Origin of the sequence: Nitrobacter hamburgensis X14 (assembly GCF_000013885.1) — a bacterium.
GTDB lineage: Bacteria > Pseudomonadota > Alphaproteobacteria > Rhizobiales > Xanthobacteraceae > Nitrobacter > Nitrobacter hamburgensis.
Genome location: NC_007964.1, coordinates 3,357,718 through 3,415,388, shown reverse-complemented (window position 1 = coordinate 3,415,388; position 57,671 = coordinate 3,357,718). Strand labels below are relative to the sequence as shown.

At 59.3% G+C, this 57,671-nt stretch carries 31 protein-coding genes and 23 pseudogenes (1 of these 54 running past the window's edge); 34 read left to right on the top strand and 20 right to left on the bottom strand.

All coding sequences use genetic code 11. The annotated features are described in order from the left end of the window. Positions 1 to 86: 86 nt before the first annotated feature. Entirely contained in the window at positions 87 to 650 is a 564-nt protein-coding gene (locus NHAM_RS28360) for a thermonuclease family protein (RefSeq protein ID WP_245269921.1), read from the bottom strand. Positions 651 to 1,210: 560 nt separating this feature from the next. Further along, positions 1,211 to 2,935 carry a winged helix-turn-helix domain-containing protein gene (locus NHAM_RS15850; protein ID WP_011511484.1) on the bottom strand — a complete coding sequence of 575 codons (1,725 nt, stop codon included), beginning with the start codon at positions 2,933 to 2,935 and terminating at the stop codon, positions 1,211 to 1,213. A 452-nt stretch (positions 2,936 to 3,387) separates the two neighbouring features. Here NHAM_RS15850 and NHAM_RS26850 point away from each other — a divergent pair, with 452 nt between their 5' ends. The 6 genes and pseudogenes from NHAM_RS26850 to NHAM_RS26845 form a co-directional block, all read left to right on the top strand. Then, positions 3,388 to 10,611, top strand: a complete 7,224-nt coding sequence (locus NHAM_RS26850; protein WP_011511483.1) for an autotransporter-associated beta strand repeat-containing protein — start codon at positions 3,388 to 3,390, stop codon at positions 10,609 to 10,611. A gap of 273 nt (positions 10,612 to 10,884) precedes the next feature. Continuing rightward, entirely contained in the window at positions 10,885 to 11,106 is a 222-nt protein-coding gene (locus NHAM_RS15830; RefSeq protein WP_041358244.1) for a hypothetical protein, read from the top strand. Next, positions 11,103 to 11,423 (top strand): hypothetical protein, encoded by a 321-nt coding sequence (locus NHAM_RS15825; RefSeq protein WP_041358243.1) that lies wholly within the window; start codon positions 11,103 to 11,105, stop codon positions 11,421 to 11,423. Before NHAM_RS15830 ends, NHAM_RS15825 begins: the two co-directional genes overlap by 4 nt. A gap of 29 nt (positions 11,424 to 11,452) precedes the next feature. Further along, positions 11,453 to 11,581, top strand: a complete 129-nt coding sequence (locus tag NHAM_RS28920; protein WP_283805351.1) for a hypothetical protein — start codon at positions 11,453 to 11,455, stop codon at positions 11,579 to 11,581. Positions 11,582 to 12,125: 544 nt separating this feature from the next. Beyond that, positions 12,126 to 12,353 (top strand): annotated as a pseudogene (locus tag NHAM_RS29345) (integrase core domain-containing protein); the annotation flags it as partial. Positions 12,354 to 12,463: 110 nt separating this feature from the next. Next, positions 12,464 to 12,604, top strand: a pseudogene (locus tag NHAM_RS26845) (IS3 family transposase); the annotation flags it as partial. Here the strand turns inward: NHAM_RS26845 and NHAM_RS15815 are convergent. Further along, positions 12,587 to 13,453: pseudogene (locus tag NHAM_RS15815) on the bottom strand (IS110 family transposase); the annotation flags it as partial. The pseudogenes NHAM_RS26845 and NHAM_RS15815 sit on opposite strands and share 18 nt — an antisense overlap. A gap of 65 nt (positions 13,454 to 13,518) precedes the next feature. Here NHAM_RS15815 and NHAM_RS15810 point away from each other — a divergent pair. Together NHAM_RS15810 and NHAM_RS15805 are read left to right on the top strand one after the other, a co-directional pair. Beyond that, positions 13,519 to 14,388: pseudogene (locus NHAM_RS15810) on the top strand (IS3 family transposase); the annotation flags it as partial. Between the two features lie 432 nt (positions 14,389 to 14,820). Then, positions 14,821 to 15,852, top strand: a complete 1,032-nt coding sequence (locus NHAM_RS15805; RefSeq protein WP_011511482.1) for an IS110 family transposase — start codon at positions 14,821 to 14,823, stop codon at positions 15,850 to 15,852. A gap of 360 nt (positions 15,853 to 16,212) precedes the next feature. Here the strand turns inward: NHAM_RS15805 and NHAM_RS29340 are convergent, their stop codons facing one another. The 3 genes and pseudogenes from NHAM_RS29340 to NHAM_RS15795 form a co-directional block, all read right to left on the bottom strand. Then, on the bottom strand, positions 16,213 to 16,431 hold the full coding sequence (locus NHAM_RS29340; RefSeq protein WP_430707707.1) for a DUF6894 family protein: 219 nt from the start codon (positions 16,429 to 16,431) through the stop codon (positions 16,213 to 16,215). 176 nt (positions 16,432 to 16,607) lie between these two features. After that, positions 16,608 to 16,858: pseudogene (locus NHAM_RS15800) on the bottom strand (transposase); the annotation flags it as partial. Between the two features lie 472 nt (positions 16,859 to 17,330). Continuing rightward, positions 17,331 to 18,200: pseudogene (locus NHAM_RS15795) on the bottom strand (IS3 family transposase); the annotation flags it as partial. 65 nt (positions 18,201 to 18,265) lie between these two features. Between NHAM_RS15795 and NHAM_RS15790 the strand changes: the two are divergent. Next, positions 18,266 to 19,132, top strand: a pseudogene (locus NHAM_RS15790) (IS110 family transposase); the annotation flags it as partial. Here NHAM_RS15790 and NHAM_RS26840 read toward each other — a convergent pair. Further along, positions 19,115 to 19,255: pseudogene (locus NHAM_RS26840) on the bottom strand (IS3 family transposase); the annotation flags it as partial. The pseudogenes NHAM_RS15790 and NHAM_RS26840 overlap by 18 nt on opposite strands. A gap of 83 nt (positions 19,256 to 19,338) precedes the next feature. Between NHAM_RS26840 and NHAM_RS15785 the strand changes: the two are divergent. Continuing rightward, complete coding sequence (locus NHAM_RS15785) at positions 19,339 to 19,626, top strand: hypothetical protein (protein WP_245269919.1); 288 nt, start codon at positions 19,339 to 19,341, stop codon at positions 19,624 to 19,626. A 166-nt stretch (positions 19,627 to 19,792) separates the two neighbouring features. Here NHAM_RS15785 and NHAM_RS15780 read toward each other — a convergent pair whose 3' ends face one another. Next, positions 19,793 to 20,614 carry a 2OG-Fe(II) oxygenase gene (locus NHAM_RS15780; RefSeq protein ID WP_011511477.1) on the bottom strand — a complete coding sequence of 274 codons (822 nt, stop codon included), beginning with the start codon at positions 20,612 to 20,614 and terminating at the stop codon, positions 19,793 to 19,795. Between the two features lie 184 nt (positions 20,615 to 20,798). On the opposite strand from NHAM_RS15780, the gene NHAM_RS28915 reads away from it, so the two are divergent. Next, positions 20,799 to 20,927, top strand: coding sequence for a hypothetical protein (locus NHAM_RS28915; protein ID WP_283805350.1), 129 nt, complete (start codon positions 20,799 to 20,801; stop codon positions 20,925 to 20,927). Positions 20,928 to 21,091: 164 nt separating this feature from the next. After that, on the top strand, positions 21,092 to 22,528 hold the full coding sequence (locus NHAM_RS15775; protein ID WP_011511476.1) for an IS701 family transposase: 1,437 nt from the start codon (positions 21,092 to 21,094) through the stop codon (positions 22,526 to 22,528). 22 nt (positions 22,529 to 22,550) lie between these two features. Here NHAM_RS15775 and NHAM_RS15770 read toward each other — a convergent pair whose 3' ends face one another. Beyond that, positions 22,551 to 23,363 (bottom strand): IS5 family transposase, encoded by an 813-nt coding sequence (locus NHAM_RS15770; protein ID WP_011511475.1) that lies wholly within the window; start codon positions 23,361 to 23,363, stop codon positions 22,551 to 22,553. A gap of 1,151 nt (positions 23,364 to 24,514) precedes the next feature. Between NHAM_RS15770 and NHAM_RS29335 the strand changes: the two are divergent. Then, positions 24,515 to 24,658 (top strand): annotated as a pseudogene (locus tag NHAM_RS29335) (DUF2189 domain-containing protein); the annotation flags it as partial. A gap of 36 nt (positions 24,659 to 24,694) precedes the next feature. Here the strand turns inward: NHAM_RS29335 and NHAM_RS15765 are convergent. The 3 genes and pseudogenes from NHAM_RS15765 to NHAM_RS15760 form a co-directional block, all read right to left on the bottom strand. Continuing rightward, positions 24,695 to 24,916, bottom strand: a pseudogene (locus NHAM_RS15765) (recombinase family protein); the annotation flags it as partial. Further along, on the bottom strand, positions 24,913 to 25,347 hold the full coding sequence (locus tag NHAM_RS26835) for a hypothetical protein (RefSeq protein ID WP_011511472.1): 435 nt from the start codon (positions 25,345 to 25,347) through the stop codon (positions 24,913 to 24,915). The pseudogene NHAM_RS15765 and the gene NHAM_RS26835, both read right to left, overlap by 4 nt. Before the next feature lie 25 nt (positions 25,348 to 25,372). Then, a pseudogene (locus tag NHAM_RS15760) lies at positions 25,373 to 26,058 on the bottom strand (IS110 family transposase); the annotation flags it as partial. 180 nt (positions 26,059 to 26,238) lie between these two features. On the opposite strand from NHAM_RS15760, the pseudogene NHAM_RS15755 reads away from it, so the two are divergent. Continuing rightward, positions 26,239 to 26,700, top strand: a pseudogene (locus NHAM_RS15755) (transposase); the annotation flags it as partial. A 103-nt stretch (positions 26,701 to 26,803) separates the two neighbouring features. Further along, positions 26,804 to 26,929, top strand: a pseudogene (locus NHAM_RS25110) (integrase core domain-containing protein); the annotation flags it as partial. A 327-nt stretch (positions 26,930 to 27,256) separates the two neighbouring features. On the opposite strand, the gene NHAM_RS25105 reads toward NHAM_RS25110, so the two are convergent. After that, a complete protein-coding gene (locus NHAM_RS25105) occupies positions 27,257 to 27,649 on the bottom strand; it encodes an H-NS family nucleoid-associated regulatory protein (protein ID WP_011511471.1) in 393 nt (130 codons plus the stop codon). A 927-nt stretch (positions 27,650 to 28,576) separates the two neighbouring features. Between NHAM_RS25105 and NHAM_RS15740 the strand changes: the two genes are divergently transcribed. Then, complete coding sequence (locus tag NHAM_RS15740) at positions 28,577 to 28,945, top strand: H-NS family nucleoid-associated regulatory protein (protein WP_011511470.1); 369 nt, start codon at positions 28,577 to 28,579, stop codon at positions 28,943 to 28,945. An 18-nt stretch (positions 28,946 to 28,963) separates the two neighbouring features. Here the strand turns inward: NHAM_RS15740 and NHAM_RS15735 are convergent. Beyond that, positions 28,964 to 29,157: pseudogene (locus tag NHAM_RS15735) on the bottom strand (transposase); the annotation flags it as partial. A 40-nt stretch (positions 29,158 to 29,197) separates the two neighbouring features. Between NHAM_RS15735 and NHAM_RS26830 the strand changes: the two are divergent. Further along, a pseudogene (locus NHAM_RS26830) lies at positions 29,198 to 29,347 on the top strand (IS5/IS1182 family transposase); the annotation flags it as partial. Here the strand turns inward: NHAM_RS26830 and NHAM_RS15730 are convergent. Continuing rightward, positions 29,321 to 29,664, bottom strand: a pseudogene (locus tag NHAM_RS15730) (ATP-binding protein); the annotation flags it as partial. The pseudogenes NHAM_RS26830 and NHAM_RS15730 sit on opposite strands and share 27 nt — an antisense overlap. Positions 29,665 to 29,862: 198 nt before the next feature. Here NHAM_RS15730 and NHAM_RS15725 point away from each other — a divergent pair. Then, positions 29,863 to 30,039, top strand: a complete 177-nt coding sequence (locus tag NHAM_RS15725; protein WP_157043654.1) for a hypothetical protein — start codon at positions 29,863 to 29,865, stop codon at positions 30,037 to 30,039. 51 nt (positions 30,040 to 30,090) lie between these two features. Here the strand turns inward: NHAM_RS15725 and NHAM_RS15720 are convergent, their stop codons facing one another. Beyond that, the gene (locus tag NHAM_RS15720; protein WP_011511468.1) at positions 30,091 to 31,563 is read right to left on the bottom strand and encodes an undecaprenyl-phosphate glucose phosphotransferase; all 1,473 of its coding nucleotides are present in this window, start codon (positions 31,561 to 31,563) and stop codon (positions 30,091 to 30,093) included. Positions 31,564 to 31,989: 426 nt separating this feature from the next. Here NHAM_RS15720 and NHAM_RS15715 point away from each other — a divergent pair. Both NHAM_RS15715 and NHAM_RS28355 read left to right on the top strand, forming a co-directional pair. Further along, positions 31,990 to 32,673: pseudogene (locus tag NHAM_RS15715) on the top strand (IS66-like element ISNisp6 family transposase); the annotation flags it as partial. After that, a pseudogene (locus tag NHAM_RS28355) lies at positions 32,624 to 33,525 on the top strand (IS630 family transposase); the annotation flags it as partial. The pseudogenes NHAM_RS15715 and NHAM_RS28355, both read left to right, overlap by 50 nt. 323 nt (positions 33,526 to 33,848) lie before the next feature. On the opposite strand, the pseudogene NHAM_RS15700 reads toward NHAM_RS28355, so the two are convergent. Continuing rightward, a pseudogene (locus NHAM_RS15700) lies at positions 33,849 to 35,008 on the bottom strand (IS110 family transposase). A 200-nt stretch (positions 35,009 to 35,208) separates the two neighbouring features. Here NHAM_RS15700 and NHAM_RS28350 point away from each other — a divergent pair. Further along, positions 35,209 to 35,829: pseudogene (locus tag NHAM_RS28350) on the top strand (IS110 family transposase); the annotation flags it as partial. A gap of 1 nt (position 35,830) precedes the next feature. Continuing rightward, positions 35,831 to 36,466 (top strand): annotated as a pseudogene (gene tnpC / locus NHAM_RS15690) (IS66 family transposase); the annotation flags it as partial. Positions 36,467 to 36,764: 298 nt separating this feature from the next. Here tnpC and NHAM_RS15685 read toward each other — a convergent pair. Further along, the gene (locus tag NHAM_RS15685) at positions 36,765 to 37,880 is read right to left on the bottom strand and encodes an IS110 family transposase (RefSeq protein ID WP_011510741.1); all 1,116 of its coding nucleotides are present in this window, start codon (positions 37,878 to 37,880) and stop codon (positions 36,765 to 36,767) included. 98 nt (positions 37,881 to 37,978) lie between these two features. Between NHAM_RS15685 and NHAM_RS28345 the strand changes: the two are divergent. Further along, positions 37,979 to 38,233: pseudogene (locus NHAM_RS28345) on the top strand (IS110 family transposase); the annotation flags it as partial. 326 nt (positions 38,234 to 38,559) lie between these two features. Further along, positions 38,560 to 38,694: pseudogene (locus NHAM_RS28340) on the top strand (IS630 family transposase); the annotation flags it as partial. A 31-nt stretch (positions 38,695 to 38,725) separates the two neighbouring features. On the opposite strand, the gene NHAM_RS15675 reads toward NHAM_RS28340, so the two are convergent. Then, positions 38,726 to 40,048 carry a polysaccharide biosynthesis/export family protein gene (locus NHAM_RS15675; RefSeq protein WP_011511463.1) on the bottom strand — a complete coding sequence of 441 codons (1,323 nt, stop codon included), beginning with the start codon at positions 40,046 to 40,048 and terminating at the stop codon, positions 38,726 to 38,728. Between the two features lie 125 nt (positions 40,049 to 40,173). After that, the gene (locus NHAM_RS15670) at positions 40,174 to 42,492 is read right to left on the bottom strand and encodes a polysaccharide biosynthesis tyrosine autokinase (protein WP_011511462.1); all 2,319 of its coding nucleotides are present in this window, start codon (positions 42,490 to 42,492) and stop codon (positions 40,174 to 40,176) included. A 421-nt stretch (positions 42,493 to 42,913) separates the two neighbouring features. Here NHAM_RS15670 and rfbC point away from each other — a divergent pair, with 421 nt between their 5' ends. From rfbC to NHAM_RS15620, 10 genes are all read left to right on the top strand, one after another. Next, complete coding sequence (rfbC, locus tag NHAM_RS15665; RefSeq protein WP_245269917.1) at positions 42,914 to 43,453, top strand: dTDP-4-dehydrorhamnose 3,5-epimerase; 540 nt, start codon at positions 42,914 to 42,916, stop codon at positions 43,451 to 43,453. Positions 43,454 to 43,470: 17 nt separating this feature from the next. Further along, positions 43,471 to 44,523, top strand: a complete 1,053-nt coding sequence (rfbB, locus tag NHAM_RS15660) for a dTDP-glucose 4,6-dehydratase (RefSeq protein ID WP_011511460.1) — start codon at positions 43,471 to 43,473, stop codon at positions 44,521 to 44,523. Next, positions 44,504 to 45,439 carry a dTDP-4-dehydrorhamnose reductase gene (gene rfbD, locus NHAM_RS15655; protein ID WP_245269916.1) on the top strand — a complete coding sequence of 312 codons (936 nt, stop codon included), beginning with the start codon at positions 44,504 to 44,506 and terminating at the stop codon, positions 45,437 to 45,439. Before rfbB ends, rfbD begins: the two co-directional genes overlap by 20 nt. Beyond that, a complete protein-coding gene (gene rfbA / locus NHAM_RS15650) occupies positions 45,433 to 46,332 on the top strand; it encodes a glucose-1-phosphate thymidylyltransferase RfbA (RefSeq protein ID WP_041358236.1) in 900 nt (299 codons plus the stop codon). The genes rfbD and rfbA overlap by 7 nt, the downstream gene beginning before the upstream one ends. Positions 46,333 to 46,499: 167 nt before the next feature. Beyond that, complete coding sequence (locus NHAM_RS15645; protein ID WP_011511457.1) at positions 46,500 to 51,734, top strand: DUF4082 domain-containing protein; 5,235 nt, start codon at positions 46,500 to 46,502, stop codon at positions 51,732 to 51,734. Between the two features lie 45 nt (positions 51,735 to 51,779). After that, the gene (locus NHAM_RS15640) at positions 51,780 to 52,670 is read left to right on the top strand and encodes a class I SAM-dependent methyltransferase (RefSeq protein ID WP_049769354.1); all 891 of its coding nucleotides are present in this window, start codon (positions 51,780 to 51,782) and stop codon (positions 52,668 to 52,670) included. Between the two features lie 49 nt (positions 52,671 to 52,719). After that, entirely contained in the window at positions 52,720 to 53,058 is a 339-nt protein-coding gene (locus NHAM_RS15635; protein WP_011511455.1) for a hypothetical protein, read from the top strand. Then, a complete protein-coding gene (locus NHAM_RS15630) occupies positions 53,036 to 55,258 on the top strand; it encodes a peptidase domain-containing ABC transporter (protein ID WP_011511454.1) in 2,223 nt (740 codons plus the stop codon). The genes NHAM_RS15635 and NHAM_RS15630 overlap by 23 nt, the downstream gene beginning before the upstream one ends. Continuing rightward, the gene (locus NHAM_RS15625; RefSeq protein WP_011511453.1) at positions 55,255 to 56,688 is read left to right on the top strand and encodes an HlyD family type I secretion periplasmic adaptor subunit; all 1,434 of its coding nucleotides are present in this window, start codon (positions 55,255 to 55,257) and stop codon (positions 56,686 to 56,688) included. The genes NHAM_RS15630 and NHAM_RS15625 overlap by 4 nt, the downstream gene beginning before the upstream one ends. 33 nt (positions 56,689 to 56,721) lie before the next feature. Then, positions 56,722 to 57,671 carry the 5' portion of a hypothetical protein gene (locus NHAM_RS15620; protein WP_011511452.1) on the top strand. Its footprint extends 250 nt past the window's final position, so 950 of the gene's 1,200 nt are visible here — the first part of the coding sequence; the start codon lies at positions 56,722 to 56,724; its stop codon lies beyond the right edge, outside the window.

Sequence of the window (57,671 nt, the reverse complement as noted above, 5' to 3'; positions counted from 1 at the left end):
AAATTATTAAGATCAGAGCCAGTGGAAAAAGCGCCAAATTAGCGACAAACTGGCCATCAAGTGCGCAGCGAATTTCTAGTTCAGGGTCAACACCACGGCATGCGTCGGCCGCTCCAAACCCGCGCCAGCCCATCCCGCACCAGCACCAAACCAACATCGCCTCTGTCTCGGAGATAGACTGTCGCCAACGTGCGCCCATACCGATCAGTGCCGGAGCGTGACACCGAGAACGGCTCCGCGGATAGCAATTCGCTCAGGCGGGATTTCGCACGTTGTGCCAGGACGCGCTCATAGGGGCACTTCCCGTCAATCTCGGGCGCATCGATCCCGCTTATCCTGATTTTCTCGCTGTCTACCCAGGCCGTGTCGCCATCAACGACGCAGTTGAACCGTACCGGGCCAAAGCACGCCGGCATCGATCGAATGGCATCGACCTTGATAGGTGCGCTCGTGCCGAGAATGTTCAAGCGCAAGCTGTCCCATGTACTCGACACTAGAGCCATGCCGCGCTGTGCTCCGAACTGATACGCTGCAAATCCCCAGGCGATAAGACCGGCCGCGATTAGCGTGCGTCTACCTATCCATTGCCACCGTCGTTCGGTGATCCCGAGGAAGTGGCGCTCTCTGGCGAAGATGAATGGCTTAGACATGGCATCGAGCTTAGCCGCGTTGGCTGGCCCAACGGTTAACACCTCCAGTCAAGTCGGAACCATCGGGGATGCTACTACAAAGGCGATTCCGACGAGGCGATAATTGACACTGCCGTGTTTGTTGCGAACGCCAAAAGTTCGGAGAGTTTTGCGCAGCCAACCCCGCGATTAGCATCGTGACGCTTTTGGCTATCGTAGTATGCCGAGGGTTCAATATAGCGTGCGATAACGGGAAGCTATGCGCCGTTTGATGGTTGCCCTCACACGCCGCGAGCCCGGCCGCGAGAGGCCAACGAAGCAACATGAGTCCGCGCTTGGGTTTTGAGTTCCGACACAGGCAACCCCGCGTCTCGCACTCTGGAAAATTCGCGCGCCGTCATCGTGATCACACCGCGAATGCGTTCGAGAGCCGCTTCAGTTGTGTCGTATTCATTGACAGTAGCGGCCGGCGGCTTCACAAACTCCAACACCTTCCGGATTTGAGTTGATACCAAGTTCGAGCTCACGAATTCGGTCCCAATGACGGATTGACCACGAAGGACCTCGCGGAACTCGGATAATCATCGCTCCGGCAACCCGGCTGCGACGAAGACCCGTTCGAGAGATGCGCCTGCTGCAAGAAAAGCTGCACTGGCATTCTTTGGCGGAAGCTTGACATTGCTTGTATTCGAACCGGGTCGCAGCGCGAGGGCTTTGTCCATTGCCGCTTTTGCGTCGTCCGGTCGTCCCAGTTGCTGGTAGGCGGCGGCCAGCAGCATATAGGGCCGTCCCGATGCCGGCGTGATGGCGATCGACCTGAGCAGCCAGGGCAGCGCTTCTTCGCTGCGGCCCATGAACAAATAGGTCATCCCCGCGCCAAGCAGCCAGGTCCAGCGCGAGACCTGGGGTGTGTCGAAGCGATCCGCCTGCTTGAAGGTCGCGAGCGCGTCCTCGAAGCGTCCCAATTGAAGCTGTGCAAGACCGATGTGGTACAGCGCCAGCCCGTTCCACGGATCGAAATTCAGTGTCCTGGCGCAGGCGACCAGGCTTTCGACAAATTCGTTGGTCGCGTTGAGGAAGCGGCAATAGGCCTCAAGCACGGGAATAGAACTCGGCTTGACCTGCAACGCGCGCTCCAGGATCGCCCTGGCTCTGGTCTCGGCCGCGGCGCTGTCTGCCGGGCTGTACCAGACCATCTGAATGCCGCGCAACTGAAGGGCTGCGAGCGACACGGCGAGGTCAACATTCTCAGGATCGCCGGCGAGTGCTTTTTCCAGCATCGTCTGTGCCGTCGCAAAGCGGTCTCGCGTGGTTCGCAAAATGGACGCCGTCGCCTGCTCAATCACGACATTTGCGCTGCCAGGCGACGCACCGCGTCCGCTTTCAGTCGGTTTCGCCGCCGCATCGAGCAGCGTGCTGATGCGGACCGCAAGCGGGTGACCGATGCTTGCAGCAAGTCGGGATTGTTGCAGCGACAATTCGGCGTCGCCGACGGTAATCGTCGCCGGTGCAGTCCAAACGACCTCGCGGTCCGCCGTTCGGGTCATGCGCACCTGCGCGTCCCATGTCCCTTCGCCTTGCTGCAATTCTCCGCTGAGGACGAAATCCGCCTGCGGCGTGCCGGCGGCCGGTAACGCACTCTGTAATGCCACCACGCGGATATTTTCGATCTTGGCCAATCCATCGGCAAGTCGCACCGTCACGTTTGCCGCCATTGCGGCGGCTTCGCCCCCGGCGGCTTTGATCGGCATCACCGCAATGGTCGGCGGTCCGCGCTCTTCAAAGATAGGAGCCCGCTGGATCGCCGTGGCAACGGCGAGCCCGACAACGACGCTCAGGGCCGCGATCATGGCGGCGGGGCGGCGCAGGCCGGACAGCCGCGACAAGCGTGTCGGTTCGATGGTGACGTCCGGTTTGCCCGGCGTGTCAGGTTCGCCTGGCGCGTCAGTAACGGAGAACGGCGGAACGGGTGAAGGGACGGGCGTGTCGCTGCTCGCCGCCTGGACCGAAACCTCGGCCTCGAAGACATAGCCGTGGCCGGAAACGAGCCTGACCAATTGGCGACGCTCGTCGCCAAGGGCAGTTCGGATCTCCCGGATGCATTGAAACAGGCTGTCGTCGCCGACGTGGACGTTAGGCCAGACCGCATCCATCAATTCCCGCTTGCTCAAAACCCGCCCGGGGTTGGTAGCAAACAGAATCAACAAGCAAAGCGTTTTCGGTCGGAGCTTAAGGGCTTCGCCACCGGGCCCACGCAACTCGGCGCGCGGCCGATCCAGTTGAAACCCCGCGAAACACAGCACCATCGCCCGATCGCCCCACCGTGAGTGAAGCGGGCGTACCAGAAATTTCTCCACGAGACCCAATAAAACCCAAATATCAGAAAAATTTCAGAAAGTAACGGGGCGCTGTCAGGACGGCCGATCTGCAGTCGTGGCAACCAGACGCTGGCTGTCGGTGACACTTATCAGCTTGGACAGGCGTTTTCTCAAAAGCATGTCCGGCCTCACTGGCTTGGAAATTTTATAAAACAGATCAGGTGGTTAGGGTGCGCGTCATTACTCTCACGGAGAGGTCGGGTCGGCGCTCGTCTATTCTGATGAATGGAATCGCAAGCCTTGCATTGGTCGTGGTCTCGAGTGCGGCAGCCCCGCGGTCGTCATCGCCGTGCGCTGAATGATGAGTGAGAAGACGTCACCGCCTGACAGTGCAGATTAACAATAATGCAATGAATGCGAGTGCGGCAGGGGATACAATTATGAGTAAGCATGAAGCAGCCGCGCGCAACGTTGCGCCGCGTCAACCGGCGCGGCTGTCCGGCGTCAAGCCGGCACCCAACCCGGCATTTGCCCGTCGGACTCGGGCGGCACTGCTCGGCAGTACGGCGCTGGTCGGAATCGGGCTGTTTGCTTCGTCCGCCCTGGCCGCCTCGATCGATGCGGGCGATACGGCCACGCTTCAGGCGGCCATTCTCGCTGTCAATGCCGGCACTTACGACACTATCAATATCACCGGCGACATCACCCTGACGGCCGAACTGACGGCGGTCACCAAGGGTGTCACCATCACCGGGAATGGCCACACCGTCAGCGGCGGCAACACGTATCGGGTGTTTTTTATCGATGCCCCGAGCGGCGCGGCGGTCAACATCTCCAATGTGACGATCGCCGACGGCAAGGCCAAGGGCGGCGACGGCGGTGGCCAGGGCGGCGGCGGTATGGGTGCCGGCGGAGGCATCTTTGCCATGTCGGGTGCTATCACTCTCACTGATGTCGATTTTTCTGGGAATGTGGCCCAAGGAGGCAATGGTGGCGGCAACGCTCCTGTTGGCGGCGGGGGTGGCATGGGTGGAAACGGTGGCACCGGCACCAGTATGGGTTATGCGGGCGGCGGTGGGGGTGTCGGAGTTCTTGCGTCGGGCGGAAATAACACTGTCTCTGGCAGCGCTGGAATTCTTTCAGGTGGAAACGGAGGTTCTGGCAGCACCACCGGCGGCGGAACTAGCAGTGGTGGCGGCGGCGGCGGTAACAATGGCGGCGGCGGTGGCGGTCTAGGTGGTTTTGCGGCGTCGGGTGGATTCGGCGGTGGCGGCGGATTTGGTGGCGGCGGTGGTGGCGGCGGCGGCTTTGCCGCTGGAAACGGTGGCTTCGGTGGCGGCGGCGGCGGCGGGTGGCAAGGCGCGATAACCGCCGGACATGGTGGCTTCGGTGGTGGCGGCGGCGGCGGTCAGAGCGCTGGCGGCGGGGGCTTCGGCGGGGGCGCCGGGAGGAACAATAACCTTGGCGGCGGCGGCGGCGGTATGGGCGCTGGTGGCTCCATTTTTGTATGCACAGCAGCCATCAGTGGGTCATGTGGTGCAACGTTGGCGATCTCTAACACGGTTAGCCACGACTTGACTGGCAGTGTCGGGGCCGGCAGCGGAGGTTTAGGGGCCGCCAATGGTGCGGCTCTGGGCGGCGCATTGTTCCTGACCAATGGCGGCGTGGGCAATTTCAACGTCGCTACGGGTACGACGACCACGCTGTCCGGCTCGATCTACGGCTATGGCGATCTGGGTCTCGCGCTGTCCGGCGGCGGCACGCTGGCACTCACCAACGCCAGCAACTATTTCAACGGCATCGCGGTGAGCGGCAGCGGCAGCGAAATCAGCGTGGCCAGCGATGGCGCATTGGGCGGTGGCACCATCGCGCTCGGCGACGGCACCGGCATCAAGTTCACCGCCGCCGGCACCTATACCAAGAACGTCACGGTGAGCGGCGATCCGACCTTCGATACCGGCGCCAACCCGATCATCTATACCGGCAACATCGCTGACGGCGGCGGTGTTGCGGGGGACGTCGAGGTGATAGGCGGCGGCACGCTGACGCTGACCAATGCCGCCAACAGCTATTCCGGCGGCACGGTTGTGAAAGACAGCAGCACGCTGAGCGTCGCCGCCGATGGCGCGATGGGCGCGACCACCGGTGGTTTGACGCTGGGCGATGCCACGACCAGCGGCACGTTGCAGACGACGGCGACCTTCGACACCAATCGCGCGGTGACGATCAATGCCGGCGGCGGCGTTTTTGCGCCGGCGAGCGGCACCACGCTGACCGAAAACGGCATCGTCGGTGGCGCCGGCGCGCTGACCCTGAACGGCGCCGGCACGCTGGCGCTCACCGGCACGAATACTTACCAGGGCGGCACCAACATCAGCGCCGGAACGCTGTCGGTGGCGGCAGACGCCAACCTTGGCGACGCGGCGGCGGGGCTTACGTTTAATGGCAGTGGCGGCACGTTGCAGACCACCGCGAGTTTCGCCACCAGTCGCGGCGTGACCTTGACGGCGGACGGGACGTTCGCGCCAGCGGCGGCGACAACGCTGACGGAAGACGGCGTCATCACCGGCGGCGGCGGTTTGATTCTGAATGGCTCCGGCACGCTGCAATTGACCAACGCCAATAATAACTACGCCGGCGCGACGACGATCGCGGCCGGTACACTGGCGCTATCGGGCTCGGGTTCGATCGCCAGTTCGAGCGGCGTCGACCTGTCCGGTATTTTCGATATCTCGCAGACCTCTGCCGGCGCGACGATCGAAAATCTATCCGGCAATGGCGGTGTCGCGCTCGGATCCAGGACGCTGACCATCGCCAACGGCAATTCGACCTTCAGCGGCTCCTTGAACGATGGTGGACTTGGTGGCGGCGCTGGCGGCGCGCTGACCATCGCCGGCGGCGTGCAGGGATTGTCGGGCGCCAGCACCTACACCGGCGCGACCACCATCGACAGCGGTGCAACGCTGGCGCTGAGCGGCGCCGGATCGATCGCCGCTTCGAGCGGCGTGACGGCAAATGGCATATTCGATATCTCGGCCGCATCGAGTGGCGCGACGATCAGGTCGCTGTCAGGCGGCAGCAGCGGACAAGTCAATCTAGGTGCGAATACACTGACCCTGTCGAATGCGTCAGGGGTCTATTCCGGCACGCTCGGCGCCGTCGGCGACACCGGCGGGTTTGCAATTTCCGGAGGCGTCGAAACGCTGACCGGCGCAACGGCACAGTATACCGGGGCCACCACGATCGCTGGTGGCACGACGCTGACGCTGACCGGCACGACCAGCCTCGCTACGTCAAGCGGCGTTGTGAACGACGGCACTTTTGATATCAGCGGCAATGGCGCCACGACAATCGCGTCGCTGTCGGGCACGACCGCTGGTGCAAGCGTCGCGCTTGGCGGCAACACGCTGACGCTGTCGCAAGCCGCGGGCATCTATGCCGGAGCGATCGGTGGCCTCGGTGGTGGACTGACGATCGGCGGTGGCACCGAGATCCTGACCGGCGCCAACAGCTATAGCGGAGCCACCACCATCGACAGCGGTGCGACGCTGGCGCTGGCTGGCGTCGGATCGATCGCTGCTTCGAGCGGCGTTACGGCGAATGGCACATTCGATATCTCGATTAGATCAGGTGGCGCGACGATCACGTCGTTGACGGGCGCCTCCACCGGTCGGGTGAATTTGGGCGACCAAACGCTGACGCTGTCGAATGCGTCGGATACATTTTCAGGTGTCATCAGTGGCATCAGCGGAGGATTGACCGTCAGTGGCGGCAGCCAGACGCTGTCCGGCGCCAACACCTACACCGGCGCGACGACGATCGATGGCGGTGCGCTGGTGGGTGGTGCTGTAAACACGTTCAGCGCGGCCAGTGCGACGACGATCAACAGCGGCGGTACGCTCGATCTCGGCGGCTTCGCGCAGGCCATCAACAGTGTCGCGCTGGCCGGCGGCACGTTGACCAACGGCGCATTGACCGGGGCAGTGACCTCGACCGGCGGCGCGGTCAGCGACCTCGGCGGCTCGGCGTCCCTGACCAATACGAATGGTACGACAACATTGACCGGCGCCAACAGCTACACCGGTGCGACGACGATCAATGGCGGCACGCTGGTGGGCGGCGCTGCAAACACGTTCAGCGCGGCCAGTGCGACGACGATCAACAGCGGCGGTACGCTCGATCTCGGCGGCTTCGCGCAGGCCATCAGCAATGTCGCGCTGGCCGGCGGCACCTTGACCCACGGAGCATTGACCGGGGCGGTGACCTCGACCGGCGGCGCGATCAGCGATCTCGGCGGCTCCGCGTCTCTGACCAGCACCAGCGGCACGACGACGCTGACCGGCTCCAACAGCTATTCCGGCGGCACGACGATCAATGGCGGCACCGTGTCCACCGACGCTACGGTTGGCACCGGCACCATCACGCTCAATGGTGGGATATTCCAGGTGAGTACGGCCGGGCTTACGTTCAACAACAATTTCAACGTCGGCAGCAATGGCGGCGTGATCGACAATCTGAATTCCTACCCTGATGCGATGACGTTGTCCGGCACGCTTCAGGGGGCGGGTCCGCTTCTATTCGTCGATTCCTATTTCGCATTCGCGACCACCATTTTGTCCGGCAACAACAGCGGATTGTCCGGTCCCATTACGGTCGCCGGCGCAATCCTGCAGGCGAATAACAGCAACGCGGTGGGCACTGGCTCGATTACGCTCAGTGGCGGGACCCTGGTTGCTGGTGCCGACATTTCGCTGGCCAACGATTTCTTTGTCACCCAAAACAGCTTCAATTCCATCGACAGTGGGGGCCACAGCCTGACGATCGCAGGCAAGATTCAGGATGACCCCGTCTATGGTCCCGGTCGGCTGATGTTTCAGGACTTCATAGGTGGCGGTACGACCACCCTGACCAACAATAATACCTACACCGGCGGCACGACGATCTGCTATTGCGCAACGCTGCAACTCGGCGACGGCGGTACCAGTGGTTCGATCCTTGGTAACGTCAGCAATGGCGGTACGCTGATCTTCAACCGCTCCGATAGCCATACCTTCGCCGGTGTGATTTCCGACAATGGCGAAGGTGACAACGCCGAAAGAGGTCGCGTCGTGCAACGCGGTGCCGGAACGACGATCCTCACCGCGGCCAACACCTACAGCGGTGGCACGACCTTCGCGGGCGGCATTCTCAATGCTGGCAGCGCCGGTGCGCTTGGCACACTGGGAATGCTCAGCTTCACCGGCGGCACGCTGCAATACAGCGCGGCCAACCAGACCGACTACTCCAGTCGCTTCTCGGCCGCCCCAAACCAAGCCTACAGCATCGATACCAACGGGCAGACCGTCACTTATGCCAGCGCACTCGCCTCGGCGGGCGGCAGTCTGACCAAGCTCGGTACGGGAACGCTGATACTCGCAGCCGCCAACACCTACACCGGCGCAACGAATGTCAACGCCGGCACGTTGACGACGACCGGGTCGATCATGGGTGGCGTGACAAATAGCGCGACGGTCAACGCCAATGGCGGAGCGATCGCCGGCGCGATCGTCAACAATAGCGGTGGCACGTTCAATGTCGGCGGCACGTTCTTCGGCAATTCGACATTCAGCAACGCCTCCGGCGCGACGCTGGCTATCGGTGGCAGCGGCGCTTACACGCTGCAAGGGCTGCTGACCAACAGCGGCGCGATGAACGTGGCCTCAGGCGGCACACTGGATGCGACGACAGGCGGCATCACCAACAGCGTCGGCGGCGTCATTACCAACAACGGTACGGTGCGTGACGACCTCGACAACGCCGGCGCCGTGACCAACAACGGCAACTATGTCGCCACCGTTGCCTCGAACACCGGCAGTATTACCAATGCGGCGACCGGGACCTGGACCGGCGACGTGGTGTCCAACACCGGCACCATTACCAACAGCAACACCTGGACCGGCAGCATCGCCAACGCCGGCCTGTTCAACAACACCGCCGGCGCGACGCTGTCCGGGCTGTTGACCAACAGCGCCGGCACGACCACCAATAATGGTGCACTGAACGGCGGCGCGATGATCGCCGGCGGTACGCTCCGCGGCGCCGGCAGCGTCACCGATCTGACCATCGGCAGCGGCGGCAGCTTCGCACCGGGCAACGGCACGGCGGGTTCGTCGATGCGGGTGAGCGGCAATCTCGCGCTGCAATCAGGTGCGCAGTATGTCGTGACGCTCGATCCGGCGATGGCATCGTATGCCGACGTCAGTGGTACGGCGAGCCTCGGCGGCGCGACGGTGAATGCGGTCTATGCCAGCGGCAGCTACGTCGAGAAGCGCTACACCATCCTCAAGGCCGCCGGCGGCGTCAGCGGCACCCTCTCTGGCCCGGTCAATACCAACCTGCCGACCAACTTCAAGACCGCGCTCGCCTATGATGGCAACAATGCCTATCTCGATCTGAATTTGAATTTTGCCAGACCTACCGGCCTCAATATCAATCAATCCAACGTCGCTACGACGCTGGTGAACTTCTTCAACAGCACCGGCGGCATTCCGCTGGCGTTCGGCGCGCTGTCGCCGCAGGGGTTGACGCAGGTCTCCGGCGAACTCGCCACTGGCACGCAGCAAACCACCTTCGATGCGATGAACCTGTTTCTGGGGCTGCTGACCGATCCGTTCGTCGCCGGGCGCAACGGTGGCGTTGCGCCGTCAGGCAATGCGCCATCCTTTGCGGCGGAAGACCACGACGCGCTCGGTTACGCTGCGCGCGGCAACGGCCGCAATGCCTCTGAGCGCAACGCCTATGCCGCGATGTCGCGCAAGGCATTGCCAATGGCGCCAACCTTCGATCAGCGCTGGAGCGTGTGGACGGCTGGCTATGGTGGTTCGCAAACCACGTCAGGCAACAGCGTCGTCGGCTCCAACACCACGACCGGTAGCCTGTACGGCGTTGCCGTCGGCGCCGACTACCGGCTCTCGCCGGATACGCTGGTCGGGTTTGCGATGGCGGGCGGAGCGACCGGCTTCCACCTTGCCAACGGCCTCGGCTCCGGCCGCAGCGACCTGTTCCAGGCTGGTGCGTTCGTGCGCCACACCATCGGCGCGGCCTATCTCTCCGGTGCACTGGCCTATGGCTGGCAGGATGTCACCACCGACCGCACGGTGACTGCGGCCGGCATCGAGCGGTTGCGGGCCAATTTCAACGCCAACGCCTTCTCGGGGCGGATCGAGGCCGGCTACCGCATCGCCACGCCAGGGATGGGCCTCACGCCGTATGCAGCCGGCCAGTTCACCACCTATGATTTACCAGCTTATGCCGAGCAGGGCGGCACCGGCAGCCTGTTCGCGCTGAGCTATGCTGCGAAGAACGTCACGGCGTCGCGTTCCGAACTCGGCCTGCGCACCGACAGGTCGTTCGCGCTCAACGATGCCATCCTGACCTTGCGCGGCCGTGCGGCGTGGGCACACAACTTCGACACTGACCGCAGTATCGCCGCGACGTTCCAGTCGTTGCCCGGAGCATCATTCGTCGTCAACGGCGCGGCGCAGGCACGCGAGGCCGCCTTGGTCACCGGCTCCGCCGAAACGAAATGGGCCAACGGCTTCGCGCTCGCCGCCACCTTCGAGGGCGAGTTCTCCGACACTACATCAAGTTATGCCGGGAAGGGCGTCATTCGATACGCGTGGTGAAGCCGATGCCCAGAGCATGATGCCGAAAAAGCGGTCTTCGGAGACATCGTGATCTAGCGGCTGGCTCATAAAGGATTTGTAATGGTCTTAATTGTCGACGGCGATCGGAATCCAGGCCACTGCGGCGGATTAAAACCAAGCCAGTTCGGGCGCAGGAGGTCGGATGATGCCGATCGGCAACTCCGGTACCGGTAAGACCCGGCTTTCGGGGTTGTGCGGTGGCATCAAATCGTGACATCGCGAGTCATCGCAACCAACCGGCAGGGCTAGTAAGTGGCTGAGACTTATCTTCCGAAAACCGAATACAACCGGCTTGCGGAGACGCTTTTGAGCGCCGCGCCGATCCCTAACATTGAGCCGTGCCTGTTCGCCGACGTGGCCAAGGATGAGATGAGGGCGGCGTTAGGCAAGCGTCATGACGTGTGGCTGGAGACGGTCGATCCGAATAAGGTAAGCGAATGGGTGTCCAAGATAGAGGGGAGGGCGAAACAATGAGCAGTTGGACGCTTGGTGCTCGTTCTGCCGAGAAGGCACCCGAAAAGGGCATCGTCGCGATTGATCTTACAATCGATGGCGGATCACCGATTACATTGGACTCGGACGAATCTGAGAGGTTGGTAACCGCGTTGGGCAAGGCGCTTGCGGGTATTGATAACGCGTCCGGCCAAATTTCGTGCGTGAACGCAGGCAATCAAATCGTCATTAGAGTCGATAAAACCACGATAGCTGCCCTTAGGTATGACAAGGCGGAGCTGATGCGCAGTCAGTTGAAAGAACTTCTGGCCGGCAACGCCACTGAATTTTCTGGTTAAGGTGCCGCAAGCCTTTTTGTCGGAGCCGCGTGGTTATAACGCTCGACAAGGGCGCCGATCTGTTGCGCGCCATAGGAATTGAGAAGGACGAACTCACCATCAGCGACGACATACTCCGGATCGACCAGAATACTGGATCGATGACGCCTTTCCCGTAATAGCGAAAACATCCAAAAACTTTGGCTCTCGCATATTCTTTAGGGCGGCTGCCCACCCAATGACCTGAGGTTCTTCAGGCAATTTCGTTCTTTGGACCAATCCCCGAGGCGGCCTTGTAGTCCGCAACCAGCTTCAGGACCGTTACCAAGGCTCTGGTAAGCCGCGCCGCGCCATGCGAGCGCACAAACTCAGCTTGAGAGGGGACATTGCTCGAACGGCGTTCCCGAAAACCAACCTTCCGTGGCTGTCCGCGAATTAGCGGAATCCTTGTCCCGTAATTACTGAAATCACTGTCCGCGAATTACCGAAATCGCTGTCTCGAAATTACTGAAACACGCAGTCTGGATCAACGTCACAACAAATCCGACAGCAGAGTGAATTGCGCGTCAGATCACCCAGGCCTTTCCTTGGGATGAGGCTCCGCACTACCTGATCCGCGATCGCGACCAAATCTATGGCGCGGTTGTCACCCGCCGATTGCGCGCCATGGGCATCCGGGACAGGCCCACCGCACCAGCTTCGCCCTGGTAGAATGGCTTTGCCGAACGGTTGATCGGATCGATCCGGCGTGAGTGTGTGGACCACATCATTATCTTGGGCGAGGTGCATCTGCGTCGAGCCCTGCAATCCTACGCCGACTATTACAATAGCGTCAGAACGCATCGATCTTTGAACAAGGATGCGCCGGTTTCTTGCCCGGTTCAGCGAACCGGCGTGATCAGTTCACGCGCCATCCTGGGCGGCCTTCATCACCGCTACGCCCGTGTTTAAGTTTTCCGGTACACACACCGGTCACGTGTCTGCCGTCAGCGCCCATGAGACAAATTGAGGGACTTTCCGGAGGGAGGATTTCTGGTTCATCGTAGCCGCAAGGAGCGCAGATGAAACAGAAATCCGGGCCGGGCAAAGTGCCGGCAGAACGAGTGCTGAAGGACATCCGACGTCAGACCCGCCGGCAGTACTCGGCGGAAGAGAAGATCCGCATTGTGCTGGAGGGGCTGCGCGGCGAGGAGAACATCTCCCCGAGCACCGTGAACGAGCAGGCTACGCAGATGCTGGTTGCCCCGCTTTGAGATACCCATCAGCGTAGTGCGATCGCCGCTGGAGAACTGTCGTGGCACGAGGCCAACCCAGGCGGCGAGATGGCGACCGTTCTTGAACTCGGCGCCGTCACCGATCGCCGCAACGATGGCTGTGGCGGTCTTCGGACCGACACCCTTGATCTTGGCAATCCTCTGACAAGGCTCGCTGCTGTGGAAGACGCGATCGATCTTCTGGTCGAACAGCCCGATCCGGCGGTCGAGATCGCGCATAAGATCATAGAGTTCGGCAATCGCTTCGCGCGCCATTGGCGTCAGGTCATTCTTCAGGTCGGACAGAAACTCTGGAATCAACCGCCTGGCACGCGTGATTGACTTTGCCATGGCAAAACCGCGGTCGAGCAGAAGACCGCGGATCTGGCTGACCACGGCAGTGCGATGATTGACCATGCGTTGGCGAGCGCGATGCAGAGCCTGGATATCCTGCTGCTCGACCGTCTTCTTCGGGACGAGCGGGATGTGCGGTTGGCGTGCGGCGGTGCAGATCGCTTCAGCGTCGTTGCCGTCGTTCTTCTGCCGGCGCACAAAGGGCTTCACATATTGCGGGCTGATGATCTTCACCCGGTGGCCAAGTGCCTCAAACTTACGAGCCCAGCAGAACGCGCCCGTGCATGCTTCGACCACGATCGTGCAGCGCTCGACCTGTGCAATAATGTCGAGAAGCTGATCGCGCATTACACGCCGCTTCAGCACGACGCTGCCATGATGATTGACCCCGTGAAGTTGAAACACGTTTTTGGCGATATCGATACCGAGCGTCTCGACGGTCATTGTAGCTCTCCTTCCTCTTCCAGGCTCTCAGCCTGAATGGTCGAGGGAGAGCCGTCCATCCCATTAGATGGTACGATCGCTACCGCGCGGGCGGCATTGAGGCGTTGGCCGATCATCGGTCGAGGCCGAACCGGGTCTGGAATCGCATCCCCGACGATGTGCGGGGCCAGATCATTGGACTGGCGCTGGAGCTCCCCGAGCTGTCCCCGCGAGAACTGGCGGTGCGCTTTACCGATGAGCGAAAGTACTTTGTCTCCGAGGCTTCGGTCTATCGGCTGCTGAAGGCGCACGATCTCATCACCAGCCCGGCTTATGTGGTGATCAAGGCGGCGAACGAGTTCAAGGACAAGACCACCGCCATCAATCAGCTCTGGCAGACCGACTTCACCTATCTCAAGATCACCGGCTGGGGCTGGTACTATCTGTCGACCGTGCTGGACGACTTCTCGCGCTACATCGTGGCCTGGCGGCTCGGCCCCACCATGTGCGCTTCCGACGTCACGGCGACGCTGGACCAGGCGCTCGCGGCCTCGGGGCTGGACCACATCAATGGAAAGCAGCGGCCGCGGCTTCTCAGCGACAACGGATCGAGTTACGCGGCGGACGACCTGGCCAAGTGGCTCGAGAGCAAAGGCATGCAGCACGTGCGCGGCGCGCCGTATCATCCCCAGACCCAAGGCAAGATCGAGCGCTGGCATCAGACCTTGAAGAACCGCATCCTGCTCGAGAACTATTACCTGCCTGGCGATCTCGAGCGGCAGGTCGGCGCCTTCGTCGAGCACTACAATCACGACCGCTATCATGAAAGCATCGACAATCTGGCCCCGGCTGACGTCTACTTCGGCAGGTCCGAGACCATCCTCGCAGAACGTCAGCGCATCAAACGCGATACCATCGCAAACCGTCGCTTGCAGCATCGACTGCAGGCCGCTTAAACTCTAACCCTGATGAGCCAGAGCCGCCCTTCTCAAAATCCCTGATCAGTCTCAAATCATCTGACGACGGACAACCGGTCACGATCGGCGCCGGTCGTGACCCCACTCCGATCGGCTTTTTTTCGATTGTCTTTATGGCGTTGCTGCCGACACTTGGATCGATCTGACCCCTGTGCCGATTCACAGATTAGGAAAAGCACAGAGGCTCCAAGAGCTACGAGCTCGTCGAGTTGATTTGCTCCTAATCCGCGTATCTCCATGACGGCCTACGGCTATGGTTCACGCCGTGATTTGAGGCCTGACACATGATCCCACCCAATCACATGCCGGAAACGATCGAAAAAGAGCTTGCATGAAACGGGGCAATGGTATGGACCCCGCCCTCGCGGCGAGGTGGAATCTCGAGCGTTAACTGCGATGAAGGAGGATGTCATGCAGGTCGTTCGGATAGGTCTGGATCTTGCGAAATACGTGTTTGAGGTTCATGGCGTCGACAGCCACGGGAAAGTCGTCGTGCGCAAGACGCTGCGTCGCAATGCGGGAGCCCACTTCTTTGCCAACTTGCCACCGTGCCTGGTCGGCATGGAAGCCTCGAACGGTGCGCATTACTGGACAAGAGTGCTCACTGAGTTCGGCCACCAAGTGCGGTTGATCAGCCCGCAGTTCGTGACACCGTACGTGAAATCCAACAAAAACGACCGAAACGACGCGGAAGCCATATGTGAAGCCGTCGGCCGACCATCAATGCGCTTCGTGCCGCCGAAATCGGTGGATCAGTTGGCGGTGCAAGCCGTTCATCGCATTCGCCGGCGTCTAGTCGCGGACCGGGTCAGGCTCGTCAATCAGATTCGCGGTCTTCTTTCCGAGCATGGAATTGTCATCGCCCGTGACATTACGCAGTTACGACGCGGCCTCGCGAATATTGTCGGGAGCAGCGATGACGGGCTCAGCGACCTGGTTCGGTCGCTCATGCGGGAATTGCAAGTCGAGATGGCTGAACTCGATCAGCGAATAACATCCTATGATCGACGGATACGGGAAATCTTCCGCAACAGCGAGCAATGCCAGCGCTTGGGCAAAATCGAAGGTATTGGCCCTGTGACGGCGACGGCATTGATTGCTGCCGTGGGGGACAGAACGTGCTTCAGAAATGGCCGCCAGTTTGCCGCATGGCTGGGCTTGGTGCCGAAGCAGCGATCGAGTGGAGGGCGAGTTCGTTTGTTCGGCATCAGCAAGCGCGGCGACCGTTATTTACGCACCCTGATGATCCATGGCGCTCGCGCCGCTTTGGGTCGAGCCGGCGGCAAACAAGATCCTCGAAGCCTCTGGCTCGGCAAATTGCGGCAGCGGCGACATCCCAATGTTGCGGCTGTCGCGCTCGCCAACAAGAATGCCCGCATCGTGTGGGCCATGCTTTCCGGCAATGCATCCTACGAACCGGCGATGTCAGTGACGGTAGCCTGAGGCAAAGCCGCAAACGGAAGAAAGAGAAGGAGGTTTCACCCCAGCAATTGCAGCAAATGGCAGGAGATGGCGAAACAGTCACCACGTCGCTTCCCGAACCTGATGTGTGGACCGGCATGGCTTAGCCAATGCCTCCGGGGCATTGAGGTGGAAGCGGGCGAAAATCCATCGAGGCTCGCGGCGAAGATTGGTCAAGCCGCATCAGGAAGCCGGATATACGTCAGCAGTTGTGACCTGTGATCCTGATCCGTCCAACCTGTTGCAATCGGGCGGGGTCCATATACATCCACACATGGAGCCTCCGGCAAAACCCGGGACGGTTCACTGTGTAGCGACCGCGGCTTCTATGTGGCGGACGACCTAGCCAAGTGGCTCAAGAGCATGAAGAGCTGGAATCCGTGCAATCTCCCGACCGTCCTCATGCACTATAACCACAACAGAGGCTGATGCACCGCGTTTCTGTAATCCATCAGCGACATTTTGCGCCCAAGCGATCGCAGCGGCATCGTCGCAGCGTATCAGTCCAAAGCGATCACGAAGGTCCGCCTGTCCTACGACGTGGAAGTAGTAGCGCGGCATAGCACCCGAAGTCGTCGAGTTTGATTCGAGCTTAAACAAAGCACATCTCCTTCCACTCCTTGGAAGTGTGGACTTGTGCGTCCACATTGTGACGCGGAACATATCTCCATAATAACCGGCCACCGCGCGGCCCGCAGCCGGTAGGCGACAACCTTGCTTCATCAGCGCGAGCTAGGAAGCTTTTTTGACAGATCGTCTTGCAGCACCGCATTGTCCAGGCTGAGATCTACCAGAAGCTTCTTGAGCCGCGCATTTTCCTCTGCGTGAACTCCCGGACCTGGTCCGATCCCGATCCGCCGTATTGCGTCTTCCACAAGTAGAAGGCCTGCTCTGATATCCCTGCCTTGCTGATTAAATCGGCCACCGGCAGGCCCAACTCCGCCTGCTTCAAAAGCTCGACAATCCGCTCAAACAGTTCCCGTCTCATTGGCCGATCTTCGCCGTCAGCAAATCCGCCGAAAAACTAACATCAATATCCGGTCAATTGTTTTTTACGCCTTCGGCGCTACCCGCCGAGCCCATGGTCATGATTTATCAGGCGTAACTTACACCAAGATTACAAGGATTGCAGTCATGCACCCCGTTGGTCTGCCCCCTGAAAAGTGGTCCTCCCTGAATTAGGCTATTAGCCGTTAGAGAGGACATTGGAATGCCCCAGAAGAAGCACAAGCCACTACGCTGTGAGAAAAAGAGCGGAGAACATTTACTCAGTACGAACCTTTCAGCCTTTTGGCACTTTTCGGACATGGGACCACGTCCGACTTCAGTCCGTTATGCGGACCAAAGCGGACGTCTGCCGTTCCGATCCAAGTTTAGGGGTCACGCTTGTCCGTCGTCAGATGATTTGAGACTGATCAGGGATTTTGAGAAGGGCGGCTCTGGCTCATCAGGGTTAGAGTTTAAGCGGCCTGCAGTCGATGCTGCAAGCGACGGTTTGCGATGGTATCGCGTTTGATGCGCTGACGTTCTGCGAGGATGGTCTCGGACCTGCCGAAGTAGACGTCAGCCGGGGCCAGATTGTCGATGCTTTCATGATAGCGGTCGTGATTGTAGTGCTCGACGAAGGCGCCGACCTGCCGCTCGAGATCGCCAGGCAGGTAATAGTTCTCGAGCAGGATGCGGTTCTTCAAGGTCTGATGCCAGCGCTCGATCTTGCCTTGGGTCTGGGGATGATACGGCGCGCCGCGCACGTGCTGCATGCCTTTGCTCTCGAGCCACTTGGCCAGGTCGTCCGCCGCGTAACTCGATCCGTTGTCGCTGAGAAGCCGCGGCCGCTGCTTTCCATTGATGTGGTCCAGCCCCGAGGCCGCGAGCGCCTGGTCCAGCGTCGCCGTGACGTCGGAAGCGCACATGGTGGGGCCGAGCCGCCAGGCCACGATGTAGCGCGAGAAGTCGTCCAGCACGGTCGACAGATAGTACCAGCCCCAGCCGGTGATCTTGAGATAGGTGAAGTCGGTCTGCCAGAGCTGATTGATGGCGGTGGTCTTGTCCTTGAACTCGTTCGCCGCCTTGATCACCACATAAGCCGGGCTGGTGATGAGATCGTGCGCCTTCAGCAGCCGATAGACCGAAGCCTCGGAGACAAAGTACTTTCGCTCATCGGTAAAGCGCACCGCCAGTTCTCGCGGGGACAGCTCGGGGAGCTCCAGCGCCAGTCCAATGATCTGGCCCCGCACATCGTCGGGGATGCGATTCCAGACCCGGTTCGGCCTCGACCGATGATCGGCCAACGCCTCAATGCCGCCCGCGCGGTAGCGATCGTACCATCTAATGGGATGGACGGCTCTCCCTCGACCATTCAGGCTGAGAGCCTGGAAGAGGAAGGAGAGCTACAATGACCGTCGAGACGCTCGGTATCGATATCGCCAAAAACGTGTTTCAACTTCACGGGGTCAATCATCATGGCAGCGTCGTGCTGAAGCGGCGTGTAATGCGCGATCAGCTTCTCGACATTATTGCACAGGTCGAGCGCTGCACGATCGTGGTCGAAGCATGCACGGGCGCGTTCTGCTGGGCTCGTAAGTTTGAGGCACTTGGCCACCGGGTGAAGATCATCAGCCCGCAATATGTGAAGCCCTTTGTGCGCCGGCAGAAGAACGACGGCAACGACGCTGAAGCGATCTGCACCGCCGCACGCCAACCGCACATCCCGCTCGTCCCGAAGAAGACGGTCGAGCAGCAGGATATCCAGGCTCTGCATCGCGCTCGCCAACGCATGGTCAATCATCGCACTGCCGTGGTCAGCCAGATCCGCGGTCTTCTGCTCGACCGCGGTTTTGCCATGGCAAAGTCAATCACGCGTGCCAGGCGGTTGATTCCAGAGTTTCTGTCCGACCTGAAGAATGACCTGACGCCAATGGCGCGCGAAGCGATTGCCGAACTCTATGATCTTATGCGCGATCTCGACCGCCGGATCGGGCTGTTCGACCAGAAGATCGATCGCGTCTTCCACAGCAGCGAGCCTTGTCAGAGGATTGCCAAGATCAAGGGTGTCGGTCCGAAGACCGCCACAGCCATCGTTGCGGCGATCGGTGACGGCGCCGAGTTCAAGAACGGTCGCCATCTCGCCGCCTGGGTTGGCCTCGTGCCACGACAGTTCTCCAGCGGCGATCGCACTACGCTGATGGGTATCTCAAAGCGGGGCAACCAGCATCTGCGTAGCCTGCTCGTTCACGGTGCTCGGGGAGATGTTCTCCTCGCCGCGCAGCCCCTCCAGCACAATGCGGATCTTCTCTTCCGCCGAGTACTGCCGGCGGGTCTGACGTCGGATGTCCTTCAGCACTCGTTCTGCCGGCACTTTGCCCGGCCCGGATTTCTGTTTCATCTGCGCTCCTTGCGGCTACGATGAACCAGAAATCCTCCCTCCGGAAAGTCCCTCAATTTGTCTCATGGGCGCTGACGGCAGACATGCGCGCCAAGCCCTACCTTGTCGGTGAGCGCGGCCCCGAGCTTTTCGTGCCGGGTATGTCCGGCCGGATCGAGACCAACGACACGCTGCGCCGGTTGACCGCTGACGGGGCTGCGGCGGTCGCTGGAAGCTCGTCCACATCGTCAACGCGGACCTACAGCCTTAATCCGACCATCGACATCATGGGTGGCGATGATCCTCGTGCAATTGCCGGGCAGGTGCGCTCCGAGATGGAGCGATACCTTCGCGATCTGAAAGCCGAGCAGCGGGGGTTGTTGAGTGATTGATCAAGCGCGCGGGATCACCGCGCCTCTTTCGTCAGAACTCGTCGCGCGCCCTGAAGGCTGGAGCGGTGCTACGGAGCGCGGCGTTGTTCTCAATTCAATTACGAGGCGCATCACTGTTTTATCTGGTTGAAGGCGATCACAACGCCAGTTGGCGTCGGCTATGCCGTCAATGTGACCCTCGCCGCACAAAATGATCGCGTGCTGCTCGAATCAAGTACTTCAGCGGCTCGGGAGTCACCGCTCGCACATGATCCAACCAACCCATCCGCTCTATCGAGCGATCGTCCTCGGGACGGGCGGCCCAATAGCTGGTTCGGTGTTCACCGGCTGCTGTGGGTCGGCGTTCCTTGGTATAGTAATACGAGGCGACGGACAGACGCATTCGATCTGGAGGGCAAGTCACTGGATCGGGCAGGCCATGCAGTGTCGCGCCGTGGGTTTCCCACAGAACCATCGTGTTAAACCGCGGAAAAACACGACGGCCGATGGCGGACATGTCCGATGGCCACAGTTCGAGACAGCCACCATACGAGTCAGGCCAGTCACGATTCAGGTAGACTAATAGGTTCACCCGATGAAACAAACCTGTGACGGAGTGCACCTCGAAATCGCGATGGATTTTGGTGAAGCCGCCTGGTGGTGTCCTGTGCGCCCCCGCAAATTTGTGCGTCGGATCGGACAGCAGGTTCTCGACTCCGGTCACGGTCGAGATGAACTCGCGGAAGTTTGCACTATCGACAAGTTCCAAAAAGCGCTGCGTTGCTGGTCCTAAGCCTTCTGATGCTTCCTGCTTGATTTGACGATCATCGATACTTGAGATGAGGTGCGTTTGATCGAGCTTGGCGATTTCGGCTGCGATCGCATCCAAGGACTCTTCGGAAAAGCCGTTGTCGATAACGACGTGAGGCCAAGGCTTGGCGTTGAGATAGTCGTGTCGCAACGCCTGGGATCGGCTGAAAAGGTCAGTTGCAGGTGAGAAAACATTCACGAATAGGCCCCCAGCGCATGAGCGAATGACCTCTTTAAAAGCTTAACACACCGTGGAACGGAAAGGAAAGGTATGGCGCTGCCCGATCAGGTTCGGAAAATCATAGGAGCTGCTGGCCTCCGTTCCAGCCGGCTTACGCTCGGCGATCGCGAGATCGACCACCAACACATCGAATCGAGGTCCGATGACGTTCTCCCCGACTTTCAATATCTCGGGCGAAAACCCACAGGCAGTGGCGCGCCAGATTGACAACCGGATGCGCCGATTTCTGGCAGAGCTTGAAGCGGAGCTGCGCGGGTATCTGAGTGATTGAGACGACCCTGCATCGATCAGGCAAAGGCGCGGGCCACCGTGCCTTTTTATTTTTTCCTATCAATCTCATCTGCTATCTAGTCTGGCTGAGTCACAAAACCGCAGGCTGTAGCTGGCCAGAATCAGCGATGGTGGAAGGATCGACCATCAGCCAATGAGGCAGATATGAGCGGGCGTGGCACCAGGACCAGCGAGATGCGGTTTGCGGCGTATTTGGAAGGGCTTGCCAGCGTCATCGGTCATGCTGATCGGAAGGCGCCGCTGCGCGACTATTGCGTCGGCCTGATGACCTGTGCTGGTCGCAAGAGCGTGGAACCGATGGCGGCGGCGACGGCACCGGAACGGACGGCGGCACAGCATCAGTCGCTGCTGCATTTCGTTGGCAGCGGCACCTGGTCGGATGAGAAAGTGCTGGGCAAGGTCCGCGCGATGGTCCTGCCGGCGATTGAACGCCGGGGCCCAATCGAAGCCTGGATCATCGACGATACCGGATTTCCCAAGCAGGGCCGACATTCGGTTGGAGTTGCACGGCAATATTGCGGGCAACTCGGCAAGCAGGATAATTGCCAGGTGGCGGTGTCGCTGTCAGTCGCCAACCACAACGCCAGCCTGCCTGTCGCCTATCGACTCTATCTACCGAAGGAATGGACCGAGGATTGCGATCGGCGGCGCAAGGTGGGCATCTCCGCCGAAGCCGGCTTCCAGACCAAGCCGGAGATCGCGTTGGAGCAGTTGCGGTGGGCCTGTGCGACTGGTCTTCCGCGCGGCGTCGTGCTGATGGACGCGGGCTATGGCAACAATAGCGACATGCGCACGGAGATCACGGCGCTGGGATTGACGTATGTGGCCGGACTTCTGTCAAGCACGACAGTATGGGCGCCCGGCACCGGCCCTTTGCCACCGAAGCCATGGTCTGGTCGCGGTCGTCCACCGAAACTGATGCGCCGCAACCGTCAGCATCAGCCGGTCGCCGTCAAGACGCTCGCGCTCGGCCTGCCGGCCAAAGCCTGGCGCACCATCACGTGGCGGCAAGGAACGAACGAAAAGCTGACCTCGCGTTTTGCCCGCGTGCGGGTTCGTGCCGCGCATCGTGATTATTGGCAGTCCACCCGGCGATTGGAGGAATGGTTGCTGATCGAATGGCCGAAAGGCGAAGACCAGCCCACCAAATACTGGCTCTCGACACTGCCAGAGGATGTGGCATTCCGGACCCTCGTTGATATGGCTAAATTGCGCTGGCGCATCGAACGCGACTATCAGGACCTCAAGCAGGAGGTCGGCCTCGGCCATTTTGAGGGACGCGGCTGGCGAGGCTTTCATCACCACGCGACAATGTGCATTGCGGCCTACGGATTCCTGATCTCCGAGCGGGAGACGATTCCCCCCTCAGGCGCTAGGCGCACCCGGCCGATCCCGCTCGCTCGCATTCCCGCAGATCGCAGACCCCGCGGATCTGCCGTTGCGGACCCAACGTCATATTCCAAATTCGATCGCAACGATGCGGCGGCGGCTCGAACAGGCGCTCGTCCGCACCCTGGCGAGATGTCCTTGTTGTGCGATCAGCTTCGCCTACCGCCCAGACCATCATTTGTGACGCAGTAAGACTAAGAGCCTGTTTGGAAAATCAGGGATGAGCGTTTCTGCGGATGAGGACACCGGCCATGGCGACATGGATCATGGCGGTTGAGACATCGATGCGACGTTCGTAATCACGCACGAGCCTGCGCCAGCGGATCATCCAGCCGAAAGTTCGTTCGACCACCCAGCGGCGCGGCAGGACTTCGAAGCCCTTCTGCCCGTCGCGGCGTCGGATGATTTCGAGTACGAACTGCAGATAGACGGCTTTGTCCATCAGTTTCAACCGGTCGTAGGCGGCGTCGGCGAACAGATGTTTCACCCACGGCCAGCGTTTGCGGATCGCATCGAGGATCGCTTGCGCGCCTGCGCTGTCGGAGATGTCGGCGGTTGTCAGATTGATCATCAGCAATCGCCCGTCCGTGTCGACCGCGATGTGGCGCTTTCGACCAACGATTTTCTTGCCGGCGTCATAGCCGCGCGTCTCGCTATGCGGGGCTTTGACCGACTGGCTGTCGATCACCGCAGCCGACGGGCTTGCTTCGCGCCCCTGCCGTTCCCGATCGAGCATCAGTTCGACGTCATGGATCGTCTGGAACAGGAAGCGCCGCGCCAACTCGCGGAACCAGCCATAAACCGTCCGCCAGTGACCGAAATGCACTGGCAGCACGCAGCCCGAGCGCACGAGATAGCGCACCGCGTTGATCACTTCGCGAAATTCGACTTCACGCGGCCGGCCCCGGCGTCCTGGTTTCGGCATCAGCGGCGCGATCCGTTCCCATTCCTCGTCTGTCAGATCAGACGGATATCGCTTGGTCTTCCGGGCGATCCTGGCCATCCGGCTTCGCTGCTTGCGCCACATCCCAAGTGTGAATCATATTCGCTGCGATACCGGAATCCCCGCCTAGCCCAATTTTCAAACAGGCTCTAAGGCGACCGGTCTCCGAAACGGACGAAAACGAGTAGATTCACAGCCTTTGTGAAAGGTCAAAAGGCGCGGCATCTTTCCGCGCCCTTTAATTCAGGATGATTTCCTCGCCGTTCGTCACCACCCCGAAACGGTCCGAACGAGGCGTCAAATCCTTCGAAGTGCCCTATTCGAATGCAGTGCAGATCGCCGCCGCAATTCTGAGCAAATCCGGAATTCTTCGTTACAGAAGTGGGGAAGTAACGGGGGCGTTCGAGAAATCGGGCGTACCCGTGACGGCGTCACATGTGACGCTTTTGGTTATCGCAGTGTGCCGGAGGTTCAATGTAGCGTGCGATAGTGGGAAGCTAAGCCGCCAGCGATGCTGTACGAACGCCTCGCGCCATGCCAAGCGCACCGCGGACGGCCTCTGGATCGTGAAGTCCGGTAATGACGGGCATGGGGTTCGAGAGCGGCTACGCTCCGTTGCCGCGCAATCGCATTCAGGCTGCTCTTCGCCGGTCATGATGTCGGCGCCGAAAATTGGGCCTTGCTCGCATCCATCGTGGCCATCATCGCCGGCCATCCCCAAAACAAAATCGAAGACCTCATGCCATGGCGATTCCGCAAAACATCAAGCTCACATTAAATAGGGCCACGCTTGAGCGCTTACGCTCTTACGGCCGGCGCCAGCGGTGGCGCTTGCCGCGGTCTGGCCCGATAAAAAACCCGCCGGCGAGGGGACGCACTGGCGGGTGAGGGGTAGACGGGGTGGCTAGGCCGACCGGTTGGCTAATTGCCCGGGGATGGGAGGGTGCCTGCGGCCTTGTTGTGCGTCGCAGCACAGATCATGGGGCTACCCCGGCAGTTGTAAATGGCACCAGCATCGGGAACTGATGCAGTGTGCGGCATAAATTCTCACCGAACCGCGAGCAACGAAAATCAAAGATAGGAATTAGAATTGCCTCACAGGTCGCGGCAAGACCGGGTTCCTTGCTCTCGCGTCTGGCTTGATCGTAATCGTTTCCGAAGGGGCGAACCCGTGCCTTCTGGCGGCCCGAGATGCTCCGCGAAAGGGAGACAACGAACATGGCCACCTTTCATCCATCGAAGACACGTCACACCTACCATCAGAAACTGTCGGCGTAATTGGACCCGTGATCCGTCGCATCGGCTTCTCCGACCTTCTCGATGCATTGCGGCTGGGCCGGGAAGACTTCAAGGCGGTGCCGAGCCACGCCATTGTCCTTGATTGCAAACACGGCGCCGACGCGGCCTTCACAGATCGCTGCCAGCAGCTTCTCGAAGCTTGGACGACTGACGCCCGAACCCGAGCGGCCGGGGTCGTCGTCTATGATTGTCACATCCGCCCAGCCAAGTGTATGGGCACGGTCAGCAAGGCCATATTGACGCCGCCGGCTCTCATGGTTGTTGGTAAGCTGGTCGACGGTGGATTGCCGGATGTAGATGAAGGCGCCGCGCGCCAAGTGGTCAGACGTGATCTTCATCGCCGGCCTCCGTCGCTGCGGCGACGCGCAATGCTTCCGACAACAGCGCGCTCACCAGCGGCACCAGCTTCGTCCACTCGGCCGGTGCTATCGGCGCCGGTGGGCTCTTGGGCACGAAGAGATCGAATTGGCGGTGACAGGATTGCCGATGCTTCATGCTTGTCTCCCCCTTCACGACGGGAATCGTCGCGCAGCAAGGTCAGGCCGGCATCGAGCTCAAGACGAAGTTCGCGTAGATACGTCAGCGGCAGACGGGGACTCTCCGTCACCATCATCGCCTCCGCCCGATCCTCCGTCATCCAGATCGGCAATTGCGCCAGGGTGCCGTCAGGCTGGCGGATGATGAGAGCGACCTCGTCACCATGGCGATTGCCCCCTGTAGCAATAACCGTTTCCCCGTAACGGGGATGAAATCGGTAGCGGATGATCATTTCACCCGACTGATAACGGGCATTATGAGGTTGTTGCTCCAACCCCGGGAACGCTCATCAGCCGCCGGCAGACCTCTTCCTTGCGAACGAGATCGATAACTTGCTTCGTCAGGCGAGCGAACTCTCTCAGCATCGTGCTCAGGATCGCCAGCAGCGGCTCGACCGGCGGCATGACGACCGGGTCGGTCTGTGCCGGTCAGGGCGCGCGCGGCCGGCAAAGACGGCTCACGATGGCACGATGGCGTACCCAGCTTGATGCCGGCCTCCCGCAGGATCGCCCTGACCACATTCTCGATGGTGCGCATCTCGTTCAGCACCGTGCGGCGGGCGACAAGCAGGGAACGCCAGAGCCGGTACTGCCGGCTCTTCACATGCACCCGGCGATACCAGCCGGTGCGCATGATTTGCGCCAATGCCCGGGCATCGTTGCGATCGGTTTTGTTCGGCATCGTCTTCATCGCTGCGTTGGCTTGTCGCGCCTCGATGCAAATCGCCGGTAGGCCCTCGGCACCTAGCCCGTCATGAAGCCACGCCGTCAGCGAACACGCTTCCAGACCGATCCGCTCAAGCGGCAGGCCGATTTCACCCAATGCGTCGATCAACGCCTGAGGGTCGCTCGACGCTCGCACCTCCTTCACGATCCGGGCACTCTCGTCGACAACGCAAATAGCGGTCTCTTCCAAAGACACGTCCAGTCCGGTAATACTTCATGGCTGTTCCTTCCTGATGTTTGTGGCAATTCAACATTGACCACGTTCGCACATCTCGACAGGAGCAGCCGCTTTCATCTCGGCTTAGAAGAGACCCCAATCACCCCATCTGTTTCGAAAGGGTTTGAGTGGGTGGGGTTTTGGATGGTTCCAAGGAGTTGCGAGCTTCTTGGAGATTATCATGTGGACCCCGACCACCCGTGAACAGCATAGCCGTCGCGCGGCACGATACCAGACAGATTTGACGGACGCGGAGTGGAGGCTTGTCGAGCCTCACCTTGCCGCGGCCAAGAAGACGGGGCGGCCGCGTTCCTGGTCGATGCGCGAGATCGTCAACGCCATCTTCTACGTGCTGCGCGGGGGCATCGCCTGGCGGCTCTTGCCGTTGGATTTTCCACCGTGGTCGAGCGTCTATCGCTGGTTCGCGGCCAGGATCAATCATGCCCTGGTCATGGCGGATCGCGAATATGTCGGCCGTGACGCCAGCCCAACGGCCGCCATCATCGACAGCCAAAGCGTCAAAACCACCGAGGCCGGCGGACTGCGCGGCTATGATGCCGGAAAGAAGATCAATGGCCGCAAGCGCCACGCGCTGGTCGGCACGGATGGGTGGGTGCTGCTTGTCGAACCGCATCCCGCCAACACCACGATCAACTCCGCTGCGGCCTTCCTCTACGCCGCTTCTGCCATCCTGCTCATTCGCCGGCTCGTCCGCTCATCATGAGTTTCGAAACCGACTCTCATAGCCAATCCAGAACGCCTTCATCGAAAGCTTCAACGGCCGGCTACGCGACGAACTGCTCAACGAAGCGCTGTTCCCCTCGCTCCCGCACGTGCGGGCGACTGTGTCGTGGCGGCGGGCAGACTACAACTCGCCTTTTTGTTTAAACACTTTTATGTCGAAAAACCTTTAGTTGCGGATTATACTGACTATCATGGACCAGGATACGAAACGACTATTGATCGGATCGGTCGGCATAATTCTGTATGGGATGATCATAATTACTTGCCCTCGATTCGATGGCCTTATTGGGGACTTTGTATTCGCTCCTCTCTTTCATTTAGTGGAGGTCATGCTGAGATATATCGCTTAGATGCCGTAATGGGCCGGCCTTCGCGAGCATAGCCGGATTGGGTGGCTGTCCCTCAGGATGATGGTGTTGAAACTTGCTTGCGTCCGTGCTGCACTTTTACTCTGGTCAGCCGCTGCAAAATCTCTCCGGCGTTGACACTCTGCTCTTATCGGCGTGAACGATCCTGAAATCGTCTATCTTGCGACCCATTTTGAGTGCGTTAGCGAACCAATGAGGCGTTTTTCCACGACCTGACCACGTTTGCGAAGGCGATAAAGGATTGCGGTACTTGGGCAGTACTCTCGGATATTTCCGACGTGGAGGGCTGCCTGCAACAAGGGCGGGCGATAGCTCGGAAGCATCGACCTTGCTCGCTACATCGCTGCGATTGAGTTGAGCCAAACGTTTTTCAAGCTCACGTTTTTCGGCGACGATCTTTTCCGCCAATACCTTCGTGATTTTCTCGTGGAGACGCCAGAGCTCGTTAAACTGCATCGAAAACAGATCTTTCTTTCGCATAGGGCTATCCCGTTCGTTGCTGTCCCTTTGACATTCTCCAACACCCAATTTTGAGAATACGCATTTCCAGTTCATCATCGGCGGTCCGTCGAAGGGGAGGCCTTTTGATGAACACCATAATACGTCGATTCCAATTAAAAGTGTAATTTCCTGAAAAAGGTTGCCTCCCACAGAAAGCGGCCGATCAATCAATTAATTTCGCTCAAAATAGTAGCTGGAAATTGGTCAGTGATGGCACAGAATGGCGATATTATGTCGGATGCGTGGAGATAAAGCCACAGTTCAAGTAGATGTAATGATTTATACCTAAATCGGCCGGGAGGGGAGACCTGCGTAGTATCGGATTTCTTGTGAAGTATTAAATTTATTTTCTAAGTATTACGAATGTTGTCGTGCAGATTGTTAAATAAATACCGCCGAGGAGGGGGTGGCGGTTTATTTATTCGGGGATTGAGATGAAAACCTTAAATTTTATTATCCCTTCACTTGCCTGCAGAGGCGCGAAAGCTCCATCTCTTGTAGCTCCATCTGTAGACCTGTCACGTTGCGAGCTTGAATTTCAGATAGAGTTGCGTGCTCGATCATTGAAAGACGTTGAACTCGTCCGCTTTCGGTTGAGCGATTCCAATGGCGCCGGACTTTAGGTGTCGCATGAATAGTCGGTATTCAGATCGCCGCCGCTTGGGCCATCCGATTTTGCATAGAACAAAGTTGACCTCGGCCATGACCAGTTCACCTGATCGGAAGCTGAAAATCGCGCTGCGTTTCCAGTCGGTTAATCCGACCGAGTTGCCTTAACGGGAATTGTCGGCAGGGCTCCGGCTTAAAAAAACCGGAGGTGTCCAGATTTGATGCGGCCCACCAGCGCATTGAAAGGAATCTATTTGTCGCCTACATCTCATTGCGGAATCAGTATGGGGCCGCACGATGATGAAGAAAACCGGTCTGGAAACAATGTCGATTGACGACCTTTGGACGCTTCATGAAAGGGTCAGCAAGGTTCTATCGATACGAATAGCGTCGGAAAAGCGCGAGCTTGAAAAGCGTCTAGCTTACCTCAACGGCGGCTCGGCCGCGATTGCGCGAGAGGCTGAGCTGGCAACTCGAGGCGTCGTCGAGGGCAAACCCCGGCGTAAATATCCACGGGTTCTGCCGAAATATCGCAATCCGTCGAGCCCGTCGGAGACATGGTCCGGAAGGGGAAAGCAGCCGCGATGGCTGGTTGCGGCCATCAAGTCCGGTCGCAAGATCAACGATTTCAAGATCGAGGCTACCGGAAGTTCCAAGGCGCACTAGGCGGTAGTGACGATTTAACTATCTGAGCCAGATCGCGATTGCGGCGAGTTTGACGAAGCCCATGAAGTTGGCGAGCAGTTTGTCGTACGGGTCGCGACGCGCCTGAACTGCTTGAGCTTGTTGAAGAAGCGCTCGATGATGTTGCGCTCCTTGTAGAGATCGGCGTCGTAAGGACGCTGGTCTTTTCGGTTTCGCTTTGGCGGAATGACGACGGTGGCCTGCATCTCAAACAATCTTGTCGATGAGATGGTTGCCAGCACCACCGATCCCGACGCTAAGCTCTATCGCAAGGGCGCGGGCATGGAGGCAAAGCTGGCCTTTCTCGGCCATGCCTTGATGGAGAACCGCCGGGGGCTCATCGTCGATGCCTGCCTGAAGCTGGCCGCCGGATTGAGCGAACGGTAGGTAGCCCAATTCGTCGAGAACGATGAAGTCCATCCGGGTCAGATGTTCGGCGAGTCGGCCCTGACGTCCGTTGCGGGTCTCGCTTTCGAGACGGTTGACGAGGTCGACGACGTTGTAAAAGCGCCCGCGGGCACCGGAGCGGATGCAGCTCCTGTGGCGATGGCGATGGCCAGATGGGTCTTGCCGGTGCTGGTACCGCCGACCAGCACGACGTTGCGTTGCTGGGCGATGAAGCCGCCGCCGGCGAGATCATTGACGAGTGTCTGGTTGATCGGCGTACCGTCGAACTGGAAGTCAGCGATGTCCTTGGCGATCGAAGCGACAGGAGCCAGGCTCCTGTAGGCAAACGGAGCGCCGTCCGTTTGTCGATCGCTCGACACTCGCCAGTCAACGCTGACCCGAGGCTTCATTGATGCAGGGCAGGAGCTTTTAACCATAAGCCGTTGTTTCAATCGCCTGCAGGAAAGTTGCTGTATTTAATCGGAGGCTTGGGCCGCTGTGCGGAGAGCCTGATGAGTAACATCAATTGGAGTCTTGTCGAGGCAGAGGTGAACGCCACGTCTGTTCTGAAGCGCAAGAAGGATCGCGAGGCATCCGAGCGATCGGAAGTTGATGTGCTGAAGCACATCGAAGATGCGCTGCTAATGGATGCAATACCCTCTGATCGAGCTGGCGCCCGGCGCAGATAGTCCCTCTGGGCAACGCCAGCGGGCAGGCAAGCTTGCGACGACGCGGCCACTTCAGTATGCGTTGCGGCCGCGCATGACTTCGACAATGGTTTGAAGCATGATGGCGAGGTCGAGTCCGAAGCTCCAGTTGTCGATGTACCAGAGATCATGCTCGACGCGCCGTTCGATATCCCTCGGCGTCGGCGTTGGACCCCGACAGCCGTTCACCTGAGCCCAGCCTGTCAGACCTGGTTTGACGCGGTGTCGAAATGCATAATTTCGAACAACCTTGTCAAATTGCGTGTCATGTGCCAGCGCGTGGGGGCGGGGGCCAACAAGCGACATGCTGCCTTCCAGCACGTTGAGCAACTGAGGTAGTTCATCAATGCTGGTGCGGCGCAGCCATTTCCCCAAAGGCGTAACTCTGCTGTCGGAGCATTGAGCCTGCGCAATCGTTGGACCATCTTCAAGCACAGACATTGTCCGGAATTTGTAGATCTGGAAGCATCCCCCGTTAAATCCGCGCCGGCGTTGCCGGAAAAGAACGGGCCCTGGTGAGTCCAGTTTGATCGTGATCGCGACGACCGCAAGCAAGGGTGATAGTGCCAGCAGGCCAGCCCCGGCGGCTACGGTATCAATGCATCGCTTCGCCGCGTACTCCATTGGCGTCAGCGGCCCGCGCTGAACCTCAACACAGACGGAATTTCCAAGCTCATGGGAGGGTTGGTTGAATATCTCCGAGGCGGTGCCCACAGGGATCACGTTGACCGGGAAAGGCAGTATCCGAAGCTTCGCGATCAGGCTGCGCAATTCCTTCCAGTGCTTTAGGTCGGCACCCACAATGATTTCTTCCACTTCGGATCCGCGGACACATTCGATCGCGGTTGAAATGATGTCTGCGCGATGACGGCCGCCTCGCTCCGGAAGCGGCAGGGTGAAATGCCGCTCCAGCCTGAAGCCGAGGCTCGTCAACGTCTGCGCAAGGTTTGTTTCCGCGCGCTGGCCGCAATCGGTGATCAATACGATCCTGCGGCCGGAGAAACGCCTGTTCGTTATACCTTTGGTCAGGAGGCTCCGCCAAAAAATGCGGTGGGCGGTCAGCGCGGTCAGGCCGAGCGCAGCAAAGAGCAAGCTCGCGCCTTGCGAAACCTCGGTGCTCACTTTCAGGGCAAAAACCGTTCCGGCGAGCAGAGAGAACACGGCTGCCCAAAGCAGAAAAATGGTGGAGAGTTGGCTGCGGAGCGCCAGCAATGCTGCTGGCTTGTACATCCGACGGCTAATCATCAGCGAAACGAAGAGGGCGGAGACGAGGGCGGCTGAACCGAAATACTGGACGATATCGCCCGGCGTGCCGTAGGCCTGAATATGATAGATCACTCCAGCGAGCGTGCTTGCCGAAAAAATGACAGCAACATCAGCTGCAGCGGAAATGAATTCGATAGAACCGTAACTGATTGGCCATTTGTGCGCCGAAACTGACTTCTCCGTCAGTTCGCTAACAACAGCGCTATCCGTTACATCTATGTCACGCTTTACAAAACTCATTTGCTGGGCCCTCGGGGGACCGGCCTTATTTAAATCAGATTAAATTAACCATTAATAATTTAATTTAGCAAGAGAATAATATATTAAATAATTTCGGATATGTCATTAAATCACCATTAACCGTGGTCGCCTAGCATTACCGTTGCTTTTTTGAGGGGCGTCTGAATCCATGGGCAACCCATGATTCGGAGATCGTGGACGCACGCAGCGTCGATTGAGGAGGCGCTTGCGTTGTGGGCGGCGTCGCTTCGAGCAATCAAGCAGCGGATACGTCCGTTGTTCACACAACTGCGTGTTGCGGCGAATGCCGGTCTGTTCCTGGAAGGTTTGCTCGGAGATGAGCCGCGCAAGACCGGTTGGATGCGCGCGGGGACGGCGGGCGATCCAGGCCCCTGGCGCCAGCAGGCCATTCTGGGTCGTGGGCGGCGCCGGCCGAAGTATGCCTGTCGGGCCTGCGAAGAGGTGGTGCTGCAGGCTCCGGCGCCAGCACGGCTGATCGAGGGCGGATTGCCGACCGAAGCGACAGTGGCGCAGGTCCTTGTCTCCAAATACGCCGATCACTTGCCGCTCTACCGCCAATCCCAGATCTACGCCCGGCAGGGCATCATACTTGACCGCTCGACATTGGCCGACTGGGTCGGCCGCGCCGCCTGGTTGCTGCGGCCGGTGCATGAGCGCCTGCTCGCTACTTTGAAGACCTCGACCAAGCTGTTCGCCGACGAGACCACGGCGCCGGTGCTCGATCCCGGCCGCGGGCGTACCAAGATCGGCCAGCTCTGGGCCTACGCACGCGATGATCGCCCTTGGGGCGGGGCCGATCCACCGGGCGTAGCTTACCTCTATGCGCCCGACCGCAAGGCGGAGCGGCCGATCGCTCATCGTGCCGGCTTCACCGGCATCCTGCAGGTAGACGGCTTTGCCGGCTATCGCGCCCTCGCCGAACGCGGCGATGTGCGGCTCGCGTTCTGCTGGGCCCACGTGCGCCGGCGCTTCTACGAGCTTGCCGTCGCCGGTCCGGCACCGATCGCCAGCGATGCGCTCAAACGCATTGTCGATCTCTATGCCGTCGAGACCCAATGCCGGGGCCGCTGCGCCGATGAGCGGCGCGCGCCGGGCTGATTTCAACGCACAGACGACACGGTCCGCTGCCAGGCGGTCGAAAGACGGGCCGCAGGCGCGGCGACTTCTGGCTCTGGCCGCGATCTACGACGGTGCGACGCGGACGGAAGCAGCCAGGATCGGCGGAGTGGGTGTGCAAATTGTTCGCGACTGGGTGATGAAGTTCAATGCCTTCGGCCCGGACGGCCTTTTCGATCGCAAGGCGCCCGGGCAACCGTCCCGGCTCAAGGACGAGCATCGTCAGGCGTTGGCCGCCGTGATCGAAAGCGGGCCGATCCCTGCTATTCACGGCGTCGTCCGTTGGCGCATCGTCGATCTCTGCCAGCGGCTGTATGAGGAGTTCAGGGTCACAGTCTCCAAGCAGACTCTGAGCCGGGAGCTGCGCGGCATGGGCTATCGCAAGCTCAGCGCCCGTCCGCGCCATCATGCGCCAGCCGAGGGTGCGATCGAGAATTTTAAAAAACCCTCCCAGCCCGAGTGGCGGAAATTGCGAAGGACAAGAGCGTCGATCCAGCCGATATAGAAATATGGTTTGGCGACGAGGCGCGCATCGGCCAGAAGAACAAGATCACGCGACGTTGGGCGCGGCGCGGAACGCGGCCTTCGGCGCCGCGCGACCAGCGAACCGCCTCCACTTACATCTTCGGCGTGATCTGCCCGAAGGACGGCAAGGGTGCAGCCCTCGTCCTGCCCGCATGCAACACCGCGGCGATGAACCTGCATCTGGCCGAAATCGCGACCGAGGTCGCGCCAGGCAAGCATGCCATCTTGCTGCTCGACCAGGCCGGCTGGCATCTGTCGAGCCGGTTGATCGTTCCACCCAACATCACGATCCTGCCGCTGAGATGCAACGGAAAAGCGCTGGCTACGGCGACATTCTGAAGACATTCCTGAGTATCTGTAGATCAATGGGGTGAGCTCAGCTGCATGACGCGGCTCGAGAACGAACCAGATCCAACTTATATACGGTCAGGGGCAACGACACCTGTACCAACATCCCGCGTGCGACGGATTTGAGCCCAAGATGACGACACCATTCTTAATCGCGGCTTTTTAGGCCATGTTCCAGGCCGGTTCGTCTACCAAGAATCTGCCAGGACCGACCAGTAGGACCGACCAGTCTTGGGAGATGACATAAACTAATTCCGAAGGTGCTTAATCTGCCGTCATGTCGTCAGCACAGCACCTTCGATGACGACGCCGGCGTTGACGTATTCCACATCGCCACGAGCAGCTTGCGGGCAAGCGCCACGATTGTCGCATTCTTCAGGCGGCCACCGTTCTGCGTCACGCGCTCTTTGAACCAGGCGGTGAGCGCAGAGTCAGGCTGATGCCGCAGCCAGAGCCAGGCCAGTTGGATGAGCGTCGTTCGCAGCCTGGGATTGCCTGATTTCGACACCCCTTGGTCGCGATCAACCTTTCCACTCTGCCAAGGGGTCGGCGCAAGACCCGCATAAGCCGCGACCTGTCTTCGATTGTCGAAGTGGCGCGATAGTCCTTCCGACCATATGACGGCGGCAAACTGCGGGCCGATCCCCTTGAGATTGAGCAACAGCGCTGGCGCTGGCGATGACGTCCCGGCTGCCACCATCATGGCTTCGCGGGTCTTTTCGATATCTTTGATCTGCTCGATCAACAGTTCGATCCGATCGAGCTCGCGGCTGATCTGCGCCTTTAGCGCTGGCGGTAATGGCCTGCCATCGCCTGTCACGAGCTCCTCAAGGCGCTTGCGTCGGTCGCGGTTGAGCGGCTGGTAACCGCAGACGCCCTGACCGAACAGCAGGCCCTTCACCCTGTTGACGTGCCTTACCCGCTCGTTGGTCAGCGTCTTGCGCTCGCGCACCAGGCGACGGCGATCTTCCTCTTCTGGCGTTGGTACACGCAGCATCGCACAAACTCGGGGCTCGCCGCGTTTGTAAGCAAGCAGCGCTCGCACCAGTGCTTCGCCGTCGATCTCGTCGGTCTTCGCCCGACGGCGGCGACGTGATGTCGCAATGGACGCCGGATCGACGACGTAGCTCTCGATTCCTTCGCGCTCGAGGATCCTATGGATCCAGAACCCATCTAAACCGGCCTCCTGGATTGATACGACTCGAAAGCCGCTACCGGCGCGGGCCTTCGCCTTGCGCTGCAGTTCGGCAAGACGAGCCAGCAATCCTGGAACATCCCCGCCTGGAACGACGAACTTTGACATGCGCTCGCGCGCGCCTGGCGACAGAGACGTGACCAGCCATTTCGAACGAGAGAGTTCCAACGAAACAAAGATAGCGGCAAGATCAACGTGAATGGCGGTCGGCGTTTCGGAACGGCGTTCTGAGACTTGCATTGCGGGCCTCCTGGGTGGGCTGTTGACGACTTAACCCTGGCAGAGTGTCGGTCGCTATTCACCTCTCCATAGGATCTTAATCCGCAGGAAAATGTCTGGCAGACCGTATGTTCGTTGCCCATGCGGCGGCCGCTCGCCCAAACTTCTTGCGGCGGCTGGCCGGAGGCCGGTCTTCAGCCCCGAGCAGGAGGACTGGAGTTATGCATAAAGAAGGCGCGTTTGTGGGGCTTGATACGTCCAAATTGAAAATTTCCGTGGCTTTGGCCGATGAAGGCCGTCAGGGAGAAATCCGCTTCTTTGGCGGCATAGAAAAATGCGCCTGACGCTGTGCGGCGTCTCGTGACCAAGCTGACCGGAAGATATCAAAAACTGCATTTCTGCTACGACGCAGGGCCAACCGGCTACGGATTGTACCGCCAGCTCACCGATCTCGAGCAGGAGTGCGTTGTCATCGCGCCGTCCTTGAACACCGAAGCGACCGGGAGAACGGGTTAAAACAAATCGTCGAGATGCGGTGTCCTTGGCCCGGCTCCATCGCGCTGGCGAATTGACGGCGATCTGGGTCCCAGACGCGGAGCACGAAGCCGTACGCGATCTGGTGCGCGCCCGAGAAGCCGCCATGCTTGAATTACGCGAGAAACGACAGCATTTGCAGTCGTTCCTGCTGCGTCATGGGCGAATTTATGCCGGTCGCCGACCTTGGACGAAGGTGCATACACGTTGGCTGTCAAACCTCACCTTTTCTCATCGTGCTCAATACCTTGTTCTTCGCGAATATCGTCAATCCATCGAAGATACCGAGGCGCGACTTGAGAGGCTGCCCTTCAGGTCGATGGCTACGCCGGCTATCGCGTACTCGCCGAGCGTGGTGACGTGCGACTGGCATTCTGTTGGGCCCATGTGCGCCGACGCTTCTACGAACTCGCCGCGGCCGGGCCGGCGCCGATCGCCAGCGAGGCGCTCGAACGCATCGCCGGACTCTATGCCATCGAGAGCGATATCCGTGGCCGCGGCGCCGAGGAAAGGCGCGACGCCAGGCAGCAAAGGAGCCGGCCGATCATCGATGAGCTTGAACCCTGGCTGCGCGCCAAGCTTGGCCTGATCAGCCAGAAGAGCAAACTGGCTGAGGCCATCCGCTATGCCCTGTCGCGCTGGGAAGGTCTAACGCGCTTCCTCGATGACGGCCGCATCGAGATCGACTCCAATACCGTCGAACGCGCGATCCGGCCGATTGCCCTGAGCCGTAAGAACGCTCTGTTCGCTGGCTCCGACGGCGGCGGCGAGCATTGGGCCGTCATCGCCTCGCTAATCGAGACCTGCAAACTCATGGGCATCGAACCGCACGCCTATCTCGCCGACGTCATCACAAAGATCGTCAACGCTCACCCGAACAGCCAAATCGACGATCTGCTGCCATGGGCCTATCCCGTGGCCCCGGCGCTCCGGGACGTGGCCTGAGAACACCGCTCTGATGTCCGCTGTCAATACACCAAGCGTGCAATATCGCCCCTTCGTCCCTTACGAGGAATGGCAGTTCAATCTGATGGTCGCGCATGGGTGGGGGCGGAACTGTAGGACGTCGGTGATCAAGCTCTGATGCGCGGGTTGGATACCGCATTCCCGATTATGCGTCCGGGGCTGTTCCTATCTTACTGCGGGCGTCGGTCATTGCCGGCCACAAAGCGTCTGACGGGCATTCCCCTGCCGTCGTTCCGCCCCCGCCCATACGCGAGATGATCTTGTTCTTCATGACGATCTATTGCAACCTCGGCTGCGCCTCCCTTGCAACGGCCCACATGAAGCCGACCAATTCGCGAGCGATCGCCGTGCAGACTACCGTCGTCCGCTTGCCCCGTCCGATCAACATCCGGTAACGTGCGGTCAATCGGCTCTGCGCTTTCCATGCGATCTCGCGCACCGCTTGCGGCGCTTGCTCAAGCCGGTAAAGTTTCACCTTGCCGACGCGGGGCGGATGCCGATAGGTCCATGCACTTTCGACAAGCATGTGCCGAACGCGGCCGTTTCCGGCCTTGGTAATGCCGCTCTGTCTGACTGTCTCTCCGGTTGATCGTTCTCCGGGAACGAGACCGAGATAGCCCATTAATTGACGAGGGCTCTCAAACCGACGTACATCGCCGACTTCGGTGGTGAATGTCACGGCGACGATCAGATCTACGCCGCGCAATGTCTGCAACGCCCGGACGACCGGCGCGAGAGACCACTCGGGCACAAACTCCTCGATCACCCTTTCCAGTCTTTCCACTCGTTCTTTCGAGATGCGGACCGCCTCAACCATTTCCTGGAGAGCGATCTGATGGGCGGGATGTTCAAACTTCTGTTCCTGCAGCCAGCGCAGGTAGCGCATCGTCCAGCCCTTCTTGCGGGGATAGATACGGCCATGCTTGAGCATGAAAGCGCTGATCTGCTGCCGATGCACGCGTAATGTCTCGACGGCGGCCGCACGAGCGCGCACAAGATCCCGCATGGCCTCATGACCCTCGTCCGGAACCCATACCGCCGTCAGCTCGCCGGCCCTCAACAGCCGGGCGAGCGATAGCGAGTCCCGCCGGTTTGTCTTCACCCGATCGCCCGGCTTCCTTGGGATTAACGACGGGGCGACCACTAAGCAGTCGTAACCGAGCGAACGGATCAACCGATATAGGCCATAACCGGTGGGACCAGCCTCATAACAAAAATATACGTGGTCAAATCTTGAGGCGATTCGCTGGATCGCCCGGCGCATACTCGCGTCCGATGACTCGACTTCACCGAAATAACGGATCTCTCCGTTTCGGCCGCCGTCTGCAACCGCGACCGCATTCTTCAGTTTGGCAACATCGATCCCGACAAAAGCTTCTCTATAATCCTGCACGGCTCGTCCTCCTGTGGTGAGGATCGGCTCGGCCTGCCCGAGCAACCCTCGGACGCGCAGTGTAGGGCGAGCCACCTCACCATCGAAGACGGACATACGGTCTTACGACCTATCGATATGCGGCCCGGCTAAGCCGGCCTCTGGAGGTGCGGCAGGAGCGCTTGCCCAAGAATGTACGGGCGATCGCATGGAAAGCGCAGCTTCGTTTATGCGCCCGTTACCGAAGGTTGGCGGCGGTAGGGAAACGGCAAACTGTTGTCACCACAGCAATCGCCCGAGAAATGTCGGCGTTCCTATGGGCAATCGGCCAAGAAGTCGAACCGCCTCAGCCCAAACAAGGCGCGGCATGCTGAGCAGATAGGGCGGCTCACGCTTTCTAACGGAGGGCAGAATCGAAGACCTGCCAATTGCGATTGCGCGATGCTGGAGGCAGGGCCTTGGTGGGGAATCCTCGAATGAATTGTGTGGCCGATGACACGTTATCGATGCCCGTTGGCAGATCGAGGCAGCTCCGGACGAACATACGGAAATGCGGTACCCAACCCGCGCATCCAGAGTCTGCTCAACCGTCGCCTTATCGACCCTGCCTCCTGCTCCGCGCAATAGCTTTATCCTCTGCCACCGAGGCCAATCGCCCCGATCGGCCTTTTACGTCCAAATGGCTTGACTACGAACATAAGAGTTCATGCGCGACAATTGGTTGTCGAACCGCGTGTTCAAGTCCTACGAAGATATCGTCGATCACTGCTGCTACACCTGGAACAGGCTAATCGATCAGCCTTGGCGCATTATGTTCATCGGAATGCGTGATTGAGCGTACCGGTTTTGATCAACAAGTCTTGGTATTAGCGGGTGACGGCGATGGGGGTCGGGGGATTAACAATCGTTGTTGGAGCAACCCCGTTGATTGCCGCCTTCAACGCGTAGGCATTCGTTGCGTAGACGATCGGGTCGTTGGCGGTAGCCATAATAGTTCTCAGAAAACTCAGGAACTTCGTCGTTTCCACCAAGGGAGAGTTCGACGTGTAGATCACGTCCTTGTTCCGAATGTCGAATGCCTGAGCCAGGAAGTATCCGGAAGGATCCCGCAAGTTCACGTTGTAAATGATCGGAATAATTGGTCCTTGAAATCTTGAGCAATCGACCCCAAGTCGCTCGGCGACCTCCCGGGTTTCACCGCGATAAAGAAATACGGACCCAGGATCGGCAAGCGAATCGTTGAGGCCTCCATGTTTTCCGACGGCTTCTGCGAGTGAAATCCGCCACGCATCGAACTTGTATTGTCCCTGCGTCCCGGCGGCGCCGAACGCGACGAAGGTCTGCGGCTGATTGTAAAGATAGATCGTATCGTTCGGAAGAACATAGATATTGTTCGACGGCTCATAGACCAGCGCGCCAAATGGGACGCTCGCGCGGTGTCCTGCGCGTTCAAGTGTTACCCATGTGTCGTAACCTTGCGTGCTGGGGCCGCCCGCCCGCGCGATCACATCCAGAACGCGTTCGCCGGAGGCGCTTGCAGGGAAGCGGCCGGCGGAATGAACATCGCCCAGCACGCTGATCAGTGACGTTCGCTGATCGACAAGCGACACCACCGCCTGAGGCTCGATGGCGCGGTTGCTAAGGGCTGAGACGATCGCCTGTTGAACCTCAACGGGTGTCTTGCCTTTTGCGCGAACAGCCCCCGCGTAGGGCACAGAAATATTGCCGTTGTTATCGACCGCCTGGTTAGGGATTGTAACAAAATTACCCGGACGCACACCGGCTTCGACGGGGATGAACAGGCCGCCCGCGGCGGCCTCAAAAATTGTCACACTGATGGTATCGCCAATCCCGAAGCGAAATGCCGTGGGAGGGGATCGGTTTGCGAATGCGCTGGACAGCTTTGGCGTAAATTGAGCCAGAATCCGAACAACATCTGGGTTTAACTTCACGAGGGCATAGGGAAGGCTTTCCGGTTGTTCGCCTGCCTGGCCCATGCGGATGTCCGTGCTCTGCGGGCCGGTGGTGGGCACAACTGTGCAACCGCCGCAAGAAAGTGCGGCGAGAGCCAAGCTGATATTTCTGACTTTAGCCCACCGAGGCTTCGTGCCGGACAGAGCCAAATCCCCTGCGCTAGCGGTAACTGGCAGCAACTTCGCATTCCAGACTGATTCAGGCCAGAGCTTCATGGCTGTCGCGGAGCGAAAAACCAAAGCTTGTTGCCGGTCTGCCACACTGGGCTTCTACCGAATTCACTAATTAATTCGGGAGATTGGAGCGCCGGCCTCCGATTTAATGAGGCCAATAACACCGGTTATGCTGTGTAGCCGTACCGAGCAAAGTGCTTATTGCTATAATAATCGTTGTGATAATTATCGTAGCGCCTGATGGCTTGCATGTTCGTCTTGTTGAGCACGGCGCCGATGAGGGCGGCATGCACACTTGGGGCAGTATGGAGGGCGTGCTGCACGACGTCTGTCTTGGTGCGTCCCCATTCTATTGCCAAAACGAAGCAGTCTATCAGCGGCGCAGTCGCTCGTACGTCAACAATCGGGGCCAGCGGCGGAAGATCGACCACGATATAATCGTAGGTCGCCCGTAGGTGATCGAACAAATGTTTGGTGGTCGCGGCCGAGAGCATCTCGCAAGCGTGGAACAGCGGCTGTTTCTTGACCGTTGGCAGGAAGGAAAGGTTCGTCTTGGGATCCTTGCAGATCGCCTCATCCAGAGGACATTCGCCGGAAATCACCTCGACAAGGCCGACGCTTGCGTGAGGGGCCAGATTACAGGACAGCGAAGGGTTTCTGAGATCGCAGTCCACGAGGATAACGCGCGCGCCCGCGTGAGCCATGAGTTGGGCCAATGCGGCAGTGATCGTCGATTTGCCCTCATTCGGGAGCGAGGACGTGATGCCGACGACCTTGTTGGATGAATTTGTCACATTCAGATCGACGGCCAGCTTGATCGAGCGAATCGACTCGGCAAAGCGCGATAACGGCATGTCGGATGCGGCCCAATAAACTCCGGAGCGACGCACGATCGTTCCCTGGTCCGATGCCTTGTCGGCGTGTTCATGCAACTGCTTGGGTTCGGCAGCTTTCAGGAGTGGCACCAGGGAAACGCAAGGCATATGCAGCATCGCCTCAACCTGTGCGCTGGTGCGGAAAACCCGATCCAGCATGTCTCGAAGGAACGCAAGTCCTGTTCCCAGAGCCAAGCCACCGAGAAGGCCAAGTATCATGACAAGAATAGACTTCGGCTTGCTTTTGCTCTGAGGTGGCGATGCGGGTGAAATCACCCGCGCCTCGGTGATGGGGAATGACTCTTGCTGGACTGCCCCCATGTAGCGCTGCAAGAAGCTCTCATACAGACTGCGATAGCTTTTGGCGCTGGTCTCGAGCTCGCGCATGGTCGCTTCAGCGGAATTTGTCGTCCGGGACCGCGATACTGCTTGCGAAAGCTGCTTTTCAATGGCCCCTTGCCGTTGCTTGGCGGCCTCGTAATCGCTCCTGGCGGTTTCGGAGAGCCGGCGCACTTCATCCAGAATCGACGTACGCAGATCGCGCATTCGGGTGCGCAGATTCACGACCGCCAGGTGGTTGCGGCCGAAGCGGGCGGACCAATCTCTCTCGCGTCTTGAAAGTTCCAGATACTGTTGTCGCAGATTATTGATGATGGGGCTGCTCAACGCTTCCGAAACAGAGGCGTCGAGGCTGGCATTTGCAGTATTCGCGTCGTTCTGACGAAGAATAGTCTTAAATCTGTCCAGACGTGCCAATGCATCAGATGTCTGTGCTCGTGCGGCGACCAGGCGACTGTTAAGCTCGGTGACCTGCTGCTCGTCCATGAGCTTGCCGTCCGCGGCAACGATGTTGTTCTGGGACTTGAATGCGTTGACCGCACGTTCTGCTGTCAGAGCCTGCTGGCCCAACGCCTTGAGGCGGTCCTGCAGCCAGCTCGTTGCGATGCGATTTGCTTCGAACTTCGCGTTGAGCTTGTCAGTAACATAGGCGTTGGCAACTGCATTCGCGATCTCCGCGGCCCGTTCTGCATTGCTGGCGCTAAAACTGATTTCGATCACAGTGCTGTAGCCAAGCCGGACAGCCGACAGCCGGTTGTTAAAAGCAGCAACGAGGCCGTCCATCAGCACGCCCTGCCGCCCGACCTGAACATCCGCCGGTGCACTGCCGAACCACCCCCGGATGCCCCGTAAGACGGAAAGCAACGGTCGACCCGAAGCCTTGAAATCCGGATCATCAGCCAGCCCGAGCTGATTGATGACCGAAGTTGCGACGGCTTTTGACTTCAATATCTGAATCTGGGTTTCAAGTTGCGCGTTGTCGATCGGTATTTCGGCCAGCACGGACTGTTGCTGGACAAATTGAGCCTTCGGATTTTCGAACAGAATCTTGACCTGCCCAGTATATGTCGGTGGCGTGATCCGCAAATAGATTGTGCTCGCCGCCAGGGCGAGCGCGGCAGTGAATATAATCACCGCATATTGCCGTCGCAAAAATCCCAGTGCGAAGTTGACGGTTTCGCCGAGGCCGCCTTCTTCGGCTTGCTCCCGCGGCATGACGCTGTCGAGCAACGCGTGAGTTCGGTCATTCTGCGTTATATTGGTCTGTTGCATCAGGGTGCCCCAGGCTCCGGCCGATAAATGTTGAAGCGCCGGAAATGATTGGTTTTCGATGCCTGTGGTCGATTAAATACCAATGCAACATATAAAGAAAGTGGTTGCTTAAATTAAATAGTGGTGGTTTAGAATTAATTCGAGCTTTGAATGCGTCTGACGTCTTGGGGTTTGGCGAAACTCCTTGAAATAAATCGTTGTTACCGCGCACGATAAAATTGCATCCGTTGTCGAGCGATGGATTATTTAATTCTTATTTTTTAAATGGTTATCGGTTATAACCGGGCCTTTCATCTAAGATGCAGAGCGGGAGGTGATAGTGGGTTTGTTGTGTGAAGTGTCCCAGCTTTTCCCTTCCGACGACAGGAGTGTGCTGTGTTCCGATGGCAAGGGAGTGCGGAGGCGGCTGGAGGTGCATTGTTTGGCAATTCCTGATGTCAAGCTGATCAGGACGCCACGATTTTCCGACACCCGAGGATATTTTTGCGAGACGTTCCAGCGCGCGGACTTTGCTGCGCAAGGCCTTGATTGCGATTTTCTCCAGGACAATCAATCGAGCTCCGATCGACCAGGAACCGTTCGTGGCCTGCACTTTCAACGGCCGCCTTTCGCTCAGACGAAGTTGGTTCGTGTGCTACGCGGCAGCATTTTGGATGTGGCTGTCGATCTCCGCCGCTCGTCGTCAAGCTTTGGGAGGCATGTTGCAATGGAGCTGAGCAGTGAGAGTAACGAGCAACTCCTCGTTCCGGCAGGCTTTGCCCATGGCTTTTGCACGCTCGAGCCCGATACGGTCGTCTTTTACAAGGTCGATCAGGTCTATTCGGCTGCGCATGACAGCGGGGTCAACTGGGCCGACTCCAGATTGGGAATTGAATGGCCTGTTGCTTCGGCAGAGGCGAATTTGTCTGAGAAGGATCGCGGGCTGCCGATGTTGGTCGATCTTGCCCCGGTTTTCGAATAGCAGTGGAGGGCGGCCCGATGCGTGTGTTGGTGACGGGTGGGGCAGGTTTCATCGGTTCAGCGGTCTGCCGTCGCCTTGTCTTGGGCTACGGGACGGCCGTCGTCAACATCGACAAGCTTACCTACGCGGCCAATCTACGCTCGCTGGATGCGCTCGCCGGAGAGCCCGGCTACGCGTTCGAGCAAGTGGATATCTGCGACCGTGCGGATGTGGAAGGTGTTTTCGCGAAGTATGAGCCGGATGCAACGATCCATCTCGCAGCAGAAAGTCACGTCGATCGCTCGATTACTGGTCCGTCGGCCTTCATCAACACGAATGTCGTCGGAACATACAACATGCTCGAGGCGGCACGAAAATATTACGACCGGCTGACGCCCGAAAGACGCGACCGGTTTCGCTTCGTCCATGTCTCGACTGATGAAGTCTATGGCTCACTTGGCGCTGCCGGCCTGTTTTGTGAAGAGACCTCCTATCGGCCGAGTTCGCCTTATTCTGCCAGCAAGGCGGCTTCCGATCATCTCGCGCACGCCTGGTTTAAGACATATGAGTTGCCAGTCATCATTTCGAATTGTTCGAACAATTACGGTCCGTACCAATTTCCTGAAAAACTTATTCCATTGGCCATCCTGAACGCCATCGAGTGCAAGCCGCTGCCGATCTATGGCCGCGGAAGAAATGTCCGTGACTGGCTCTATGTCGACGATCATGCCGATGGGTTGATCGCTCTCCTCAGGTGCGGCAGCCCGGGAGAGAAATACAATTTCGGCGGAAACAGCGAGCGGACCAATCTCGAGGTCGTCGAGTTGATTTGCGACACCCTCGATTGCATGATGCCTGCGCCCGACGAGAGGCGGTCACTGATAAGGTTCGTGGCCGACCGGCCCGGGCACGATTTGCGCTACGCGATCGATGCGTCGAAGGCGCGCCGTGAACTCGGATGGGCTCCAAAAGGCACGTTTGAAAAGGGAATCGAACAGACGGTCCATTGGTACCTCGACAATCGCTCATGGTGGGCGCCGTCGCGCGCGCATGTCTACAAGGGAGAGCGCCTTGGTCTCGTTCGTGCGTGAGTTCGAAGCGCGACTGCGAGGACCTGTCCTCGTCGTCGGCAAAAGCGGACAACTAGCACGTTGTCTTCAAGAGGCTGCGATCCGGCGAAATCTCGCGTTGGTGTCGGTCGGGCGTCCGGAACTGGATCTCGAACGGGGTGACGATCTTGCGGAGACAGTTACCGCGATGTCGCCCGCGGCTATCATCAATGCGGCTGCCTATACAGCGGTTGATCGCGCGGAGGCCGAGCCGAAGCGGGCCTATCGAGTGAACCGTGACGCGGCGGGACGAATGGCCGCTGTGGCAAGAGAACAGGGCATTCCCTTCATCCACGTCTCGACCGATTATGTGTTCGACGGACGCAAGCATTCGCCCTATCGCGAAGACGATCAAACCGGTCCGCTTAATGTTTACGGCCGTTCGAAGCTAGAGGGTGAAGCCGCCGTGCTGAAGGTCGATCCGGGTGCAATCGTGTTGCGGACGGCCTGGGTCTACAGCCCGTACGGACAGAATTTCGTGCGGACCATTCTGCGATTGTCCGCCACGCAGCCAGCGGTCCTGGTCGTCAGCGACCAGTATGGATCGCCGACGTCGGCGTTGGATCTCGCGGAGGCGATCCTCACGATCGTGCATCAAGCTCGAGCCGATCACGGTTCTGTCGGCGGCATCTATCATTTGACGGCTCAGGGCGATGTCAGTTGGCATGATTTCGCGACGGCGATCTTCGAACAGCTTGCCCGTCGCGGGTTGCCGGTGCCTGACCTGCAGGCGATCATCACCGACGATTATCCCACACCGGCGCGTCGTCCTGCAAATTCCCGTCTCGACTGTTCCAAGGCCGCGCAGGTTTTTGGCGTTCGGCTTCCGCACTGGCATTCTTCTCTGGAAGAATGCCTCGCGTGTCTTCTCGCTCCAGCGGATGTGCCAGCATGTTGAAAGGTATCGTTCTCGCAGGCGGCAGCGGAACCAGGCTCTATCCAATTACGCGCGGCATCAGCAAACAACTGCTGCCGGTCTATGACAAGCCAATGATCTATTATCCGCTGGCGACCCTGATGCTCGCCGGGATTCGTGACATTCTCGTCATTACGACCCCCGAGGATCATCATCAGTTCGAGCGGTTGCTGGGTGATGGAAGCCAGTGGGGTATCCATCTCGCATATGCCGAGCAGGCGCGGCCGGCCGGATTGGCCGAAGCCTTCGTTATTGGTGCGGATTTCATTGGCCGCGACCGCGTGACGATGGTGCTGGGCGACAATATTTTCTTTGGCAACGGCCTGCCGGAACTGCTGGCCTCCGCTGCACAACGCACGTCCGGCGCGACGGTCTTCGCGTATCATGTGCGCGATCCGGCGCGTTACGGCGTCGTCGCCTTCGACGACAACGGCCGGCCGTTCAGCATTGAAGAGAAGCCGGTGAATCCTCGGTCGAACTGGGCGATCACCGGCCTGTATTTCTTTGACAATGACGTTGTGCGTTACGCGTCCCAGGTCAAGCCGTCGGCGCGAGGAGAGCTCGAGATCACCGATCTGCAGATGTGCTACCTTGCGGCTGGCGCGCTGAATGTGGAGCGAATGGGTCGGGGATTTGCCTGGCTGGATACGGGAACATTCGAATCCCTGATCGATGCTGCGAGCTTCGTCCACACACTCGAACGAAGGCAGGGAATGAAAGTGGCGTGCCTCGAGGAGATTGCATTTCGCAAGGGGTTCATCGACCGCGAGCAAGTGCTCTGCCTTGCGAAATCACTCGATAAAAGCGGTTATGGCACCTATCTGATGGATCTTCTTGAATCGGGCGGAGTCGAAGCACGGCGTGGCTTTTCGTGATCCAATGTTTTCAGAGCTGACCATCGCAATGAATGGGCATGGTTAACGTCGGCGCAGTCGCAGTCTTGTTATTTAAAATTAAATATCTCGGATTGACTCTTAATTAATGATAAATATAATGTTTAATCTATTAATAGGTGTTGGTTGTTGCCGAGAGGACGCTCAAGATGGCTGCTACGCCGAATGCGATTGTGCTCGAAAACCAGAAGCCCGGAACGCCGCAGAGCGTTTGGCAAATTAATGCCGGTCAGGACTCCACTCTCATTCAGGGATTTACCACTGCGATCAGCGCCAATCTGGGTGGGACGATCGATTTCAAGATCAACAACCAGACCGGCAATCCGAACTATCAGATCAATATCTATCGGCTGGGCTACTATAATGGCGATGGCGCACGGCTGATTACCACCCTTCAGCATCAGGCAGCGACATCTGTCGTTCAGCCGGCACCCTTGCACGATGCTGCGACCGGTCTGGTCGATGCCGGAAACTGGAGCGTGACCGATTCCTGGTCGGTCCCCACCAATATCGTTTCGGGCGTCTATGTCGCCAACGTGGTCGACGGCAGCCAGGTTTTCCAGATTCCGTTCGTCGTTCGCGACGACAGCTCCCACAGCGACATCGTCTTTCAAACCGACGATCAAACCTGGCAGGCCTATAACGGCTGGGGCGGCGCGGATGTCTATGGCGGGAACGGGCCCGGCTACGGCGGCGCCGCGTATGCGGTCAGTTACAATCGTCCCATTACGACGCGGGACGGTTCGGAAGGTGGAGAGGCCGGCACGTCCAATGACATGGTGTTCGGCGCGGAGTATCCGGCGTTCCAGTGGCTGGAGCAGAACGGATACGATGTCTCTTATATCTCCGGCGTTGACGCCTCAATCAACGGCGCCCTGTTGCTCAACCACCGCGTCTATATGGAGGCAGGTCACGACGAATACTGGACCAACAATCAGCGCGCCAACGTTCAGGCCGCGGCCCACGCAGGCGTCAACCTCGTCTTCCTGAGCGGAAACGAGATTTATTGGCAGACAAGACTCGCGCCGAGCATCGACGGCAGCGGCACGCCGAACCGCACGATGATCACCTACAAGGATACCCACGCCAACGCGGTGATCGATCCGACGGGCGTCGCGACAGGTGCCTATATGGATGCGCGGTTCGCGTCGAGCGGCGGCATGTCGGGCCAGCCCTCCAATTCCTTGACCGGGACTGTCTTTCAGGTCGACGGATTCCCCGATCGTGCCGATATCATCAATATTCCTTACGACATGAGCCAGTTGCGGTTCTGGCGGAATACATCGGTTGCGAACACCGCGCCGGGACAGTCCGCATCACTGGTCGAAAATCTTCTCGGCTACGAATGGGATGCTTCGCCGGACAACGGATTCCGGCCTGCCGGCTTGATCGATGTGTCATCGACGACCCTGACTGTGCCAACCAAGCTGCTCGACTACGGCAACACGACCGGAACCGGCACGGCAACTCATAATCTTGTCGAGTATCGCGATCCCGTCAGCGGCGCTCTGGTTTTTGGCGCCGGGACGGTCTTCTGGTCATGGGGACTATCGACCGACCACGATCAGGTGTCGGGAACGCCCAATCCAGTCGACCCGAATGTCCAGCAGGCGACTGTCAATCTGCTCGCCGATATGGGTGTTCAGCCATCGACATTGCAGGCAAGTCTCATCATCGCGACCCAATCGACGGATCATACTGCGCCGACCTCGGCGATCACCAATATTTCGACGTCGACGATCCTTGAAGGTCAGTCCGTGACAGTCAACGGCACGGCCTCCGATGTTGGCGGTCTGATCGGCGGCATCGAGGTATCGACGGATAACGGCGGCACATGGCATCCGGCGACCGCCGTTGTCGGCAAGGCGAATACGACCTGGAGCTACACGTTCAAGGCCGGTGCGTCCGGCCTGACGACAATCAGATCGCGCGCGGTTGATGACAGCCTCAATCTAGGAGCCGCAGGGGCGGGCGTCGCGCTGACGATTACGCCGTCGTCCAACCTGACGATTTTCAGCCCGACCGATACGCCAGCTATTCTGGCGAACAATGATCCGACGTCGGTGGAACTCGGCGTCAAGTTTGTGTCGGCGTCATCGGGGCTGATCACCGGCATCCGCTTTTACAAGAGCTCGCAGAACACCGGCACGCATCTCGGCAGTTTGTGGACCTCGACCGGCACGTTGCTCGCCAGCGCCACCTTCACCAATGAAACGGGAAGCGGCTGGCAGCAGGTTAATTTCGCAACACCTGTCCGCATTACGGCGGGCACCACCTATGTCGCCTCCTATCACACGAATGTCGGCGGATACTCGTCCACCGACTACTATTTCGACAATCCGGGATACACGAACGGTTCGCTCACCGCGACCGGCAACGGGTTGAACGGCGTCTATGCCTACGGGGCGGTCCCGCTCTTCCCCAATCAGATTTCGATCGTGAAGGGCGACAATTACTGGGTGGACGTTGTTTTCAACAACACCAGCCAGCAGCCGCAAGCCAACAACGACAGCGGTTTCGTTGTCACCGAGAATGGAACGCTGTCGATCTCGGCTGCGACATTGCTCGCCAACGATACGGATCCGGGCGGATTCCCGTTGTCGGTGACGGGCGTGAGCGGAGGGGTTCACGGCACAGCCAGCTATAACGCGGGCACGCAAACCGTGACCTTTGTGCCGACGGCCGGATACGCCGGGCCGGCGAACTTCACCTACACGATCGGCGATACTCAGGGTGGGACGGGTTCCGGCCAGGTCTCGTTGAAAGTCAATTACCCCATCTCGGCGCAAAGCCTGTTTGGCACCACCGACGCACCGACGGTCGTCGCGGTGAATGACCCGAGCCCCGTGGAACTCGGCGTCAAATTCACCACGTCGGCGAACGGATTGATCACCGGACTGCGTTTCTACAAAGGAGCGCAGAACACCGGTACGCATGTCGCCGATATCTGGTCGTCGACGGGAACATTGCTTGCCACGGCAACCTTCACGAATGAAACGGCAAGCGGCTGGCAGCAGGTCAGCTTCTCCCAACCCGTGTTCGTCACCGCCGGCACGACATACGTCGCCTCCTATCACAGCAACGGCAATTACTCAGCGGATCTGAATTATTTCACGAACCCGTTGACCAACGGCCAGCTTACTGCGCCTAGCGACAGCGGCGTTTATACTTACGGCAGCGGAAGCATCTTCCCGACCTCGTCCTTCAAGGCGAGCAACTATTGGGTCGATGTGGTCTTCAACAGCGCACCCCTTCAGCCGCCGATCGCCAACAATGACAGCGGCCTGTCCGCTTCCCGAAACGGCACTTTGACGATTGCCGCGGCGACGCTGCTGGCCAACGATACCGACCCGAACGGGCTTGCGCTGTCAATCAGCAGCGTCGGCAACGCCAGCAACGGCACCGTCAGCTATAACGCGAGCACGCAGACCGTGAGTTTCGTGCCAACCGCTGGTTATCTCGGTCCGGCCAGCTTCAGCTACACGATCACCGACGGGCAGGCTGGTACCTCGACAGCCAATGTGTCCCTGAATGTCGTTCCCCCGCCGCCGGTCGCGAATGCCGATAGCGGATTCATCGCCAACGAGAATGGCACGTTGTCTATTGCGGCGAGCGCGCTCCTTGCCAACGATACCGATCCCAACGGCCTTGCCTTGTCGATCACCGGTGCGGGCAACCCGACGCACGGCACGGTTTCCTTTGATGCGAACACCAACACGGTCACCTTCACGCCGACGAACGGCTACACCGGAACCGCCACCTTCACCTATGCGATCAGCGACACCAATGGCGGCACGGCCTCCGGGAACGTCGCGCTGTTCGTCAACGATCCCGTGAGCCAGAGCCTGTTCAGCCTGACATCGGCACCGTCAACGGCCAACTTGGTTGATCCAGGGTCCGTTGAACTGGGTGTCAAGTTCACGGCCGCTGCGAATGGCACCATCAGCGGCATCCGTTTCTATAAAGGATCGCAGAACACCGCGACGCATGTCGCCGACCTGTGGAGTTCCGCAGGAACGCTGCTGGCGACGGCGACGTTCACAAACGAAACAGCGAGCGGTTGGCAACAGGTCAATTTCGCCGTTCCGGTGACGATCACCGCGGGAACGACCTATGTCGCGTCCTACCACACCAGCGGCAGCTATTCGGCGGATGCCAACTATTTTGCGAACCCGCTGGTGCACGGCCAGTTGTCGGCGCCCGGCAGCGCCGGCATCTATGCCTATGGTCCCGGGTCGGTATTCCCCACGAGCGCCGTCAACGCCACGAACTATTGGGTTGATGTTGTCTATAATGGTCCGTCGCTGCAAACGCCTGTCGCGAACAACGACAGCGGCTTCAGCGTGATCGAAAATGGCACGCTGTCGATTCCTGCTTCCGCGGTCCTGGCCAACGATACGGATCCGAATGGTCTTCCGTTGTCCATCGCCAGCGTTGGCAATCCGAGCCACGGCACCGTCACCTACAATTCCGGTACCCAGACCATCAGTTTCATACCGACGACGGGTTACGCCGGCCCGGCATCATTCACCTATACCATCAGCGATGGGCAGGCCGGCGGCACCGCCTCGGCGAATGTCGCCCTCACGGTTGGGCCGCTCGCGCCCGTTGCCAAAAACGACAACGGCTTTGTCGTCACCGAGAACAATCCGCTTTCGATCTCGGCATCCGCGCTGCTCGCGAACGATACCGACCCCAGCGGCTTGCCGATGTCGATTGTCAATGTGAGTAACGCGACCAACGGCGCGGCGGTTTACAACTCGAATACCGGCACGATCACCTTCACGCCGACGACCGGATACACAGGAACGGCGAGTTTCGCTTATTCCGTCACTGATGGGAACGGAGGCGTCTCCTCAGCAAGCGCGTCATTGCTCGTCAACGATCCGACGCTTGCGAGCTTGTTCAACCCGGCTTCCGCGCCGAGCATCGTGACGGTGAACGATCCAAATTCCGTCGAACTGGGATTCAAATTCCAGGCTTCGAGCGCAGGCGAGATCACCGGACTCCGGTTCTACAAGGGCGAAGAAAACACCGGAGCTCACGTCGCGAACATCTGGAGCAGCAGCGGAACGTTGCTTGCGACACAAACCTTCAGCAACGAAACCACGAGCGGCTGGCAGCAGGTGAATTTCGCCACCCCGCTGACAGTCTCGGCAGGCACGACTTATGTCGCCTCCTACCATACGAGCGGAGACTATTCGGTGGATCCCAACTACTTCGCAACGTCGCACACCAGCGGACCGCTGACCGCGCCGTCCTCGTCTACCAGCGCCGGCAACGGTGTCTATGCCTACGGCAGTTCGAGCTTGTTCCCGAGCAACAGCTACAACTCCGCGAGCTACGGGGTCGATGTTCTGTTCAAGGCTCAACTGGCGGCGTAGCGCTGAAGGATTACGTATTCGATCCAACCGAAAGAGGGGCTGTGTATGACTGCACTCTCAAAGGCTATCAGAGCGCCGGCCAACGTCGCGAGACGCATTGTTCCGGCGGCTGTTCATGACGCGCTTTTGAATGTCTATGATGGAATGTCCTACACCTTCGCCGGACTTCCACCGCGTCACCTGCGCGCATGGATTTCGCCGTTGTGGTTCGACTTTCGTGACACCGGCCGCGATCAGCTGGAGTTCTTTGTCGAGATCGCGGGGCTGCAGCCGTCTCATCGCGTTCTGGATATAGCCTGCGGCATCGGTCGGCTCGCGATCCCTCTCGCCGGATATCTCAATGAAAGGGGAGGGTACGAGGGATTCGACATCAAGCAGGAGCTTATCGAATGGTGTCAAAGTAAGATCACTGCGCGAAAGCGGAACTTCCGTTTTCAAACCGCTGATGTCGCCACGAGCTGGAGTCCGAATGGACGGTTCTCGGTCGATAATTATCGTTTCCCTTATTCGGACAGGTCTTTCGATTTCGCATACGCAGGTTCGATATTCACGCACATCCTGCCCAATGGAGCGGCGAACTATCTCAATGAGACGGCGCGTGTTCTGAAGCCGGGAGGCCGGCTCGTATCGACCTGGCTGGTCTACAACCGGCGTAGCGTGGAGCTGACGTCAACTGCGGCAACCGTGAAAAAAAACTGGAACTACGACCACGGCGACTTCCGGGTGAAGTCTGAAGATCAGCCGGAAGCCTCGGTGGCCCATGAGGAGGCCGCGATCCGCAAAATGTATGCCGAAGCGGGTTTGGAAATTCTCGAACCCTTCCGCCCGGACGCCTCCTACCACGCCGGCAGGATTCCGGACGATCGATCGGTCGGCATCCATCTTCACTATGCGTTGAGCATTGTTGCGATCCGCTCGCCTTCCCGGATCGATTGAGGGCGATCAAGCACGGTCTTTGAACAAAACGCCATCGGGGAATACAGCGATGCACGACGAGGTCTACACGGACGGAGTGGACGAGATCACGGTGAGCGGCTCGATCGTGCGCATCGACCTTTTCAGCCTTTCACCGACCGAGCGCGATGCCAGTAACTTTCCCAAGAAGGTATTTCGTCAAAGACTGATCCTGTCGGCGGAAGGATTCGCGAACTCCGTCGAGGTCATGCAGAACGCGCTTCAGGGCCTGGTCGATGCCGGTGTGGTCAAGCGCAGCCAACCCGGCGAGATCGGGCAGGCGCCGCCCCTCAGCCTGGGCAGCAGCGAGCGTCCGGTTGCAAGTCCAGCCAGTCAGCGGCCTTCGAATGCTTCAACGAATTTCCGATAACGCCGGGCCCGATCGCGACGCTGCGGTGCCCCCGGCCGCCAGCCAGCCAGAGCGCCCGAACTTGCAGGCACGGACCGCGCTCGAATGTCTGGCGAGCGTCGCAAGACACCATGGCATTGATCTGGCCGCCGACCGGTTGCGCCATTTGTATGCCGTCGATAATGCGCCGATGTCGCAGGCGCGGATTCAGCGCATCGCCAAGGAAGCAGGGATGCGCGCGCGGGCGGCGCATCTGAACTGGGACAGGTTGCACCGGCTTGGCGAGATCTATCCGGTGGTGGCTCAACTTGCCAATGGCAACTGGGTTCTCGTGCTTGGAGCCCAAGACGGCCCGGCAGGCGAGGCGGTGAGTGTTTTCGATCCGCTTGCGGAGCGACCGGATCCACTGGTCATCAAAAAAAACTGCTTCTGTGCGAACTGGCACGGCGACGTGCTGTTGATCAAGCGAGATCGCGGGGCATCTGGAGCGCCGCGAAAATTCGGCTTCCGCTGGTTCGCCCCCGAATTGTTGCGCGAGCGGAGGCTGCTCGCCGATGTGGCCGTGGCCGCCGTGCTGCTCTATGCGCTCGGTTTGGTCATTCCACTATTCTTCCAGTTGGTCATCGACAAGGTCCTGGTGCACGAGAGCTTCACGACGCTCTATGTGCTGGCGGCAGGCGCGGTGATCGCGCTGCTGTTCGATTCGGTGTTCAGCTTCCTGCGCCGTTATCTGTTGCTCTATGCCACGAACAAGATCGACATTCGTGTTGCGACGAAAACGTTTGGGCATCTTCTGGGTTTGCCGATCAGCTTCTTTGAACACATTTCGTCCGGCGTGCTCGTGAAGCATATGCAGCAGGCGACGCGCATCCGGGAATTTCTGACCGGACGTTTGTTCCTGACCTTGCTTGATGCTCTGTCGCTTCTGGTCTTCCTTCCTGTGCTTGCTCTCTACAGCCTCAAGCTGACGTGCCTGGTGCTGGCTTTCACGGCCCTCACCGGAGTTGTGGTCACCCTGCTGGTGGGGCCGTTCCGGCGACGTCTTTACGGTCTTTACCAGGCCGAGGGCGCGCGTCAGGCATTGCTAGTCGAGGCCGTGCATGGAATGCGCACCGTCAAATCGCTGGCGATGGAGCCGCTGCAGGGAAGGGTGTGGGATGATCGTTGCGCGCAGTCCGTTTCGATGAGATTCGGTGTCGAGAAAATATCGGCTGCCGCGCAATCGGTCACAGGCTTTCTGGAAAAGCTGATGACGCTCGGAATCATCGGCCTTGGCGCCCTTGATGTCTTCAGCGGTGAGATGACGATCGGTGCGCTGGTTGCTTTCAATATGCTGGCTGGTCGCGTCTCCGGGCCGCTCGTCCAGATGGTGACGATGGTTCATGAATATCAGGAAGTCGCCCTGGCCGTGCAAATGCTCGGTGAGATCATGAACCAGGCTCGCGAGCGAGAGGGCAAGCGGGATGGGTTGCGTCCTGAACTGGACGGGCATATCGAATTCGAGAATGTGTCGTTTCGCTACGGTCCGGAGGGGCCCCCGGCGCTCGACAACATCTCGTTCACGATTCCAGCGGGGAGCGTGTTTGGCATTGTCGGCCGAAGCGGTTCCGGCAAGACGACGCTGACCCGCATGATCGCCGGCCTGTATCCGATTCAGCAGGGTCTGTTGCGCATCGACGGGTTCGACTCGCGCGAGCTGGATCTCGTTCATCTGCGCAAGAGTCTCGGGCTTGTCCTGCAGGAGAATTTCCTGTTTTGCGGCACCGTTCGCGAGAACATCACATGCGCCAAGCGCGGGGCCACTTTCGAGGAAGTTGCCCAGGCGGCACGCCTTGCAGGCGCCGACGAGTTCATCGAGCGGCTGCCGCGCGGCTTCGATACCATGCTGGAAGAGAATGCCGAAAATCTTTCCGGCGGCCAGCGGCAGCGCCTCGCCATCGCGCGAGCTCTGATCACCAATCCGCGTTTGCTGATTCTCGACGAGGCGACGAGCGCGCTGGACGCCGAAAGCGAAACGATCATTCGTCGAAACCTTCGGCGCATCGCGGAAGGGCGCACGGTCATCATTGTTTCTCACCGGCTGTCGATGCTGTCGGATGCCAACGCAATCCTAGTGATTGATCGCGGCCGGGTCTCTGACCTGGGTCATCATGATCAGCTGATGAAGAACTGCACGGCCTATCGGCAGCTTTGGAATCAGCAGATGAAGCAAATCGCATGACGAGCAGCAATCAGCGCGCGCCGGATTCCAGAACGGGGAAAGCGCCAACTCCGGGGTTCTTCGCGCGACGCCGACAGTCACGGCTGAGGGCGCATGCCCCCCTCAAGCCATCGATTATCGCCGAGTTTCAATCGGACGCCGTCGAAATCGAGGAGCGTGCGCCCCCTCGCGTGGCCCGCATCACGCTCTATAGCGTCGTCGCGCTAATCCTCGCGATGGTGGCCTGGGCATCGTTGTCCAGTGTAGAGACGATCGTCACAGCGCGCGGGAAATTGATTGCAATCAGTCCGAATGTCGCGGTCCAGCCGTTAGAAACCTCGGTCATTCGTGAGATCAAGGTCAAAGTGGGCGACATCGTGAGCAAGGGACAGCCGCTCGCGACGCTCGATCCAACCTTTTCGCAAGCCGATACCGATCAACTCCGAACCCGCGTGACCGCGCTGGATGCGGCGATCAAGCGCCTGCAATCCGAGTTGAGTGGCGGCGACTATGTTGCCGCGGATTCATCGAATTCGGATGAGTTGCTACAGGAGAAGCTGTTTCGTCAGCGCAGGGCGTTCTATGAAACGTCGCTGCGTAACTATGATGCACAGATTGCGAGCGCGCAGGCCAACCTGAAGGCGGGCGAAGACGAAGAAGGGCTGGTGCGTCAAAGATTGGAAACCCTGCAGTCGATCGAGACCATGCGCAGCTCCCTGATGGAGAAGAAGGTCGGCTCGCGGCTGAATTTACTGCTGTCGAAGGATGCGCGGCTTGAAGTGGAAAACAATCTGGCGCGTGTCGTCGGAAGCGAGGCGGATTACAAGCACCGTGTCGAGAAAGCGAGAGCCGACCGGCAGGTCTTCGCGGATGACTTCCGTCGCACAGCCTATCAGGAACTCGTGGACACCCGGGCCAAACAGAACAGCGCCGCGGAAGAGCTCAAGAAGGCCGAGCGCCGGCGGCAATTGACGGTCATGGCTGCGCCAGTCGATGCCGTCGTTCTCGAGATTGCCAACCGTACGGTGGGCTCAGTCGTGCGCGAGGCGGAGACGCTCTTTGTGCTGGTGCCGCGCGACACGCCTTTGCAGGCGGAAGTGAACGTCGAGGGTCGGGATATCGGGCAGATTTCGATAGGGCAGCCCGTCCGGATCAAGTTCGATGCCTTTCCGTTCCAGAAGTACGGAACGGGATCTGGGAAGGTCAGCGTCGTCAGCAAGGATTCATTCGGGGCCGAAGCCAAGAGCGATGGGTCCCATCGCGCGATCCCCGCATATTACCGCGTGCTGGTGGATCTCGACAGAGCACGGCTGCGCGGTCAGCCCGCACAATTCCAGATGATCCCGGGAATGGAGCTGACGGCGGAGATGAAGGTGGGAGATCGTCGGGTGATCTCCTATTTCCTGTATCCCCTCATTCGTGGATTGGACGAGAGCATACGTGAGCCGTGACGAGCGCGATGTTTCCATCGCGGGAGGTTTTGGATGAACAGCAGTCCGAATGCTGAAAGCCTGGCGAACGTTGTGCGGCTGGACGATATACAGCGGCCGGCCAATTCGCCGCTGGTGAATTATGCATTGAGTGGTCTTCGGAGATGCTGGATGCTGGAGCATGGGCGCTGGTCGCACATCTATCATCTCGACGGTCGTTCCGAACCCAATCAATCTATTCCACATAGCGATGTATTCTACACGCTCAATGTGCTGCTCGGCCTGTCACGGCTGAAGGTCATCCCGGATTCGATCGATGTGCGGGGGATATTCGCGCGGAACGTTTCGCAACTGACGATGCTGCCGGTCGCGAAATATGCATACGGCATGGCTTTGTGGTCCGGCGCGGAGTTGCAACTGGATATTCCGGGTCATGTTGTGGATCGGATCGACGGCCTGCTGTCGGATCGGAAAAGCTGGCGGGATCTGCGGGCGCAGGATTTGGGGATGCTGCTGACCGGGGCTGTCGCTCAGGTCAGAGCGGACGAGAAGCGGTGGCTTCCATTTGCTCACATGCTTTTTGTCGCCCTCACCGAGAGGTACCACAGCACGTCCGGGCTGTTCTACAATGCGGCCACGGGACTCCGAAGGCGCTTTTCATCCTTCGCTAGTCAGACATATCTGACGCTTGCTTGTTATCATTACGGAGAACTGACCAGAAATCTTCACGCACTCGGCATGGCAAAGGAATGCACCCGGAGATTGATCGAGCTGCAGGGGCCGCAAGGCGAATGGCCATGGTTCTACGATGCGCTGCAAGGACGGGTCCTTGATTTCTATGAGGTCTATTCCGTCCATCAGTATGGCATGGCGCCGGCGTTTCTCGAATGCGCCGAGCGCCACGATGTCCGCGGCGCGCGGAACGCGCTGATAAAAGGCTTCAAATGGGTGCTGGGTCACAACCAGCTACGAAAATCGATGCTGGTGCCGGGGGTGCAGCTGTC

Coding starts and splice junctions, on each gene's coding strand:
- NHAM_RS15785 (WP_245269919.1), top strand. CDS start 19,339: ATGCGCGCCAAGCCCTACCTTGTCGGTGAGCGCGGCCCCGAGCTTTTC.
- rfbB (WP_011511460.1), top strand. CDS start 43,471: ATGCGTGTGTTGGTGACGGGTGGGGCAGGTTTCATCGGTTCAGCGGTC.
- NHAM_RS26850 (WP_011511483.1), top strand. CDS start 3,388: ATGAGTAAGCATGAAGCAGCCGCGCGCAACGTTGCGCCGCGTCAACCG.
- rfbA (WP_041358236.1), top strand. CDS start 45,433: ATGTTGAAAGGTATCGTTCTCGCAGGCGGCAGCGGAACCAGGCTCTAT.
- NHAM_RS15825 (WP_041358243.1), top strand. CDS start 11,103: ATGAGCAGTTGGACGCTTGGTGCTCGTTCTGCCGAGAAGGCACCCGAA.
- NHAM_RS26835 (WP_011511472.1), bottom strand. CDS start 25,347: ATGATCATCCGCTACCGATTTCATCCCCGTTACGGGGAAACGGTTATT.
- NHAM_RS15675 (WP_011511463.1), bottom strand. CDS start 40,048: ATGAAGCTCTGGCCTGAATCAGTCTGGAATGCGAAGTTGCTGCCAGTT.
- NHAM_RS15640 (WP_049769354.1), top strand. CDS start 51,780: ATGACTGCACTCTCAAAGGCTATCAGAGCGCCGGCCAACGTCGCGAGA.
- NHAM_RS15625 (WP_011511453.1), top strand. CDS start 55,255: ATGACGAGCAGCAATCAGCGCGCGCCGGATTCCAGAACGGGGAAAGCG.
- NHAM_RS15725 (WP_157043654.1), top strand. CDS start 29,863: ATGAGTAACATCAATTGGAGTCTTGTCGAGGCAGAGGTGAACGCCACG.
- NHAM_RS15645 (WP_011511457.1), top strand. CDS start 46,500: ATGGCTGCTACGCCGAATGCGATTGTGCTCGAAAACCAGAAGCCCGGA.
- NHAM_RS15740 (WP_011511470.1), top strand. CDS start 28,577: ATGATGAAGAAAACCGGTCTGGAAACAATGTCGATTGACGACCTTTGG.
- NHAM_RS15775 (WP_011511476.1), top strand. CDS start 21,092: ATGAGCGGGCGTGGCACCAGGACCAGCGAGATGCGGTTTGCGGCGTAT.
- NHAM_RS15850 (WP_011511484.1), bottom strand. CDS start 2,935: ATGGTGCTGTGTTTCGCGGGGTTTCAACTGGATCGGCCGCGCGCCGAG.
- NHAM_RS15805 (WP_011511482.1), top strand. CDS start 14,821: ATGCAGGTCGTTCGGATAGGTCTGGATCTTGCGAAATACGTGTTTGAG.
- NHAM_RS15670 (WP_011511462.1), bottom strand. CDS start 42,492: ATGCAACAGACCAATATAACGCAGAATGACCGAACTCACGCGTTGCTC.
- NHAM_RS28360 (WP_245269921.1), bottom strand. CDS start 650: ATGTCTAAGCCATTCATCTTCGCCAGAGAGCGCCACTTCCTCGGGATC.
- NHAM_RS29340 (WP_430707707.1), bottom strand. CDS start 16,431: ATGCCGCGCTACTACTTCCACGTCGTAGGACAGGCGGACCTTCGTGAT.
- NHAM_RS25105 (WP_011511471.1), bottom strand. CDS start 27,649: ATGCGAAAGAAAGATCTGTTTTCGATGCAGTTTAACGAGCTCTGGCGT.
- NHAM_RS15630 (WP_011511454.1), top strand. CDS start 53,036: ATGCTTCAACGAATTTCCGATAACGCCGGGCCCGATCGCGACGCTGCG.
- NHAM_RS15720 (WP_011511468.1), bottom strand. CDS start 31,563: ATGAGTTTTGTAAAGCGTGACATAGATGTAACGGATAGCGCTGTTGTT.
- NHAM_RS28915 (WP_283805350.1), top strand. CDS start 20,799: ATGACGTTCTCCCCGACTTTCAATATCTCGGGCGAAAACCCACAGGCA.
- NHAM_RS15635 (WP_011511455.1), top strand. CDS start 52,720: ATGCACGACGAGGTCTACACGGACGGAGTGGACGAGATCACGGTGAGC.
- NHAM_RS15770 (WP_011511475.1), bottom strand. CDS start 23,363: ATGTGGCGCAAGCAGCGAAGCCGGATGGCCAGGATCGCCCGGAAGACC.